This window comes from Aminicella lysinilytica, assembly GCF_004362975.1.
GTDB lineage: Bacteria > Bacillota > Clostridia > Peptostreptococcales > Anaerovoracaceae > Aminicella > Aminicella lysinilytica.
Genome location: NZ_SNXO01000001.1, coordinates 1 through 57671, shown reverse-complemented (window position 1 = coordinate 57671; position 57671 = coordinate 1). Strand labels below are relative to the sequence as shown.

48 protein-coding genes (1 of these 48 running past the window's edge) are annotated in these 57671 nt (G+C 49.3%); 18 read left to right on the top strand and 30 right to left on the bottom strand.

The annotated features are described in order from the left end of the window. From truA to EV211_RS00205, 8 genes are all read right to left on the bottom strand, one after another. Positions 1-370, bottom strand: the 5' portion of a protein-coding gene (gene truA, locus EV211_RS00240) for a tRNA pseudouridine(38-40) synthase TruA (RefSeq protein WP_133527422.1). 398 nt of this gene lie to the left of the window's left edge; the window shows 370 of its 768 coding nt (coding positions 1-370); it begins with the start codon at positions 368-370; the stop codon falls past the left edge of the window. A gap of 1 nt (position 371) precedes the next feature. Beyond that, the gene (gene yhbY, locus EV211_RS00235; protein WP_133527421.1) at positions 372-671 is read right to left on the bottom strand and encodes a ribosome assembly RNA-binding protein YhbY; all 300 of its coding nucleotides are present in this window, start codon (positions 669-671) and stop codon (positions 372-374) included. 161 nt (positions 672-832) lie between these two features. Further along, on the bottom strand, positions 833-2215 hold the full coding sequence (locus EV211_RS00230) for an LVIVD repeat-containing protein (protein ID WP_133527420.1): 1383 nt from the start codon (positions 2213-2215) through the stop codon (positions 833-835). 14 nt (positions 2216-2229) lie between these two features. Next, on the bottom strand, positions 2230-3108 hold the full coding sequence (locus EV211_RS00225; protein ID WP_243108515.1) for an acetyl-CoA hydrolase: 879 nt from the start codon (positions 3106-3108) through the stop codon (positions 2230-2232). Between the two features lie 72 nt (positions 3109-3180). Continuing rightward, a complete protein-coding gene (locus tag EV211_RS00220) occupies positions 3181-4116 on the bottom strand; it encodes a flavodoxin family protein (protein ID WP_133527419.1) in 936 nt (311 codons plus the stop codon). Positions 4117-4210: 94 nt separating this feature from the next. Beyond that, positions 4211-5542: an MFS transporter gene (locus EV211_RS00215; RefSeq protein WP_133527418.1), complete on the bottom strand. Its 1332-nt coding sequence runs from the start codon at positions 5540-5542 to the stop codon at positions 4211-4213. Positions 5543-5690: 148 nt separating this feature from the next. Continuing rightward, positions 5691-6584 carry a LysR family transcriptional regulator gene (locus EV211_RS00210; protein WP_166635311.1) on the bottom strand — a complete coding sequence of 298 codons (894 nt, stop codon included), beginning with the start codon at positions 6582-6584 and terminating at the stop codon, positions 5691-5693. Positions 6585-6603: 19 nt separating this feature from the next. Then, positions 6604-7323 (bottom strand): prepilin peptidase, encoded by a 720-nt coding sequence (locus EV211_RS00205; protein ID WP_133527416.1) that lies wholly within the window; start codon positions 7321-7323, stop codon positions 6604-6606. 225 nt (positions 7324-7548) lie between these two features. Here EV211_RS00205 and EV211_RS00200 point away from each other — a divergent pair, with 225 nt between their 5' ends. Next, complete coding sequence (locus tag EV211_RS00200) at positions 7549-8967, top strand: aspartate-alanine antiporter-like transporter (RefSeq protein ID WP_243108514.1); 1419 nt, start codon at positions 7549-7551, stop codon at positions 8965-8967. 88 nt (positions 8968-9055) lie between these two features. Here the strand turns inward: EV211_RS00200 and EV211_RS00195 are convergent, their stop codons facing one another. The 4 genes from EV211_RS00195 to EV211_RS00180 all read right to left on the bottom strand — a co-directional run bounded on the left by EV211_RS00195 (position 9056) and on the right by EV211_RS00180 (position 14547). After that, the gene (locus EV211_RS00195) at positions 9056-10456 is read right to left on the bottom strand and encodes a sodium-dependent transporter (protein WP_133527415.1); all 1401 of its coding nucleotides are present in this window, start codon (positions 10454-10456) and stop codon (positions 9056-9058) included. Between the two features lie 531 nt (positions 10457-10987). Next, positions 10988-12634: a glutamine--tRNA ligase/YqeY domain fusion protein gene (locus EV211_RS00190; RefSeq protein ID WP_133527414.1), complete on the bottom strand. Its 1647-nt coding sequence runs from the start codon at positions 12632-12634 to the stop codon at positions 10988-10990. A gap of 82 nt (positions 12635-12716) precedes the next feature. Beyond that, the gene (locus EV211_RS00185) at positions 12717-13292 is read right to left on the bottom strand and encodes an ANTAR domain-containing response regulator (RefSeq protein ID WP_133527413.1); all 576 of its coding nucleotides are present in this window, start codon (positions 13290-13292) and stop codon (positions 12717-12719) included. Positions 13293-13347: 55 nt separating this feature from the next. Continuing rightward, complete coding sequence (locus EV211_RS00180) at positions 13348-14547, bottom strand: glutamine synthetase family protein (RefSeq protein WP_330564442.1); 1200 nt, start codon at positions 14545-14547, stop codon at positions 13348-13350. A gap of 236 nt (positions 14548-14783) precedes the next feature. Here EV211_RS00180 and EV211_RS00175 point away from each other — a divergent pair, with 236 nt between their 5' ends. The 4 genes from EV211_RS00175 to EV211_RS00160 all read left to right on the top strand — a co-directional run bounded on the left by EV211_RS00175 (position 14784) and on the right by EV211_RS00160 (position 19692). Continuing rightward, positions 14784-16871 (top strand): glutamine synthetase III family protein, encoded by a 2088-nt coding sequence (locus tag EV211_RS00175; RefSeq protein ID WP_133527411.1) that lies wholly within the window; start codon positions 14784-14786, stop codon positions 16869-16871. 15 nt (positions 16872-16886) lie between these two features. Next, positions 16887-18467: an asparagine synthase B gene (gene asnB / locus EV211_RS00170; RefSeq protein ID WP_133527410.1), complete on the top strand. Its 1581-nt coding sequence runs from the start codon at positions 16887-16889 to the stop codon at positions 18465-18467. Positions 18468-19130: 663 nt separating this feature from the next. Next, a complete protein-coding gene (locus EV211_RS00165; RefSeq protein ID WP_133527409.1) occupies positions 19131-19397 on the top strand; it encodes a type II toxin-antitoxin system Phd/YefM family antitoxin in 267 nt (88 codons plus the stop codon). Beyond that, complete coding sequence (locus EV211_RS00160; RefSeq protein ID WP_133527408.1) at positions 19390-19692, top strand: type II toxin-antitoxin system RelE/ParE family toxin; 303 nt, start codon at positions 19390-19392, stop codon at positions 19690-19692. Before EV211_RS00165 ends, EV211_RS00160 begins: the two co-directional genes overlap by 8 nt. A gap of 334 nt (positions 19693-20026) precedes the next feature. On the opposite strand, the gene nhaC is transcribed toward EV211_RS00160, so the two are convergent. Then, positions 20027-21571, bottom strand: coding sequence for a Na+/H+ antiporter NhaC (gene nhaC / locus EV211_RS00155; RefSeq protein ID WP_133527407.1), 1545 nt, complete (start codon positions 21569-21571; stop codon positions 20027-20029). Between the two features lie 166 nt (positions 21572-21737). Between nhaC and EV211_RS00150 the strand changes: the two genes are divergently transcribed. Together EV211_RS00150 and EV211_RS00145 are read left to right on the top strand one after the other, a co-directional pair. After that, positions 21738-22460, top strand: coding sequence for a LytR/AlgR family response regulator transcription factor (locus tag EV211_RS00150; RefSeq protein ID WP_133527406.1), 723 nt, complete (start codon positions 21738-21740; stop codon positions 22458-22460). Beyond that, on the top strand, positions 22457-23794 hold the full coding sequence (locus EV211_RS00145) for an ATP-binding protein (protein WP_133527405.1): 1338 nt from the start codon (positions 22457-22459) through the stop codon (positions 23792-23794). Before EV211_RS00150 ends, EV211_RS00145 begins: the two co-directional genes overlap by 4 nt. A 16-nt stretch (positions 23795-23810) precedes the next feature. Here EV211_RS00145 and EV211_RS00140 read toward each other — a convergent pair whose 3' ends face one another. Next, positions 23811-25115, bottom strand: coding sequence for an LCP family protein (locus EV211_RS00140; protein WP_133527404.1), 1305 nt, complete (start codon positions 25113-25115; stop codon positions 23811-23813). Further along, complete coding sequence (locus EV211_RS00135) at positions 25115-26254, bottom strand: CCA tRNA nucleotidyltransferase (RefSeq protein WP_166635310.1); 1140 nt, start codon at positions 26252-26254, stop codon at positions 25115-25117. The genes EV211_RS00140 and EV211_RS00135 overlap by 1 nt, the downstream gene beginning before the upstream one ends. A 275-nt stretch (positions 26255-26529) precedes the next feature. Here EV211_RS00135 and EV211_RS00130 point away from each other — a divergent pair, with 275 nt between their 5' ends. Next, on the top strand, positions 26530-28992 hold the full coding sequence (locus tag EV211_RS00130; protein WP_133527402.1) for a hypothetical protein: 2463 nt from the start codon (positions 26530-26532) through the stop codon (positions 28990-28992). Between the two features lie 816 nt (positions 28993-29808). Here the strand turns inward: EV211_RS00130 and EV211_RS00125 are convergent. The 4 genes from EV211_RS00125 to EV211_RS00110 all read right to left on the bottom strand — a co-directional run bounded on the left by EV211_RS00125 (position 29809) and on the right by EV211_RS00110 (position 33531). Continuing rightward, the gene (locus EV211_RS00125; protein WP_133527401.1) at positions 29809-30996 is read right to left on the bottom strand and encodes an acetyl-CoA C-acetyltransferase; all 1188 of its coding nucleotides are present in this window, start codon (positions 30994-30996) and stop codon (positions 29809-29811) included. Positions 30997-31076: 80 nt separating this feature from the next. Continuing rightward, on the bottom strand, positions 31077-32030 hold the full coding sequence (locus tag EV211_RS00120; RefSeq protein WP_133527400.1) for a DUF2156 domain-containing protein: 954 nt from the start codon (positions 32028-32030) through the stop codon (positions 31077-31079). Between the two features lie 16 nt (positions 32031-32046). Then, entirely contained in the window at positions 32047-32808 is a 762-nt protein-coding gene (gene surE / locus EV211_RS00115) for a 5'/3'-nucleotidase SurE (RefSeq protein WP_133527399.1), read from the bottom strand. Next, positions 32809-33531, bottom strand: a complete 723-nt coding sequence (locus tag EV211_RS00110; RefSeq protein ID WP_133527398.1) for an NAD-dependent protein deacylase — start codon at positions 33529-33531, stop codon at positions 32809-32811. Between the two features lie 75 nt (positions 33532-33606). Here EV211_RS00110 and EV211_RS00105 point away from each other — a divergent pair, with 75 nt between their 5' ends. Then, positions 33607-34749 (top strand): patatin-like phospholipase family protein, encoded by a 1143-nt coding sequence (locus EV211_RS00105; RefSeq protein ID WP_166635309.1) that lies wholly within the window; start codon positions 33607-33609, stop codon positions 34747-34749. Between the two features lie 43 nt (positions 34750-34792). Here EV211_RS00105 and EV211_RS00100 read toward each other — a convergent pair whose 3' ends face one another. The 3 genes from EV211_RS00100 to EV211_RS00090 all read right to left on the bottom strand — a co-directional run bounded on the left by EV211_RS00100 (position 34793) and on the right by EV211_RS00090 (position 41427). Next, entirely contained in the window at positions 34793-37099 is a 2307-nt protein-coding gene (locus tag EV211_RS00100) for a vitamin B12-dependent ribonucleotide reductase (RefSeq protein ID WP_133527396.1), read from the bottom strand. 711 nt (positions 37100-37810) lie between these two features. Next, entirely contained in the window at positions 37811-39580 is a 1770-nt protein-coding gene (locus tag EV211_RS00095; RefSeq protein WP_133527395.1) for an NADH-dependent [FeFe] hydrogenase, group A6, read from the bottom strand. Beyond that, positions 39574-41427, bottom strand: a complete 1854-nt coding sequence (locus EV211_RS00090; protein WP_133527394.1) for an NAD(P)-binding protein — start codon at positions 41425-41427, stop codon at positions 39574-39576. The genes EV211_RS00095 and EV211_RS00090 overlap by 7 nt, the downstream gene beginning before the upstream one ends. A 181-nt stretch (positions 41428-41608) precedes the next feature. Here EV211_RS00090 and EV211_RS00085 point away from each other — a divergent pair, with 181 nt between their 5' ends. From EV211_RS00085 to EV211_RS00075, 3 genes are all read left to right on the top strand, one after another. Continuing rightward, positions 41609-42163 (top strand): RNA polymerase sigma factor, encoded by a 555-nt coding sequence (locus EV211_RS00085; protein WP_133527393.1) that lies wholly within the window; start codon positions 41609-41611, stop codon positions 42161-42163. Next, positions 42156-42824 carry a DUF4367 domain-containing protein gene (locus EV211_RS00080; RefSeq protein ID WP_133527392.1) on the top strand — a complete coding sequence of 223 codons (669 nt, stop codon included), beginning with the start codon at positions 42156-42158 and terminating at the stop codon, positions 42822-42824. The genes EV211_RS00085 and EV211_RS00080 overlap by 8 nt, the downstream gene beginning before the upstream one ends. 581 nt (positions 42825-43405) lie before the next feature. Continuing rightward, complete coding sequence (locus EV211_RS00075; RefSeq protein ID WP_133527391.1) at positions 43406-43675, top strand: hypothetical protein; 270 nt, start codon at positions 43406-43408, stop codon at positions 43673-43675. A gap of 8 nt (positions 43676-43683) precedes the next feature. On the opposite strand, the gene hydF is transcribed toward EV211_RS00075, so the two are convergent. From hydF to EV211_RS00050, 5 genes are all read right to left on the bottom strand, one after another. Continuing rightward, entirely contained in the window at positions 43684-44997 is a 1314-nt protein-coding gene (gene hydF / locus EV211_RS00070; protein ID WP_133527390.1) for a [FeFe] hydrogenase H-cluster maturation GTPase HydF, read from the bottom strand. Positions 44998-45331: 334 nt separating this feature from the next. Beyond that, positions 45332-46750 (bottom strand): [FeFe] hydrogenase H-cluster radical SAM maturase HydG, encoded by a 1419-nt coding sequence (hydG, locus tag EV211_RS00065; RefSeq protein ID WP_133527389.1) that lies wholly within the window; start codon positions 46748-46750, stop codon positions 45332-45334. Next, complete coding sequence (gene hydE, locus EV211_RS00060; protein ID WP_133527388.1) at positions 46743-47870, bottom strand: [FeFe] hydrogenase H-cluster radical SAM maturase HydE; 1128 nt, start codon at positions 47868-47870, stop codon at positions 46743-46745. Before hydE ends, hydG begins: the two co-directional genes overlap by 8 nt. Before the next feature lie 2 nt (positions 47871-47872). Continuing rightward, entirely contained in the window at positions 47873-48127 is a 255-nt protein-coding gene (locus tag EV211_RS00055) for a TM1266 family iron-only hydrogenase system putative regulator (RefSeq protein ID WP_133527387.1), read from the bottom strand. A gap of 226 nt (positions 48128-48353) precedes the next feature. After that, complete coding sequence (locus tag EV211_RS00050) at positions 48354-48911, bottom strand: ECF transporter S component (protein ID WP_133527386.1); 558 nt, start codon at positions 48909-48911, stop codon at positions 48354-48356. A gap of 130 nt (positions 48912-49041) precedes the next feature. On the opposite strand from EV211_RS00050, the gene pdxR reads away from it, so the two are divergent. From pdxR to EV211_RS00035, 3 genes are read left to right on the top strand one after another with little or no spacing between them, the layout of a single operon-like run. Next, positions 49042-50424 (top strand): MocR-like pyridoxine biosynthesis transcription factor PdxR, encoded by a 1383-nt coding sequence (pdxR, locus tag EV211_RS00045; protein WP_133527385.1) that lies wholly within the window; start codon positions 49042-49044, stop codon positions 50422-50424. 12 nt (positions 50425-50436) lie between these two features. Further along, a complete protein-coding gene (gene crcB / locus EV211_RS00040; protein ID WP_330564440.1) occupies positions 50437-50805 on the top strand; it encodes a fluoride efflux transporter CrcB in 369 nt (122 codons plus the stop codon). Positions 50806-50817: 12 nt separating this feature from the next. Next, the gene (locus EV211_RS00035; RefSeq protein WP_133527384.1) at positions 50818-51228 is read left to right on the top strand and encodes a universal stress protein; all 411 of its coding nucleotides are present in this window, start codon (positions 50818-50820) and stop codon (positions 51226-51228) included. Positions 51229-51586: 358 nt separating this feature from the next. Here the strand turns inward: EV211_RS00035 and EV211_RS00030 are convergent, their stop codons facing one another. Then, complete coding sequence (locus EV211_RS00030; RefSeq protein WP_133527383.1) at positions 51587-52738, bottom strand: LCP family protein; 1152 nt, start codon at positions 52736-52738, stop codon at positions 51587-51589. Positions 52739-52828: 90 nt separating this feature from the next. Continuing rightward, the gene (locus EV211_RS00025; RefSeq protein WP_133527382.1) at positions 52829-53845 is read right to left on the bottom strand and encodes an FAD:protein FMN transferase; all 1017 of its coding nucleotides are present in this window, start codon (positions 53843-53845) and stop codon (positions 52829-52831) included. 24 nt (positions 53846-53869) lie between these two features. On the opposite strand from EV211_RS00025, the gene EV211_RS00020 reads away from it, so the two are divergent. From EV211_RS00020 to EV211_RS00010, 3 genes are read left to right on the top strand one after another with little or no spacing between them, the layout of a single operon-like run. Continuing rightward, the gene (locus EV211_RS00020) at positions 53870-54241 is read left to right on the top strand and encodes a NusG domain II-containing protein (RefSeq protein ID WP_133527381.1); all 372 of its coding nucleotides are present in this window, start codon (positions 53870-53872) and stop codon (positions 54239-54241) included. After that, positions 54222-54749, top strand: a complete 528-nt coding sequence (locus EV211_RS00015; RefSeq protein ID WP_133527380.1) for a Gx transporter family protein — start codon at positions 54222-54224, stop codon at positions 54747-54749. The genes EV211_RS00020 and EV211_RS00015 overlap by 20 nt, the downstream gene beginning before the upstream one ends. Positions 54750-54798: 49 nt before the next feature. Further along, positions 54799-56544: an aminopeptidase P family protein gene (locus EV211_RS00010; protein ID WP_133527379.1), complete on the top strand. Its 1746-nt coding sequence runs from the start codon at positions 54799-54801 to the stop codon at positions 56542-56544. 407 nt (positions 56545-56951) lie between these two features. On the opposite strand, the gene EV211_RS00005 is transcribed toward EV211_RS00010, so the two are convergent. Next, entirely contained in the window at positions 56952-57503 is a 552-nt protein-coding gene (locus EV211_RS00005; protein WP_133527378.1) for an HdeD family acid-resistance protein, read from the bottom strand. Positions 57504-57671 lie beyond the last annotated feature (168 nt).

Sequence of the window (57671 nt, the reverse complement as noted above, 5' to 3'; positions counted from 1 at the left end):
CTTCATTTCTGATCATATACCTGTATTTCTTTCCCTTGGCATCGAAGCGGGCATGAAAGCCGGAAGGCACCTGCCTGGATTCAATGATCCGCAGATCCCCCTCCCTGTCAGTGCCGGACAGAAGTCCGTTGACAGCTATGGGTATCCTGTCAGCTGGGATCCCGAAGTCACCCGAAAAGGTTGCCCTTTGTCCCAGGGCGTGTACCCCGGCGTCGGTCCTGCTTACGCCGTCTATAGTAATGGGCGTAGCGCAGACCCGGCTCAGAGCTTCTTCAAGAACGCCCTGAACTGTCCTAACCTCCGGTTGTCTCTGCCAGCCGTGAAAGCCGGTCCCGTCGTATTCGATTGTCAGCAGAATATTTCTCTCCATATTACTGAGGTAATTCTATCGTTCTCTTGCTCTTATCCTTGCACTGTCTGTAAAGGACGAATTTCTTGCCTATGGCCTGAACGAATTCGGCCTGAAGTCTATTTGAAAGTTCCTCGCATACGTCCTTCGGTTTCAGGTTAGATCCATCCTGGATCTTGACCTTGATCAATTCGTGCGCTGCCAGGTACTTGTCTATGGAATCAACTACGTTGGAAGTCAATCCCAGTTTGCCTATACTTGCCATAGGCTCAAGTTCCTGAGCGATACCTTTCAGATAGCTCCTTTGCTTGCCTGTTATCATATGTCAGCACTATCTCCTTTCCTGAATATACATATCAGTATTATAACAAAATATCGGTTCCATTACCATAGAAATCGAAAATTACATACGATTTATGATGCAGGCACAGCAAAAGACTGCCATCTGAAGACAGCAGCCTTTCGTCTAATAAGTTATTGAATCTATTTGTCTTCTTTCATTCTCAGAATGTAGAATCCGTCGTCCAGCGCGTCGATGATTATGTTGCCGCGATCGTCGACTATGACGTCCTCTGTGACTGCGTTACGCGGTCCAGGGAAGCCTGGGAAGTAGGATTCTTTCGGATCCTGTGTAGGATTCGGCGGAATGAAGTATGCGATCTCCCTCGGTCTGAACTCGTCGGATACGTCGTATATTCTGAGTCCCGCATGGAAGTAGCAGCAGTAGACCCTATCTCCACGCTGCTCCAGCCATGGTTTCCCGTCCATAGGCTCGTGGAGGTTATGAGGCCCGAAAGGTCCCGGAACGTCCATCTGCATATAGTTGAAGTTCTTATAAGGGAAGTCCTCAGGAACTTCAGGATACGGGAATTCAGCTATGAGCGTAGGCCTGGTCGGGTCGCTGACGTCGACCATGTGAATATTGTTCAAAGCCTGCGGGTGCTGGATTTTTCCAGGTCCGAAGAACTGGAATCTCTCGCCTTCGTTCTGGCAAACCACCAGATCTCTGCCCGGCAAAGGTAATGCTGTGTGGAGTCTCGCGCCTGCCAGCTCGCTGGAGAATGTCGGCATGAACCTTAAGTTGCCGAGGCATTTAGGCCTGGTCATGTCCGACACGTCCAGGACGTATAAACCGTCGCCACAATAGCCAAGGTAGGCTTTGTCGCCGCGAACAAAAGGAGGGCCGTGCATCCATCCTTTGTCCATGAAGTTTGGCACGTGGCCGGCCGCATGGTCAAAGGTTCTGCCAGGATATCCGTCAGCGTACTGCTCAGGAGACCACCATCTGCCGATCTCCTTCGGGTGCATCACGTCCTCTATATCGATGATCCTGTAGATCATGCCCTCGAAAGGCATGCACTCGCAGGATAGATGAACGTATCTGCCGCCGTTGTACATGAATCTGTGGACTCCGATAGAATGTGGGACTCCACAGTCCCAATAGCTGAGGAATTTTGGATGTAATGGATCTTCCTTCAGACTGTATATCCTTATGCCTACTTCGCATTTGACATCTGACAGGTCTTTCTTGCCTGTTAAGGTCTCCGGACCTGAACCGGCTGTCATTGCGCAGATCAGCAGATCGTCTGCTATCTGTACCTTCGGAGTTTCTGTGGTAGGATACTCCTCCGGATCCACAAGCTGCATATATCTTATGAATTCAGGATTTTCCGGATCAGTTACATCGCTGATCATTACTCCTTTCTGGGTGCCGCCGAAGCAGGCTCCGTACAGGAGGTACTTTCCTTCTTTAGTTTTATACAGGGCCATCTGGAACATGCCGCAATTGCCGTCCATTTTGCTATAACCCAGGACTTCAAGGTTTTTGATGTAACCCTTGTTCCCCTCTTTAAACTCTACTGCCATAACTCGTCCTCTCCTTACCTCATGGTGATATAGCCATGATAACTAGTTATATTGTCTGCTCTCGCTATATCCGAAAGGAATACGCTGGAGATACCGAAGCTCTGTGTGAGGTAAGGGAAATCTTCAGTTTCTGCCCATGACGGCTTCTTGACTTTCTTGGATACTTCCTTGATAGTGTTGACCCATGATGTCTGGCACTGGAACCACATCTCGCAGACTCTGTCGAATTCGCAGTTATTGGCTTCCTGTATGACCCTGCTGGATACTATTCTGTTGACCTCTTCAGCATCCTGGAATGCCGGGATGAACTCCTCGTGGAACCACTTCTCGCCTTCCTCTTCATGGCCTTCAGGGTACTTGATGACGAACTGCCATCTGTAGTTAGGTCCGTCCTCGACTGTTCTGCCTTCGCCCTTGAAATCCTCTTCCCACCATACCGGTATGAAAGCGAATATGAAAGGAACTGTTCCCTTGGAAGCATCGCCCTTGGTCGACCTTGCATCGTCTCCCTCGATGTTTTCCACTTCATCTTTCGGCGCCATATTATTAGGGTCGAAATCGTCAGGGATATTGTTCTGCCATTTCAATACGTCTGTAGGGAAGAACTCCGTAAGAGCCTTGTGATGGTTGAACTTAGGGTTGTTAGGATTAACAAGCCAGTAATGCTCAGTCATCTGCATCCTTACAGTTCCGAAGCGCTCGCCGCCCGGAGGTACCGGTAATGCCGGATAAAAGGCATACTTGGTAACATAAGGTCCGAACTGTGAAATGCTGTCTGGAATGTGATACCTGTACAGCCAGTTCTCCAACTTGATTCTGTAATCTTCTTTTGCCAGGTCAACAAAGATCAAACTCCTCATTGGCTCAAAAGGCAACATAGTTCTGTCGCTCATTTGTAATCTCCTCTTTTTCTTCTGCAAGCCTATTCAGCTCCGCGCAGGCCGCACGGCCTTCCACGAGAAAGCCTAGTCAGGTTTTGTTGCTGAAATAAAGTCGATGTAAGCCTGCTTCTTACGCTTGAATTCATCGGTCTTCTTCAGCTCCATCAGCTTGCCTTCGTTCTCTTTGATATCGTCTACATGCATGAACTTGCCGGACAGCAGATCGTGTGCTCTCGCCTCGGTCTCCGGATCGAAGTGGAAGGATACCTTCCCGCCGTCGACTTTGACTTCGCCAACGAGTCCGCAGGCGCAACAAGTCGCCTTGGTAGCATCGTCGCTCAGATAGAAGTTTCTGCAATGGCAGTGAGGGCAGATCCCCGGATCTCCGACCCACTTGGCCGCCTCATAATCCTTGGCAGCATTGGCCAGCTCCACGCCTATCTGGTGGCTTCTGTTAACTTTATCCTCGTCCATTACTATGCACTTGGACCATGAAAATACTTCTGTGTCGATGACCTTCCATGCAGGCGTAAGTGCCTGATTGAAGAAATCGCACTGTATCCTGGTGGACCAATCCGATCCGCCAACTCCGATGTAAGCCACGACCTTGTCCTTCAGCATTCTCTGATCAGGAAGTTTGCCTCCCGTTTCCTCAGCGATCTTGCTGCCGACTATGATCATAGCCTTGTCGTTTCTCGGGCCCATTCTGTCAGTTATAGTCCTGAACAGTCCGGATGCGCCCTTCTCAAAGATCGGAACAGACCAGACGATCGCGTCTGCATCCATCATCTTATCTCTGAGCCATTCAAAGTCATCTTTAATGATGCAAGCTCCGCCCTTGCCGCTCATAAGGCTCATTACACAGGCTGTGCAACCTGTGCAGTGCTCCAGATGAAGATCGTTCAGATTAATGAACTGGATCTCATCAGCTCCGGCTTCCCTGGCTCCCATGAGAGCCTCCTTGCACATAGCGTCGTTGTTTCCGTTTTTTGAACCAGCGGAAATTCCTAATACCTTCATTTTTGATACTCCTCTTTATACTATTGATTATACTATTTCTATTCTCTTAGTGCTAATATCCTTTTAATTATGTATACTATTAACATTTGTTAACTTATTGATTATCAGCTGCTCCTGATAGGCCAGCTTCTTCGGCTTCAAAATCTTCCTCATCGCGGCCAAGCTTGCTGTCAGATGTCATTGCCATTACGGCCATTCCTGCAGCTACCAGAACTCCAAGCACTACATAAGCCACTGCGTATGATGCTGTATTTCCTATGATACCGACGATGGCGACTCCGCAGGCGCCAAGGGCTGCAACCATTGGCTTAAGCACTTTATAGGCCATAGGAAAATCGTAACGACCCCAGACTGTATTCGTGAAGGAAACCAGATAGTTGGAAGCGCCGCCAAGCATCATTGCCAGGAACGGAAGTGATGCGTACTGTGTCGCTCTCATCGGGATCAGGTTAAGGATCAAAGCGATGATTGCCAGAGTCTGGGTTATCAGCACTGCCTTTTTGGTGCCAACGTGAGCGTCAAGCTGTCCGCAAGCATAACTTCCGAGGCATGCGAGAGCTCCCGCTATGCCAAGCATCTTGAGAATTTCCGGTTGTTGATATCCTGCCTGAAGGAATCTTGGAAGGAAATTTGTCATTACTCCAAGAGAATACAGCTCCATTACACCAAGGGAAAATGCTATTGCCCATACTCTTTTATTCTTCAGAAGCTTAGCCGGTTTCCAGATAGAAGTCTTCATGTACTCCAGTCCAAGTCTGAGTTCCTTATCTGCTTCTTCCTTGGAATATGACTTGTCGTTATCAGGGTATGCTCCGGCCTGTTCCGGGTAATCTCTGATAAAGATAAATGCGATAACAGCGAATACTGCTGCAATTATACCATAAACAGTATAAACGTGAGGCAGTCCGCCTGCTGCCATCATTTTACCTACCGCAACTGATGTTACTGCTGCCGACAGAGGGAAACCGATGGTTACCCATCCCATGGCGATTCCCTTTTTCTTAGGGAACCAGTTAGAAATAACATTCAGGTTTGCGATATAGCAGAAGGCCATGCCGCCAACTGTAGATACTGCAAGGCAGATAAAGTAAACTACTATGCTGTCAGTCCTGCCCCAGAAGAAGCAAGCAACAGCCGTAATTGCCAGGGAAAAGCCCCAGACAAATCTGATGTTTGTTTTGTTAGAAAGATAGCCCCAGAGTACAGCTCCTGCAACCGATATGAAGGAGCATATGGATGAGAATGCATACAGTGAATTCTGACTCCATCCGTGGGTTCCTGAAAAAGCGCTGATGACTACATTCAGCGAGTCGTTGATCAGGGAACTGTCAAGGACTATGCAAAGGAATGAGAAGATGATGACGAACCATCCTTTCGCGCCGAAGTTGCTCTTACCGGCTTTAACGTCGTGTTTCTGATTGCTCATAATGATACCTCCAAAATCATAATAAGGTCAATGTAGATAATATTTCAAATAACAAATATTCTGATAAAACAAAAATACCACGCAAGGTGGTATTTGTGAAATATTTATCTATTATGTTATCATAACCTGAGGTTATTAAAACTATGCTCTATCGCTCGTTACGGTAGAGATTTTCGTACATCTGATGATAAAAAGTTATGACAGGGTTGTAATTGTCCTTCAGCCAGGCGGCTACCAGTTTCACCTTCCCAAGCTCTCTGCACTTGAAGAATTTCACGTTGGGGCTCCTGTTGATCATGACGTCATCGGTGCACAGACAAATGCCCTTGCCCATTTCCACCATAAGATTCTTATGATTCAGATCAGGCGCATAGATTTCTAAAGGCGCGAATCCCTCCATCATGCACTGCTCTCTGAATCTATCGTACACTGTGAATATTTCCCTCTCGTCAGGGACTATTATCTTCTGCCCCTCGAGGTCCCTGATATGCAGGGTTTTCTCTGCTGCCAGGGGATTTTCCTTAGGCACGCAGAAACCCATATCCAATACAGCCACCTCTTCCCAGGTGGCGTCACTGATGAGTCCCGCTTCCTCCTCATAGGTTACGATCATATCGGCCGTGCCATCTTCCAGCCAGGTCCGCAGATCTCTGTAGCCGCCGGATATCTTCTCGATTTCTATGCCCGGATACTCATCATCGATTTTATTCAGAACCGCCTTAACGTCATAGTTGAATATCTGCCCGAATCGCAGACCGATGACCATATGCCCCTCTTCACCGGCCTCGGCCATACGGGCTTTCTCAAGTATGCCGTCGGTGATTTTCACAGCCTTCTGCAGTTCGCAGAGCATGACAGCCCCGGCAGGAGTCAGGCGCACAGAGCTTTTTTTGTCCCTGTAAAAGAGCCGCATGCCACAGTCTGCTTCCAGTGACGCGATGTTCTTCGACAGGGCCGGCTGGGAAATAAACATCCGCTCCGCCGCCTTGGTAAAGTTCAGGCACTTGGCCGCCTCCATGAAGCACTGAGTTTTCATATCCATAAACATAAAACGCCTCCCGCTACAGCGTCAGCCATAGCTCCAGCCTTCCCCACAGGAAGACCAGATATATGATCGTGGCCAGGGTCGCATAAGGAACCATAGGCCGCGAATCCGTTCTTTTAGCTTTTTTGCGCAAAAGGAGCCATATGAAATGCCCCGCGCTGAATATCGTCGTCATGACGAAGATAGCCAGTATGCCATAGACTCCCGTCAGGAGCCCGAGGCTGGCGAAGAGCTTGATATCGCCACCGCCTACGGCGTCCTTTTTGTACATGAGTTTGCCAAGGAGGCCCATGAATCCCATGACGCCGAAGCCGATGAGAGCGCCGAAAACGCAGTCCTTCCAACTGCCGTGATAGGCGATGAAGCCCAGGGCCGACACTGCCAGCAGGATCACCAGCTGGTCCGGCACTATGCCGTACTTGATGTCGCCAATGGACATTTCCACCATGAGCCATATGGCCAGCAGGGCCGCAATGGCAAAGCGCCAGTCGTTGACGACCATATACACGCCGATGGCAACAAAAAACATCGTGAAGACGAACTTCCAGGGGTTACTTTTGATTCGCTGGGTGTATGGGTCGCGAAGTTCCGCCGATGGCGTCTCGCCGTAGTCGCAGAACCACTTGGCGGGCATTTTGTTAAAGAAATATACTGCGCCGTTGCCCAGCAATATGCCGGCGAGTATGGCTCCCAGGCATTTCATCAGTGTAATTATGTATGGCGTGTAATCTGTCAAATCGATCTCCTCTCGTGGCTTTTACATATTTTACCATGAATGTCCGCCCAGTACAAGCAGTAATTGTTTTACCCTGCTAAAGTGTTGAAATTCAGCCAATTAAAGCAAGTCAGCAATGTACAAAAATAGAACAATTATACCGAATTTAACTTCCCATGAGCCCGGCTTTTTCGTATATAATTAATTGTAAGAATTATTAAATTATTGATTGAGTTGGAGGACAAAATGAGTTTTATACAATTTGACTTCTGGAGCCTGCTGCTGAATCCTTTCATCCTCATGTTCGTGACTATCGCTCTCGGACTGTTGTTTGGCAAGATCAAGTTCGGCAAGTTCAGTTTCGGCGCGTCGGGTGCGCTGTTCGTCGGTCTCGTTATCGGCTGGGCAGTTTACAAGTACGCGGATCAGGTCTACAAGGCCGGTGATGACGGTTCGGCAGTCTATAAAGTAGCTACCAACATTTTCGTCAATAACAACGGCAATGTAGTCAGCGATTATTTCTTCTCGGCCTCCCTGGTATTCTTTATTTCGGCCTTAGGTTTACTGGCCGCGAAGGATCTGGGAGTTGTTATCAAAAAATACGGTGCCAAGTTCGTCGTACTGGGCATACTTATAACCTTTGTCGGCGCAGGCGTTACATACGGTGCCACATTCATCGTGAAAGGCAGCAACGCCTATGCTGTGGCAGGCATCTACACTGGCGCGCTCACCAGCTCGCCGGGACTGGGCGCAGCCCTGGAATCATCGGAATCCCACGCCAATGAAGTAGCCACAGACTACTCAAATCTGAAAGAATCAGAGAAAGTCGCCGCCATTAAAATGATCAACTTAGGCGACAAATACAAACTAAGTACTAAGAACGTTCCTGCCAAGATCACCAAGGATCAGCAGAACGAATATGTTAAGAACGCCGTGGCGCAAGTCGGAATGGGCCATGCGGTCAGTTATCCATTCGGCGTAATAGTCGTCATACTGGCCATGAACTTCTTCAACATGGTATTTAAGTTCGATGTTGCTGAAGAGAAACGACAATATTATATAGAAATGGAGAAGGCATCCCAGAACCTGAAAGTCCGGCAAGTCAAACAAGTGCCTTTCAATATCATGGGCTACTCCATAGTATGCGTAGCCGGTTATCTCCTTGGAAGTATCAATATTTACATGGGTCCTCTGGGTTATGTAAATCTGGGAGCCACAGGCGGAGTGCTCATAGCGTCACTGCTCCTTGGCTATATAGGAGATATAGGACCTCTTCACTTCCGTATGGATCCTAAGATCCTGTCGGAGATCAGAGAGCTGGGCCTGGTGTTCTTCCTAGCTATCGTAGGTCTGAATTACGGATATGGCGCCATCAACGCATGTATTTCTTCAGTTTCCGGATTGATAGTAGCTGTTCTGGGATTCGTCATCGGAGCTATTGCTATACTGGTTGGCTTCATCGTTGGACGCTATGTCTTCAAGATCAACTGGGTAATGCTGTCCGGTGCTCTCTGCGGAGGCATGACATCCACTCCGGGTCTTGGCGCAGCTACTGAAGCCCTAGGCTGTGACGAGCCTGGCGCAGGATATGGAGCAACTTATCCATTCGCCTTGTTCGGCATGATACTGTTTACCATTCTGACCTTCAAGTTACCGATGGTCTGATAAATCAGGATAATAATTATCAACGTAAAAAGACTGGCGCGAGGTTTCCCAAGGGCCAGTCTTTTATTTATGTTTGTGCAATTACTTGCTAGAACCATCCCAGTCCGAAGAATGAATCGATCTGTCCAGCCAGAACCAGTACCATTATTACTGGCACTATGAATTTGATGCAGAAGTGGAAATACTTCTCTATCTTGAATCCGCCAGCATCCAGTGATATCTCGTCATCTGTGTATCCCGGTCTGATCCAGCCGAATATTATCGACATGATCAATGCGCCAAGTGGCATCAGTATGCCCTCGGAAACCAGATCGAAGGTATCGAGCCAGCAGCCCTGACCGAATATCTGTATGAATCCATTGGAGCCAAGTCCGTCTAATGATACGAACACTGCTTCGGCAGCTACTATAGCTCCCATGATCCATGTGATCGCTGTTCTGTTAATTGTCTTTCCCTTTTCCATGCGTTTGTCCATGACAACTGCGCATACGGTTTCCAACAGAGAAATCGATGATGTGATAGCAGCAATGAATACAAGCGCATACAGCAGGAATCCGAATATAGGACCTGCAGAACCCATAGCCTGGAATACGGTCTGAAGAGTTACGAACAGAAGTCCAGGACCGCCTGCCGGATCTAAGCCTGCTGCGAAAACAGCCGGCATTACAGCCAGACCTGCCATTATAGCAATAGTTGTGTCTGCCATAGGAACGATTATGGCGTTTCTTTCCAGGTTTTCATCTTTTCTCATATATGATCCGTAAGTGATCATAATGCCCATGCCCAGTGACAAGGAGAAGAACATCTGACCGCCAGCTGAAGCCAGGACGCTGATCCAACCCGTTCCCTTGAATACTTCGAAATTAGGCTTGAACATGAAGCTCAGTCCTGCTCCGGCGCCATCCAGAGTCACACTTCTGATGATAACAATCAAAAGCATAAAGAAGAGAGCCGGCATGGCAAATTTGGAGAACTTTTCTATTCCCCCTGAAACGCCACCCTTAACAATAAGTATTGTCAGGAGCACAAATATAAGCGACATCACTGATGTCTGGATCTGGTCTCCATAGAAAGTCGAAAAATATGTGGCGCTCTCTGCCCCGTTAACGCCCCAGCTGGCATTAAACAGGTCGCCCAGATTAGCGATAGCGTACTTGATGCAATATCCGCCCAGCATAGAATAGAATCCCAGTATCAGCATCGGCGATATCCAGCCGAACCAACCTACAAAGGAGTACTTTTTGCTGATCGATTCATAGGCGCCTACTACTCCCATACCAGACTTACGTCCTAAGGACAACTCTGCCAGCGTAACTACTACGCCAACGAACGCTACCAGTACCAGATAAATTATAAGAAATGCAAATCCTCCGTTGTTTCCCATCTTATACGGGAATCCCCACAGGTTGCCCAATCCAACTGCCGAACCTACGGCCGCCATAAGGAATCCGAAATTACTTCCCCACTGGCCCTTACTCTGCTGTTCCATTAACTACCTCCTCAATAATAAGCAATATATTATAAATTGCTATGTATCAATAAGTATACCTACATGTTTTCACGGTGTCAATGGAGCTTTCTCACGATTTGTTAAATTGTTGCGCTACACAACTTTATGGACAATTCAGCCGATATTTAGTGTGCATGCCACTAATAATGCGTCACCACGACAAATCGATAAATTACTTGCTTATAGTCGGATGAGTTTATTAATCATTTTTTTCTTCACACAACCATCACTTTTCATTTTTTCTACTTTTAAGCACTGTTTTCCGCATCCAGTAGAAAAATCTGAGTTTTATATTGTCAACCTGACAAAACTTAATCAGAAAAGTACCCTAATTTCTACTTTTCAACATGTTTCTTTGTTTCTAGTAGAAAAAAGAGAGCACCACATTGCAGCAATGGCTGTATGTAGTGCTTCTGTCTATAACTTTTTCTACTTCTCAAGTATTTTGACCCGCAAAAGTAGAACTTTTAGTTCCTGTATATCTGAAAGCCCAAGTTCTTCGAAACATATCTACTTCTTCGGTTTCCAGGAGCTCTTCAGGTCAACGATCCTGTTGAAGACCTTCTCTGTGTCTGTCGTCAGCTCACTGTCGGCAATGTAATAGCCGTGGCGGAAGAACTGGAAACGTTCTCCCGGCTTCGCTTCTGCCAAAGACGGCTCAGCGTAGCCCCAGGTGTCCACTACAGAATCCGGATTCAGTACCTGATTTCCATTCTCGTCATCGATCATCAGGTAATTGTAGTTCCTGATCCTGATCTTGATTGCCGTGGCGGCGTCTACGAAATGTATGGTTCCCTTGACCTTGCGGCCCTCGAACCCTTCACCGCTCTTGGTGGCAGGGTCGTAAGTGCAGTGCAGTTCCTTAATAGAACCATCATCGTTCTTCACAACTGACTCGCACTTGACGAAGTAAGCCCCCTTGACGCGGACCTCGTTGCCCGGGAACAGGCGGAAATACTTCTTTACAGGCTCTTCCATAAAGTCAGCTCCGTCTACATATATCTCTCTGGAGAAAGGCACCTTGCGGCTGCCCATCTCCGGTACGTTTCTGTTATTCTCGATCTCGACCATTTCCGACTGTCCCTCAGGATAGTTGGTAATGACCACTTTGATCGGATCCTCGACTACGTTTCTGCTCTCAACACGATTCTGCAGATCCGTCCTGACGCAGTGCTCCAGCATGGCCACCTCGATGGTGCTGTTGGATTTAGCCACTCCGATCTCCTCGCAGAACTCGCGGATAGCCTCCGGCGTATAACCGCGTCTGCGAAGGCCGGCGATTGTCGGCATCCTCGGATCGTCCCAGCCGTCAACAACGCCGTCATCGACAAGGCCCTTAAGCAGCCTTTTGCTCATGACCGTGTTAGTCAGGTTCAGCCTGGCGAATTCTATCTGCTTAGGCGGGTGCGGCCAGAAGCCGACCTCGTTCAAAACCCACTCGTACAAAGGTCTGTGGTCTTCGAATTCCAATGTGCAGATGGAATGGGTTATGCCCTCGATAGCGTCCTCAATAGGGTGCGCAAAGTCGTACATAGGGTAAATGCACCATTTGTTACCTGTGTTATGGTGCTCGATGTGGGCTATTCTGTAGATGATAGGGTCGCGCAGATTGATGTTAGGCGATGCCATATCGATTTTAGCCCTGAGCACTCTCTCGCCGTCAGCGAACTTTCCTGCCCGCATGTCCTCGAACAAAGAGAGATTCTCTTCAACGCTCTGGTTCCTGCAGTGGCTTTCTTTGCCCGGCTCTTTCAATGTGCCGCGGTATTCGCGCATCTGCTCCGGCGTCAGATCATCAACATAAGCCTTGCCCTTATTGATGAGCTCAATAGCCGCCTTGTACATGGTGTCGAAGTAATTGGAAGCCCAAAGCCTCTTCTCCCATGTGAATCCCAGCCACTTAACATCTTCCTCGATGGAGTCTACGTATTCTACGTCCTCCTTGACCGGATTAGTGTCATCATATCTGAGATTGCACTTGCCGCCATATTTCTGCGCTGTACTGAAGTTCAAGCAGATGGACTTGGCGTGGCCTATATGCAGATATCCGTTTGGCTCCGGCGGGAATCTGGTGTATACCTTGCCCCCGTAGGTGCCCTCCTCGATATCTTTGTCTATAATGTTGTGGATAAAGTTGTTTGAATTGTTCTCACTCATGGTTTTCCTCCGAAAATTATTAACGCTAACAGTATACCACAAAATCCCCGGCAATGCCATAAATAGTCACAGTTGCGGTAGTTTACGAATCATATGTTTTGATTATGCCCTGGGCAATTACGCTCTTGCTGACGCAGTCGTCCATGGCCGATTTCTCAATATATCTGTGAGCCTCTTCCTCGCTCATTTTCAGCCTGTCTATGAGGAGCCACTTAGCCCGGTTGACCAGGCTGATTTCCTTCATCTTGGTCTCCACGGTAACGGCTCTCGCTTCAAGAGACCTGAGTTTGCTTCGCATGACCTTCAGAATCTTGATTGATTGTATAAGTTCCGGCCGCGACACGGGCTTGGCCAGGACAACGACTCCGGCAGGCTCCACCTTAGAGGCCACCTGATCTGAAATGTCTCTGTTAACAAAAATAAGCACGCTGATATTCCGCTCGGCCAGGTCAAGGGCCAGCTGCGTCCCGAAGTCATCGGGCAGGGGGGAGTTTATAATGGCCAGGTCTACCATACTGTCGGCCACAAGCTTTCTGGCAGTCCCGGCGGTGGATACTGCCACAGTTCTGGTGAAACCATCAGATGACAAAATAGGGGAAATGGATTTCTCCGTCTTTTCCCCGGCAGATACTATCATTGCGTAGTATCTCTCTGCCATGTCAGTTTCTCCTCTCTGTATAGGCCGGGCAGTTGCAACCGTCCGGCGCGTCAACCTATATCTGCTCTACCAGTTCTGCCGGCAGGACTTCCCTTACAATGGCGCTGGACTTGGCCAGCTGCCTTGCTTCCTCCAGAGTCTCCGGCAATTTTCCAAGGCCGCGGGTATCCGCTTCCTCAGCCCTGTAAAGATTAGTATTTGAAGGTTCGCAGGCCGCAAGTTCTCTTTCTATACCGTCTATGCCCGCGTAAATCAGCAGAGCGTAGGCAATATACGGATTAGCCGCAGGATCCGGCGACCTTAGCTCGATGCGGCGGTTTTCTGGAGCTGCAGCCGGTATCCTTATGAGCTGCGATCTGTTCTCAGGCGACCAGGTCACGAACTTAGGTGCCTTAAACTCTCCAAGCCGTGCGTAAGAGCTTTCCAGAGGATCTAGAAAATATGTGATTTCCCTGATATGCTCCATGATCCCGGCCATGAACTGCTCCTGCACATCACGCCCGTCATCAGAACTGACAGACATATTGATATGCATGCCGTTGCCGCTCTTGCCATCCAGAGGCCTCGGCGAAAAATCAGCTGCCGCCCCATTGGCCATGGCGATCATCTTCACTACATTCTTGAAGGCAGTGGCGTTATCTGCAGCCGAAAGGGGATCGGAAAACTTGAAGTCGATTTCCTGCTGGCCCGGTCCCTCTTCATGATGGGATGCCTCGGGTCTGATGCCCATTTCGTCCAGGTTGATGCAGATTTCTCTTCTGATATTCTCGCCTCTGTCCGCCGGAGCTATATCGAAATATCCGGCGCTGTCATAAGGGGAAATAGTAGGATTTCCGTCATCGTCCGTCTTGAAAAGATAGAATTCAAACTCCGCGCCGAAGAAACACTTAATACCTTCTGCGGCGGCGGCCTCCACTGCGTCTGCGAGTATACGCCTGCCATCCAGGGCAAAGGGCGACCCGTCCGGGTGTCTGATGTCGCAGAACATGCGCACCACTCTGCCTTCGGTCGGCCTCCATGGCAAAGTCACCAGGGTCTGGGGATCCGGGAACAAAAATAAGTCTGATTTTGTTTCTGCGCCGAAGCCCTCTATAGCCGAGGCATCGAAGGAAATGCCGCTTTCAAAGGCCCGCTTAAGTTCTCCCGGCATTATGGCGATATTCTTCTGTACCCCTTTGACATCGCAGAATGCAAGCCTTATGAATCTTACATCTTCTTCCTCTACGAATGTCATTATATCTTCGTAAGAATACATGATCTCTCTCCTTTTTCAAAAAAATAATTTAGGGATATTTTATTCCTGATTTATAAATTTGTCAATATAAACAAACTTTTTTATAAAATACTGTTGACAAATACCAAATATCGTTGTAGAATGGGCACATCCTAGAAATAAGAAAAAGTAAAGTAAAAAGCAACGGCAACGGCGTCGTATGGAATCCTCCTTATGCGCCGTTGTTTTTTATATTTTTGGAAAGGAAGTTAAGTAATATGATAGCAGAATTGTTCGGGTCCATGGTATTCAACGACACTGTCATGAGAGACAGGCTGCCTAAGGAGACCTACAGGCAGGTGCAGCGCACCATCAAGAACGGAAAGAAACTTGATCCGGCAGCCGCCAATATTGTGGCCAACGCCATGAAGGACTGGGCTGTAGAAAAGGGTGCTACACATTTCACCCACTGGTTCCAGCCAATGACCGGCATCACAGCCGAAAAGCATGATAGTTTCATCGAACCGGCCGGCGACGGCAAGGTCATCATGGAATTCTCCGGCAAAGAGCTGGTGCAGGGAGAACCCGACGCATCCAGTTTTCCATCAGGAGGCCTGCGCGCCACCTTTGAGGCCAGAGGCTATACGGCCTGGGATCCGTCATCCTACGCATTTATAAAAGAGGACGTCCTTTGCATACCGACTGCTTTTTGTTCCTACAGCGGCGAAGCCCTGGACAAGAAAACACCCCTGCTTCGCTCCATGGAGGCCATCAACAGACAGGCCCTGAGAGTTTTGAAGCTTTTCGGCAACGAGGAGGTCACATCGGTCCGGACCACCGTCGGCCCCGAGCAGGAATATTTCCTCATAGATAAAGACATTTACGATCAGAGAAAAGATCTGATATATACAGGCCGCACTTTGTTCGGCGCCAAACCGCCTAAGGGTCAGGAGCTGGAGGATCATTACTTCGGCGTCATCAAGCCTCAGGTGCAGGCCTTCATGAAGGAGCTCCACGAGGAATGCTGGAAGCTGGGTATACTGGCCAAGACTGAGCATAATGAAGTTGCTCCGTCACAGCACGAGCTGGCTCCAATATTCACTACGACGAATATCGCCGTGGATCACAATCAGCTTACTATGGAACTCATGCAGAAAATCGCCAAGAAGCACGGCATGGTCTGTCTCCTCCATGAGAAACCTTTCGCAGGAGTCAACGGCAGCGGCAAGCATAACAACTGGTCCCTGTCCACAAACACCGGCGTGAATCTGCTGGAGCCCGGCGATACGCCTTACGAAAACGCCCAGTTCCTGCTTTTCCTCAGTGCTATCATTAAGGCTGTAGACGAGTATCAGGATCTGCTGAGGATCTCCGTGGCCTCCGCCGGCAACGACCACAGGCTGGGTGCCAATGAAGCTCCGCCGGCCATCGTGTCAATCTTCATCGGCGAAGAACTGGAGGGCATACTGAGAGCCATTGAAACGGAGACGCCGTACGGCAGCAAGGAAAAGGAGCTTATGAAAATAGGCGTTCATATTCTGCCGAAGTTCCCTAAGGACACTACGGACAGAAACAGGACATCGCCTTTCGCCTTTACGGGAAATCGATTTGAATTCAGGATGCTGGGTTCGTCCCTGTCACTGTCGGGGCCTAACGTGGTGCTGAACACCATAGTCGCCGAGGAACTTGGCCAGTTTGCAGACAGCCTGGAGGGAGTTTCAGACTTCCAGGAAGCATTGGACGAACTTATCAAGAAGACCATCAGAGACCACAAGCGTATCCTCTTCAATGGAAACGGTTACGATGAAAACTGGATCAAGGAGGCTGAAGGCCGTGGGCTGCTTAATCTCAAGTCCACGCCTGAATGTCTGCCGTACTTCCTTCATGAAAAAAATGTAGATGTGTTTACAAAGCAGAAAGTCCTCAGTAGAGCGGAAATGGAATCCCGCTACGAGATCCTCATGGAAGGCTACTGCAAGGTAATAAATATAGAGGCCCTGACTATGATAGAAATGGGCAGAAAGGAAATGCTTCCGGCCGTCAGCCTCTTCTCACGGGAACTGGCAGACACCATAACCTCGAAGCATAAGGTCTCCCCGGATATCTGCTGCATATATGAGGAAGAACTCCTCACCAAAGTATCAGCCCTGCTGAAATCGGCCTACAAGAAGGTAGGCATTCTGGAAGACGCAGTAATGAACGCCAAGGAGATAACTGATGTAACGGAGCTGGGCAAATATTACCATGATAAGGTATTTATATCTATGTCGGAGCTGCGTGTAGTCATCGACGAATTAGAAACCATCACAGCCAAAACTTACTGGCCATACCCTTCGTACGGTCATCTGCTGTTTGGCATCAGATAATTGGAGGTAGCGCAAATGTGTTCAATAATGGGATATGCCGGAGACGCCCTGAGTCCTGAGGATTTCAAAGGCGGCTTCGACGAAACGATTTCACGGGGTCCGGATATGTCTCGGACCGTTGCATTAAACCCGGGTATGCTTGGCTTTCATCGGCTGGCTATTATGGGTCTGACGGAAGCAGGCATGCAACCTTTTTCTCTCCTGAATAATCACATAGTATGCAACGGTGAGATCTACGGATTCCGCGGGTTTCGTTCTCAGCTGGAACAAAAGGGATACACTTTTCGAAGTGATTCTGACTGCGAAGTGCTGTTACCTTTGTACAAAGAGTATGGCACGGACATGTTTCAGATGCTCGACGCGGAGTTCGCGTTGATCATTTACGACGGGGACCGCGGTTCGCTTGTTGCGGCCAGAGACCCTATCGGCATACGCCCGTTGTACTATGGATACGACAGCGCCGGCTCGATAATTTTCGCCTCGGAGGCCAAGAATCTGGTCGGCCTGGCGAAGAAGATCATGCCATTTCCTCCGTGTCATTACTATGCAGACGGTCAGTTCCACTGCTATCGTGACATGACAGAGGTCACATCATTCCGTAACGATAAACTTGATGTGATCTGCGAAAACATACACGATAAGCTGGTGGCCGGAATCGAAAAGCGGCTGGACGCCGATGCTCCTCTCGGCTTCCTTTTGTCCGGCGGACTCGATTCCTCTCTGGTCTGCGCAGTATCGGCCAAGCTGCTCCGCAAGCCTATAGAAACTTTTGCTATAGGCATGTCGGAGGATGCTATAGACCTTAAATACGCTAAAGAAGTTGCAAATTACATTGGCAGCAATCATCACGAGGTAATAATCACTCGTCAGGATGTGCTGGCTGCTCTGCCTGAAGTAGTTCATCTGCTGGGCACCTATGATATCACTACCATCAGAGCCTCTATTGGTATGTATCTGGTGTGCAGATGGATACATGAGCATACAGACATCCGGGTACTCCTCACCGGCGAGATCTCTGATGAATTGTTTGGCTATAAATATACAGATTTCGCACCTGATCCTGAGAGTTTTCAGGAGGAATCGGCCAAGAGGATCCGTGAGCTTCACATGTACGATGTTCTCCGGGCCGACAGGTGCATCTCAGTCAATTCTCTGGAGGCCCGTGTGCCTTTCGGGGATCTGGACTTCGTGGACTATGTCATGAGCATAGACCCAAAACTTAAGATGAATACCTATGGCAAAGGTAAGTATCTGCTAAGGCGCGCTTTCAAGGGTGATTACCTTCCTACCTCTATCCTTATGCGCGAGAAGGCAGCTTTCAGCGATGCTGTAGGTCATTCTATGGTGGATCATCTGAAGGAATACGCGGAAGAGTATTTCTCTGACACCGAGTACGCCTTTTACAGAGAGCAGTATTCCTCTCCAAAACCTTTTACAAAAGAATCTTTACTTTACCGTATGCTCTTTGAAAGGTATTACCCGGGTCAGGCTCAGATGGTTACCGGCTACTGGATGCCGAACAAAAGGTGGCGCGGCTGTAATGTTTCTGACCCGTCAGCGCGGGTACTGGCTAACTACGGCGCCAGCGGAATATGAGACAGAAGGGGCGAAGGCTTTCACTAGTCCTCGCCCCTTCCGCCCTGGTTGCTTGGTTTATTACTGATAACTTATTGCTATTATGGTAGGTCCCCATAATGGTATGTACCCATAATCCTAGACACGTTGTCCGCACCTTTTATCTGCTATTTGGTTCTATACGTGCGACTCGCACGTATAGCCTCTTATTAAGGGATCAAGGTGCGTTAAGGTGGGTTCCAAATATGGTTTCCGCACTTATCAGTGATTCTCAGAGCATGGAGGTGCGGATATTGGTGTTCCAACGATTTACTGCGCACTTATTAGCCATTTCAGAAGACAAAGAGTGCATTTCCTCTCCCCAGTTCCTTCCATTTATTTCTATTTATACCAATCAATCCTAGCGCTGCGCACCTTGGCCTCTTAGATTCAGTCAATAAGTGCGGATTTGGTTTACAATAAATAAAAATACGCACCATCATCTTGGATATTTGACCAATACGTGCGCGGAGCCCAAATGCAACTGCTTCAATGGGACTGGAGACCTGGCTTTCGCCCCTTCCGCCTTGGTTGCTTAGTTTCTTACTAATAACTTATTGCTGATTTACAATTCTGGAGTATTTACATAATAGTAATATTATGATATAATTATATCATCGAAAGCATATAAGGGAGGGTGACACCATGATTATCAAAGCATCTGCAGCTTTACGGAATGACTATACGTCTATATCCAGTCTGGCTAAGGAAAGCCACGAGCCTATTTACATCACTAAAAACGGAGAAGGCGACATGGTCTTAATGAGTATTGATACCTTTGAAAGAAGAGAGCAAATTCTTAAGTTACGCAACAGAATACTGCAGGCAGAGCAGGAACGCATAGATGGTGAGAAAACAATGAGCATCTCGGAAGCTAAAGAAGCACTGAAGAAACGACTTGAAGATGAATAACGTAAAAATTCTCCCATCTGCCTGGGAAGATTTAAAAAGGATCGAAGATTATTATGCAGTGCTGTTCGATATGAAAACTGCTATAAAAGTCAGTGGTCATATTTTGGATGCAATCGAACGGCTTGAGCAATTTCCTATGTCCGGTTCACTGACACCTGATGAATGGCTAAATAGAACTGGCTACCGCATGGTCATATGTAAAAAACACGTAATCATCTATCGAGTAATCGATGATACTGTCTTTATCTACCATATTGCCGACACACAAACAGAATACACCAAACTGTTTAATTAGTCATAGATGGTGAAATACAGTTTATTGTTTCTGTTTCTAAGGAAACGACTAGTGCAGACACAAAGGCCCGAGTGATTCCGCAGGAGCAGATACAGCCATAGTCGCAAACGGGCAAGAAGAATAGAAAAACACGTTACGCTGTTTGACGGCGAAATAAATGGTGGCAAAGGCGGAATAATGCACTTGTACAATTATTCCGACAATGTCACCATTTAAATTTTCAAAGAAAATTTTAAGATTTCGCCTAGTTCGTAACGTGTTCTATTCTTCGTGAGTGAGACTATATGGCTGTTCGCGCACGAGGACAAACGAGGACCTTCGTAGTCTGCACATTTTATGCTTCCAGATCTTCTGCTTCTTCTCTCTGAGCCATGTCAGCTGCTTTCTTAGCCTGGGCTCTCTTAGTCATTCTGTATCCGTCCTTGTCAGCAAGAGTCAGACCCATGAATGCCATTACTGCAACTGTGATAGGCATTGCAATATTGAAGATCGCATATGGGAAGTACTGGAATGTTGAAACTCCCAATGTTGCCAGGATATAAACTCCGCATGTGTTCCAAGGAACCAGAGCTGAAGTAACTGTTCCTGATCCTTCCAAAGCGTTGGAAAGAGTCTTAGGATGAAGTCCCATATTCTTATATGATTTCGCATACATTCTGCCAGGTACTACGATAGAAATGTACTGCTCCGGCATAGTGATGTTGCTCAGCAGGCAGGTAGCCTCTGTAGTCAGCACTAGAGTAGCAGGTCTCTTGGCAATGCGCAGGATCTTTTCTACTATAACGTCCAGCTGTTTGGTTTTCTCCATAATACCGCCGAACATCATGGCGATCATTGTCAGGGAAACAGAATACATCATGTTGCTGATACCGCCTGTGCTCAGGAGGCTGTCGATAGATTTGATTCCGCTGTTACTTGTATATCCATTCATTCCTGCATCCAGTATTACTCCGAAAGATGAAGCATCTCCCTGGAAAATCATACCTATGATCGCTCCGGAAATGATTCCCAGAGTGATTCCCGGAATCGCAGGTATCTTCATTGCTACAGCTCCTATTACGATAATAGGCGGCAGAAGCAGAAGCGGGTTGATGTTGAACATGCCGGAAAGGCCATCGCTCATCTCCTTAATAGAAGACAGGTCTGCTCCACCGGTATTGGATGTGTGCATGAATCCCATAATGCCGAAGGCTACGATGGAAATTGCGTAAGCAACTCCCGTAGGGAGCATCATGAACTTAACGTGAGTGATAACGTCAGTGCCTGCCATAGCAGGAGCCAGATTCGTCGTATCTGACAAAGGTGACATTTTGTCGCCGAAGTATGCTCCGGATATGATAGCTCCGGCCGCCATTGGCGCAGGTATTCCCAGGCCCGTAGCGATTCCCATGAGGGCAAGACCCATAGTTCCCATAGTTCCCCATGACGAACCTGTTGCCAGGGATGTAATGGAGCAGATCAGAAGAGCTGCTACCAGGAATATTGACGGCGACAGAAGTTTGAGGCCGTAATAGATCATTGCCGGTACGATTCCTCCGACGATCCACACTCCGATGAGGATTCCTACGATAATAAGTATGATAATAGCCTGAAGGGCGTTATATATTCCATCCATCATTGCCTTTTCGATGAAACCCCAGTCATATCCCAGGTATAACGACATGCAGGCTGCTACGATAACTCCGATGAACATTGGAACATGTACCGGAGAGCCGTATACGATAATTGCGACCGCCATTACGACAATTAAAATGCCGAATGTGATAAGTGCCTGATAAACCTTTGGCGTACGCGGCACCCGTACTTTCTTTTCTTTGTCTGCCATTCTTTTCTCCTTGTTATAATATTGATAATATTGAAAAAATTGATATATATACATTACCATATCTAAAGATTCAGAAAACGCACTCATCAAAATCGGAAGGTTTTTCATCAAAATCGTTGTCTGATAATTTCTATATTTCTGATTAGCGTTGAAAAAATCTCGTGAAAATGATATATTTATAGAACTGCCAACTATAGTATCAGAGATAATTGAGGTTAAAATGTTCAACATAGTTATCTGCGACAACCAGAAATATGAGAGAGACGCCCTGAGCGACATTTTGTGCGAGTACTTCAGCGGGTCCGACATCGAATACAAAGCCTACGAGTACGACTCCGGCAAGAAACTCCTGGACGATTACATCGACGGCCTCGCCAGGTTCGACCTTTTGCTCATGGATATATTCATGGACGATATGAACGGCTTCGACGCGGCCAAAGCCATCCGCCAGATCGACAGACGCGTGCCCATTGCCTTCCTCACCAACAGCAAGGATTTTGCTATAGAAAGTTACGAGGTGGAAGCGGTCGGCTATCTCGTAAAGCCTGTGAACACGGAACGCCTGCACCTGATCCTGGACAAACTGACCAGGGCGGAGGTGTCGAAAAGTCTGGCCCTCAAACAAAAAGGCCGCTTAAGGTATTACGAGTACCGGGACATAGTTTCTGCCGAGAGTCACGGCCATGTCGTGACGATCCATCTGGCCGACGGTCACGAGGAGACCAGCTACTGCAAACTGGACGACTTGGAATTGGATGATCCAAGGTTCATCCGCTGCCACAAAAGTTATCTGGTGAATATGGACTATGTGAAATATGCGGAGGATGATTTTCTCATGAATGACGGCAGCAGGGTGCCTATCAGGGCTCACGGGAAAAAGGAGATAATAGATATGTATACTAATTATTTCGTCAAAAAGCATCTTGGGGAGACGCCGCTATGATCTGGCAGCTCCACGGATTTTCAATGTATATACCTCAGGTCATGTATCTGGCCATGGGGATTCTTATGGTGCACACTCTGTATCCGACTGAACGCAGGTGGTACCAGTGTGTCGGCGTCTGGTCAGCTGTTGCGGCGGCCATGGGCGCCTGCGAATATTACCTGGCCCCGGGCCTTAACGTGGTGATCCACGGACTGCTGATCCTGGTTTACGGTCTCTTCAGCATTGCAGCGTATTTCTACCTGTTCGAGCAGGTTCCCAGGCGTCAGGCTGTTTTCACAGCTATCTTCATTAATAACACCCTGTACATAATTCTGGTTCTGTCCAGGACAGTCACCGCCATCTTCGGCGGTCGCATAAACGACTATCAGGCATCTCAGCTGTTTCTCACCTGCTATCTGATCACGGTTTCCTTCTTCATGGTGGCCTTCGCTCTGGAGCTTCGACCGGTCATATTGAAATGCCTGTCGGTTTACATGGAAAACATCAGCAACCTGGTGGTCTTTTCCCTGTGCAATTTCGTCGCCATCGTCTTCTTCACGGACGCCTGGCAGCCCTGGTCGCTTCCTGATGTATGGATACTCTTCCGGAATTTCACCATGATGGCGTTGGAGGTCAGCGGCTATATTCTGGCTTTCAGTTCCCTTACGATCCTTGGTGATAAGCTGGTGTCCGAGTCGGAGGCTCTTGTCACAAAGGAACAGCTGGTTCTGTCCGGCAAGTATTACGATATGCTGGTGGATAATGTCCGCAGCATCAGAGAGCACAATCACAACAGGCGTCACATTGTCAACGCCCTGAAAGGCCTGTCGGAAAGCCGCGACTACGATGGTCTGTCGGCCTTCATCGATAACATGGCCTCCGAGTTGCCTGAGTCCCTGCCCGTATGGAGCAAGGTCCACGAGATCGACGCTGTAATTGCCGATTGCGCCAATCGCTGCAGCCAGGAAAACATAGACTTCAAATGCGAATTTCTCTTCCCGAAAAACCTTGGCATCAATACTCTCCACATCTGTATAATGCTGGGCAACTGCCTGCAGAATGCCGTTGAAGCTGTCGTGAAAACTCCCGCCGGCGAGAAGCGGTTCATCCATCTCTTCTGCTTTCCTATCGACGACAAACTGATACTCCGTGTGGAAAACAGTTATGACGGTGAACTGAATCGTTCTGCTGATGGCACTCTCATGAGCACAAAGGAAAACGAGAAGGATCTCCACGGTTTCGGCATATCCAGCATCCAGTCCGTAGCCGAGCGTTATCATGGCAACTGCACCTGGCAGACCGCCGACCACGTATTCATCGTCAGCGTCCTGCTTAATACCAAAGTAGAGTGATGCAGGGACGGCGCGGTCACTGTATTCCGGTGCTACTGATTATCTCGTTACTGATATTCAGGCAGGTGGTCGTTGGCGTGTAATTCGTCTGCGCGAAGGCCTTGGCGTGGAGCCACTGAACGTTACTGCTCAGAGTCGTCGGTACCGCGTACCAGACGCCGCCCACCAGTCCGCCGTAATAACTCTTCGGCCAGCTGATATTCTTCTTGATATCATAGCCCGGCGCCCTGAGGACAGCCGTAAGCAACTGAGCCTGCGACATATTCGTGCGGATCTCAGGCAGGACTTCCTTAGCCAGAGTATTCAACTTCAGCGGTGAAGTGATAGCCTTCTTCATAACTGCAGACATAACCTTCTTATACCTGTTGGCACGACCCGAGTCGCCGCCGGAGGTTTTTCTGATTCTGCAGTAAGTAGCAGCCTGAACACCGTCTATAGTCTGCTTGCCAGTAGTAGTGATCTTAGTATAGGTGCCACCGACATTCCTTGCAGTTTCTTTTCCATATTGATTCAGGTCGCTGATTTCATCCTGCTTCACATCTACAGTTATGCCGCCCAAGGCATCAACCGTATCGGCCACTGCCTTCCAGTTGAAAATCACGAATTCGCTGATATTCAGATCCAGACTGCGGTTAAGAGCTGCGCAGGTATCAGTGCCGCCACCGTAAGCGTGAGCGTGAGTTATCTTATCCAGAGTCAGAGTGCCGTTCTCATTCATCTTCAAGTAAGAATCCCTCATGACTGAAATCAGCTTAATATCTCCGTTAGATTTCTTAATGCTCATTATTATTATTGCATCGGTTCTGGAACCATCGTAGCCCTCATTGGCCCTGGCGTCGACTCCCAGAATTGCGATATTCCTGTAGCCCTTCAGATCACTGGCCACCTGGCTGTTGATAGCGAAATTCGAATCGCTGGTATCCGCCTTATCCAAATGCGATGTCATATACAGGAAGTATCCGCAGAAGGCAATAAAAAGTATTGCCAGGATTATGATAAGATTCCTGATAAATTTGCCCGGATTCCATCTGGTGCGGGTACCTGAACCGCTGCCGTGGCCGCTATTGCCATGATGTCCGCTATTGCTCGAGCCTCCGCCGTATCCGCCGTTGTTGCGGGTGCTGCGGCTGGCCCTGCGACTGTCGTCAGACCTGAAACTCTTCTCAGGCTTGCGACTGTGCTTGCCGCCGTGGTTTTTGCGCCTTCTGGCCTCCCGCTCGTATTTCTCCGACGCCTTGGCAAACTCAGGATCCTCGTATTTGCGTATTACCTCTGGGCTGTAATGGACGTCCTCGCCCAAGTCTACAGTTCTTCTGCTCATCAGCGCACCTCTTTCAGCAATTTCTCTTTATCATTCTCGACGCGACCCTCGATGACCGCATCCAGCAAACCGTTCAGCACCTGGCCCACCTCCGGCCCTGGTGCCATATTCAGATCGGCCCCGGTCACAGCCAGCTGATCCAGGCTGTAACACTGGCCCGAATCCAGTATATCCGCCAGCATCGCCTTGGCATCGCTGGTGTCAACGTCAAAAGTCCGGCAAATCTCCAGACTGCCGCGAACCGCCTCAGGCCCATCTTTGCGCAAAAGTTTCTTCATGGACACTTCGTCGAAGGGCAACGGCTCCCCCGCAAGGGCGTCGATGGCCGCAGCCTTTTTGATGGTGGCATTGTCATACTTCAGGCCTTTCAGGCAATCCTTCAGGTTGGCAGGGTACAACAAAACGAGACGCACAGGCAGCTCCGCCGGAAGCAGGTCTATCTTGCCGAGCATTGTCGGCAGGGGCAACTCCGGTCCCGTAGCCTCCATGATCTCTTCGCGATATCTGGTTAGGATCTTACCGGCGTTTTTGCCAAGTATGAGCTTGGAAAATTCCGTATTTATGCGCTCCGTGGAAACGTATCTTACTATGCCGGCGAACCTGCTTATGGCGGCTTCTGTTGATTTTTCTATCTCAAAGCCCAAGACTGACGCGAATCTTACGGCCCGCAAAATGCGCAGGGCGTCTTCCTGGAAGCGCTTGACCGGATCGCCAACGCAGCGAATGACGCCGTTGGTCAGATCGGCCAGACCCCCGAAGGGGTCTATAACGCCTTCAGGCCCGTAGGCCATGGCATTCATAGTGAAATCCCGGCGGGCAAGATCCCCCGTAAGATCCTTTGTGAACTGGACCTTGTCAGGATGCCTGCCGTCAGAGTATTTACCGTCTGTACGGAAAGTCGTGACCTCCACAGGCTCGTGATCTATGACCACCGTAACAGTGCCGTGGCGGATACCCGTATCCACGGTCTTCACATCGCTGAAGGACTCTTTGATCTCTTCGGGAGTAGCCGATGTACATACATCCCAGTCCTCCGGCTGGCGGCCCAGCATGCCATCGCGGACGCATCCGCCGACAATATAAGCCTCATATCCCCTGTCTTCCAGGGTCCTTATTATTCTCTTTACATATTCAGGCATTCGTATTTTCATAATAATTCAGTATACCACTAACGGCGGTCTGGTACAAGTTTCGGAGGAAATTTACAGTCCGGTGAAAGGCGGCGCCCCGCAAACGGCTTGATTGCCCGTTTATGCTTTTCTCGTTATAAATGCTATCTCAAATAAGTAATTGTACTCTGGGAATCATAAGTACTATATTTAAATAGTAATGTATCATGCGAATATTCTGAAAGCGGAGGTGAATAAGTAATTAAGAAGAACGGGACAGTTATTATGAGAGGAGAATCAAGATAATGAGTAAGAATTTTAAGCTTATGAGTAAGAAAGTTCTGATCGTTCTTCTAACGCTGGCAGTGATCATCGGCTTCGGTATGCCGGGGATCAGCTATACACTGGCAGCGACGGGCAATACATCAGTAGCATCTTATGCATCTTCTTCGGTGGCACAGCCAAAGATCCCCGCTAAATTAAAGGGCAAGACCGTACGCATCGTCAGCTACAAAACAGGGAGTAATTATGTAGCAACTAAGGCCACTTCGGATGACACCATCAACTCCCCATCGGCATCATCTAACATCGTAAGCGTTACTTTGTGCGATGTGAAGAACACAAAGAAGACTTATACGGTCAAGGCCAGCAAGGGCGTTATGACTTTGGTAGTCAAGGGCGCGCAGTACGACATCATCAGAGCCAAGAACAACAAGACCAAGTTCAAGTCAGGCACATATAGCTTTGCGGCCACATCGGGCGCAGACACATATACAGAGCCGGCTAAATTCGGCAACATGGGCGGCAATACTTCACAGTACACATACCGTTCAGCTCTGAAGATCAAGGACGGAGCTATCGATGCAGCCGAGACCATCAAGAGTCTTCTGAAGAAAGCAACCTACAGCAAGAGTACTATCAAAAACGGTTCTCTTACTTCCAAGGGCGGATTCTTCAACGGCATCATCGTTGATGCAGCAAGCAAGAACACCACCTTCAACATCGACAAGATGAAGATGTACTTCAACGGCGACGGCGCTAATGATTTCCAGGGCGAGGGCGTAGCTATACTGGCTCAGACTTCCGGGAAAGACACCAAAGCCACAAGTACTGTCAACATCAACCAGACTTATGTGCACACCAAGGGCGTCATCAGGACTGCAGCGGCCGCTAAGGGTAACGGCATCCTGAACATCAAGAACTCTGTCATCTATGCAGAGGAAACAGGCGATACCAATGCTCAGTACAACGCACTGGTAGTTCCAATGATGAAGCGCACACCGTTCGCACTGGGCCTCGAGGGGACAGTAAGAGCTACTAACATCCTTGGAAGTGCTCAGGGAATATACAAGGATTCCATGATCGTATCCTCAGGCTGGGGCGCACTTTCAACGGATTCCGGCACAAGTTATGCTAACAATAACAATCAGTATGCTTTGAACGTGTCCGGCGTAACGGCAGGCATCGGTTCTGTTGAAAAGGCTAAGAAGGGCAAAACATACACTGCAACTAAGACTGTCAATGGCACAAAGTACGGCTTCACTATGAAGGGTTCGGGCTATGTTGCTTACGCTGATTCAGGCGTACATGACAAGTTCACAAATGTTAAATTCTACAGCCCGGACTATGCACAGATCATGGCATCAAGCACATCATCTGCTTACTATACTAATTCGACTATCAAGTCGGGGCGTATAGCAGTCATGACACAGCAGAATGCAGGCGGAACAATTTCCATCAAGGATTCTACGGTAAGCGCAGCTGACACAGCAGTTCAGATCAAATCCGGAGCTGCTAACGCAGGTTATACTAATGTAGTACTTGATAACGCAAAGGTCAAGCTGGGAACTTCCCACAAGTGGGGCGGCACTCTGGTAGAACTGGTTGAGTCTGACGATGCAGGCAACCCGGGCGTTACTTCTTACAAGACAAGTGACACAGGCGACAGCGCTACATACGGCAAAGCCGCTATCAAAGCCAGCAATGCTTCTATCAAGAACGGAACTTACACAGGAAACATCTGGAACAATATCTACAACAAGACAGAAAGTCTAAACGTAAATATCAACAATGCTAAACTGACAGGTACTATCTCATCATCTTATGGATACCATCTGACAGCAGCCGGCAAGCGTATGGCAAACGGAACTACTCTGAATGCATGCACTACAGGCGACTATCGCAAGGGTACCCTTACAGATTATAAGAAAATCGGAGCTCAGTACAACGTAGCTAACGAACAGGTAAACAACCCTGTAAACGTAAAGCTTTCCAATAATTCCACATGGAAGATCGATCTTGCTGACGGAACTAACGGACAGGCCAAGGCCTGCTATATCAACAACTTAAGTGTTGAAGCAGGAAGCACCCTCACTTCCGATTATCCTGTAACTGTATATGTTTACGGAACACAGGACATCAAGGGAACGGTAGGTTCCAACGTTACTATCAAGTCAGCAGCAGTTGACAAGACTGGTTCAACAGATGACGGAGTTGTTACAACTACACAGTTCTACGACCAGACTCCGGTAACTTTCAAGGCAGTAGATGAGAACGGCGACAACTGCGCAGTCAGCGCAATTGTAGAATATAAAGCCTTCACAACTCTTCAGTTCAATGTTGAGCCTACCGACGGTTACACTATCACTGACGTAAAGGCAGACAAGGGTTCTCTGAATAAGACCACAGGCGATTACGCCTATGAATTGACCAATGCCAGTGGAAACAAGGACACAGTCACAGTAACAATCACAGTTAAAAAATCCTGATAACCAGCTTCGGGAATCGTAATCAATTCCACGATTTCCGATGCCTGGATCCATGTCAATAGCTTGGATTCATGTCAATAGCCTAGATCCATGTCAATGCTTGGATCCAGACAATCCTATACACTTCCGGATACATTCACAGGTCGGCCGCCTTCCGCGGCCGGCTTATTTCTTTGCTTTCTATGGGCCGGCGGCCGCAAGAGCCTGGCCTGGCAGCATCGACGTCGGTGCACTTTTGCTCAACCTGCCGCCCACTATACCGGTGCTCTTCTTCCTAATGAGTAGTCCTAAAATGCATATTGAAATTGGAATGGCCAAAAACCGTACACTGGTCTCCTGATTATTCATGATATAGATACTTATACAAGAGAAGATGAAAATCGCCGATTGCCGCCAATTCTTTAAAGATGTGTTTTATGATAAATCGCGATAAACGGATTCAAAAATACGAATGCGTACTAGATTCTACAGATGTTTGAAGAAATATCTGAACTGAAGTACAGGAATCGGCACGCTTAGATTAACCCAAATCTAATAGCAGTGATAATCTGGTGAGCCAAACCGGCGCTGGTGATTCCACTGGCCGCATAAAGTAGTATAAATATGCATACTGGCCAGGATTCCGGCCGAATTTGCTAGACTTCTGTTTTTTGAACAGAAAAAGGTCGATTTATCATAAAACACTTCGGCCGCAGCCCGGCAAAGCGCAAACCCGCAGCCCGGCAAAGCGCAAACCCGCCGCAGCCGGCCGGCCCAATAAAAAAAAGGAAGCTGTCACTTGCGTGACAGCCCCCTCCAGATAATCAAATTTTCAATTTAGCACTTCTCAACTACTACAGCTGTTCCCATGCCGCCGCCGATGCAGAGAGTTGCAAGACCCTTCTTAGCATCAGGTCTCTTCATCATTTCATACATCAGTGAAATCAGGATTCTGCAACCGGATGCTCCGATAGGATGTCCGAGTGCGATAGCTCCGCCGTTGACATTGAGTTTCTCAGAATCAAATCCAAGCTCTTTGCCTACTGCAAGTGACTGAGCTGCGAAAGCTTCATTTGCTTCATAAAGATCCATATCCTTAACTTCCAGTCCTGCCTTAGCAAGAGCCTTCTGTGAAGCCGGAACAGGTCCAACGCCCATGATCTTAGGATCAACACCAGCTGATGCGTATGATACGATCTTAACCAGTGGCTTAAGTCCCAGTTCTTTAGCTTTGTCTGCTGACATTACTACAACTGCTGCGCCTGAATCGTTGATTCCGGAAGCATTAGCTGCTGTAACAACTCCGCCGTCCTTCTTGAAAGCAGGTTTCAGTTTAGCAACCTTCTCAATAGTTGTTCCGAACTTAGGATGCTCGTCTGTATCGAAGATGATAGGATCACCCTTCCTCTGAGGGATCTCTACAGGAACGATCTCGTCCTTGAACTGTCCGGATTTGATTGCTGCTTCAGCCTTCTTCTGTGAGTTTACTGAGAACTCGTCCAGTTCTTCTCTGGTCAGTCCCCATTTCTCAGCAACGTTCTCAGCTGTGATACCCATGTGATAATCATTGAATGCGTCCCAAAGGCCATCCTTAACCATCATGTCTACCATCTTGCCGTCGAACATTCTCTGTCCCCATCTAGCTGAAGGAACTGAATATGCTGTAGCTGACATGTTCTCTGCTCCACCTGCAACGATGATATCCTCGTCGCCGGCTTTGATGATCTGTGCTGCCAGTTCAACTGCTCTCAGTCCGGAGCCGCAAACCTTATTTATTGTCATCGCTGGTACTTCAACAGGAAGACCTGCGTCTAATGACATCTGTCTTGCGACATTCTGACCAAGACCACCCTGCAGTACGTCGCCCATGATGACCTCTTCAACCTGCTCTGGTTTCAGACCAGCTCTTTTAATAGCTTCCTTGATGCAGATAGCTCCAAGAGTTCTGGCAGGAACGTTCTTAAGAGAACCACCAAAGGTTCCGATTGCTGTTCTAGCAGCACCTACGATTACTACTTCTTTCATTTCTATTGTACCTCCTTATAATTAACAAGCCATGATGGCTAATTAGCAAACGCTTTAGATTGTTAATTTCTTGTCACAATTCATTCTACACTACTTGTATACAAAAAGCAACCACTAAATTTTTCTTCCATGTGATGAGGTTTCAGCGCTTCCTTCGCCTGCCGCAGATTTTCAAGGCCCATGTCCTCTTCACGGTTGACGAAAACCATTTCCTCAGGCAACGCTTTGCAGAATTCACTGCATATGGCCTGGTACAAGCCGCGGATGTTGTCGTTGGCCTTCTCAAAATGTTCTACGGCCGTGTCTTCGCTGAGTTTCTCGCCTATAGCAAAGGCTTCGACTTTTCCATTGATGAGTATGGCCACGGTGTACACCCTCGGATCGTCAAGGAATCTCAGCATTTCCGTTATAGCTGCCAACTCGGCGTTAAGGCTCTCAAGCTCCTCCTCACCGTAGCTGCGCTCCGAACGGATCTGATCCACAAGCTCCATAAGCTGAGGAATCATGTCCGCCGTTATGGGCCGCGCCTCATACTTATAGGTCTTCAAGAAGTAGTTTAAATGATTCTTCTTCTTGTGTAAAGCCCGGCCGGGCAAATTTATCAATTTTTCTTTTTCGTACACATACTCATCGGCGTCCCTGTCATGGGTAAACTCCATCTCACCCGGAAAAGCCTCCTCCAGGAAATGGACCATGTGGCCCGGGATCAGATGTATTGAAAAATCCACGCCCCGCTCGTCGAAACGCTTCTTCGACTCGAGGATCACCTTCCTGAGCTTCGATTTGTCATAATTGCCATCCCTGGTCAGAGGCATGGAAACGATAGCCTTGGGCTCCCTGGTCATACAGTCAGCGCCCGCTATGGACAGGTAATCGCTTATCCTCTCCCAGCAAAGGCAATAGCTGGTACGCCATATATAATTGGCCAGAAAAGTGTATCCGGCGCCACGGTAGTCATAGCCGTCGAAATACGCCTTCATAGTCTTGATGTCTTCGTCAGTTAATTTCTCAAAACAATGTTTGAAAATATCCATATATTAAATTTTCTCCTTATTTCTCGTCGATGGTCAGTCCGCAACCCGCCACCTTCTCCACCATATCGTACTGAGTATAGTCGAAGTGCAGCGGCGTAATCGAGGCGTAGCCCTCTGTCACAGCCTTCACATCGTACTCTTCCGAGAGCTCCGAAAGATCCCCCGGCTCGCCGTCCAGCACATATCCTCCGCTTTCCCGCGGCGCGAAGCTGTCTATGTAGTATCTGCCGCCCATCACCGTGTATCTGAGGCCACGGATTTCCTCCCGCGGCAGGTCGGGCACGTTTATATTCAGTACCGTGTCCGCGCTGGTTTCTTTTAGTACAAAATCAATCACGTCCAGGGCCAACTGGCAGGCTACGTCGAAATGGCTGGCCTGATGGCTGTCTACGGATACTGCCACCGAATGGTGTCCGCTGACGGCGCCCTCCATGGCCGCGCCTACAGTTCCCGAGTACAAAGTGTCCCGCCCCAGGTTGCTGCCGTGGTTTATGCCTGAGTAGACCATGTCTATAGGATGGCCTTGGTCGGCGAAAAACTGCAGGCCTATTTTGGTGCAGTCTGCAGGGGTTCCCGTAGTCGAAAGTGCCCCCTTGGCAAAGGGGAAGTCGACTTTCTCAACAAAAACTTCTGTCTTGATGGAAATCGACTGGCTCTTGCCGCTCTGCTGGCTTGCCGGCGCGCAGACATAAACATCCGCCACCGTTGAAAGTGCCTTGGCCAGAGCTCGGATGCCGGCCGTTTCTATTCCGTCGTCGTTAACAACTAGTATATTCATCTACAGTTTCATTACCTTTCCTATGGAATCGTTTATGACCAGATCCGCTCTGCTGTCGGCGGAGGTCTTATCCTTATTTATCAGTACCAGATGCTTCCCGTGGAAGTAGTTGATCAGGCCTGCGGCCGGGTAAACTACCAGAGATGTGCCTCCGATTATCAGAGTGTCAGCCTGCGAAATAGCGTTGACCGCTCCGCTGACTGTGTCATCATTTAACATTTCCTCATAGAGAACAACATCAGGCTTGACTATGCCGCCGCAGTTGCAATATGGCACGCCATTATCACAGTTGGCCGGATCCATGACATAATCAAGATCGTAAGCCTTGCCGCATTTCTCGCAGAAGTTACGCATGACACTGCCGTGAAGTTCGTAGACCTGCTTGCTGCCCGCCTTCTGATGCAGACCGTCTATATTTTGTGTCACTATGCCTATAAGCTTGCCGTCAGCCTCCAGCCCGGCCAGAGTTTTATGAGCCTCGTTAGGCTCGGCATCTAAATGGATAAGGTTTTCTTTGTAATACTTAAAGAACATTTCAGTGTGACTTTTGTAAAATGAGTGGGACAGCATGGTCTCAGGCGCATAACCGTAAACCTGCTGGGCGTGATACAGGCCGCTTTCCGAGCGAAAGTCCGGAATGCCGCTTTCTGTGGACACGCCTGCGCCGCCGAAAAAGACGATGGCTTTACTGTCATCGATTATCTGCTTTAATCTATCATCCATCTTGTAAATTACCTCCTTCTTAAGGTATAATGCATGTATAGTCAGTATATCATAAATGACAGGAGAAAAACACCGATGAAGGAAAGAAAAACGGCATTAGTTTTAGCCGGAGGAGGCGCCCGTGGCGCTTATGAAGCCGGTGTATGGCAGGCGCTTACAGAACTGGGCGTGGAGTTTGATATGGTCTGTGGAACTTCTGTAGGAGCTATCAACGCCGCCATGGTGGTCCAGGGCGATGTGGACAAGCTGAACACCCTTTGGAAAGAGATCCGCACGGATCAGGTATTTGATGTGGCAGAGGACGCCAATATGCTGAGTTTTGCGACAGAATTCATCAAGAAGGGCGGAGCGTCGACCGACAAGCTGAAGGCTCTTATCGACAAATACCTGGATGAGGAAGCCGTCCGCAATTCACCAATTGAAATGGGTCTCATGACAACGGAATTCCCGACCCTGAAGCCACGGCCTCTCTGGGTCAGAGACATTCCTAAAGGCCAGCTTGGCGACTATATAGCAGCCTCTTCAGCGGCTTTCCCTGCCATTCATTATTACGAAATCGGCGAAGAGAAATTCATAGACGGGGGTTACAGCAACAACCTGCCTATTCCTATGGCTTGGGACAACGGTGCCACTGATTGTATAGCTGTATTCATGGAGGCCCCTGGGAAATACTTCTCGGAGCAGGCTGAGGGTCAGGATAATGTGACTCTCATCAAGTGTCTCTGGGATCTGGGCGACTTTCTGGTCTTCGATCCGGCCAATTCCAAGCGCACAGAACGTCTGGGCTACCAGACTGCCATGAAGGAATACGGCGCTTACGACGGCACCATGTACACATTTTATAAAGGGGCCTTCCCTAAGAGCGAGTGGACCGATCTGGACGCGGTGGCTCTGTCATTTGATATGGATCCGCTGATCCTCTACAGCCGCAAGAAGTTCATGGAGCGGCTGACCGATGCAGTGCTGGCTGCCAAAGCGGACATGGTCATAGACGCAGACCTTTCTCTTAGCAATCTGTCTGCCATGCAGGCGCTGGCTTCCCTTGACAAACTCCGCGAGTTAGTCAAATCCGTAAACAAAAAGACGCTGACCTTGTTCATCGCGGACAGTCTCATGACCCGCGGCGAAGGCAGCATCTTCTACAAAGGCTACGGCAAAAAACTCCTGAAGGATCAGGTGCGGGCTGCCCGCTGGCTGATCAAACACGGGCTGGCTTAGAAAGAAAGAGGGGCTGTCGCCAGCCCCTCCATAATATCATTTATCAGCCGCACTTGGAGAATCCGCAGTTCCTGCAGATGACGCATCCTCCCTCATGCTCCACAGGCCCGCCGCACTCCGGGCACACATGAATCTCGCCGGATGTGGCCGGCACTTGGACATCGCCCATAACCGGCGCCTGCTGCATATTCTTCAATGTCTCACGCTCTTTAACGATAGAAGTAGCTATGCCGCTGTTGGCCTCCTCATCGATAAGCTTTGAAACCTTCATGATTACCTTGGCTATAGCATCCGGGCAGGACGTGCAGTTCATGCCCTGCTGCCTGATAGTCGAAGGACACCTGATGCCCTTCAGCTGATCATAGACCTCCTCGATAGAAATGCCGCTGCGCAGAGCCACCGACACCAGCCGTGCCGTAGCCTCGCTCTGACTTGGGCATCCGCCGGCCTTGCCTGTGCTGGTGAAGACCTCGCAGATTCCATTCTCATCGTAATTAGTCGTTATGTAAAGATTGCCGCAGCCTATGCGGACCTTCTCCGTAAAACCTTTGGTAACAGCGGGACGCGGCCGCGGCTCCACATGGCCCGGAACCCCGTCAGCCACGGCAGCAACACCTGCATCGTCTTTTTTGTTGACCTTTCCTATGTTCAGGACCTGCTCCTCGCGGCTTCCGTCGCGATAGATCGTCACGCCCTTGCAATCCTCTTCATAGGCCAGAAGGTACGCCTCGCGCACGTCGTTTCTGGTGGCCTCCTTAGGGAAGTTGACCGTCTTGGACACGGCGTTGTCAGTGTAGCGCTGGAAAGCCGACTGCATCTTGATGTGGTCAACAGGCTTGATATCCTGAGCGCTGACAAAAACTCTGCGCACTTCTTCCGGTATCTCCAGGCAGTTTTCCACGCTGCCTGCATTTGCAATCTTCTTCAGCAGGCCGTCCTCGTACAGGCCCAGCTCCTTCAGCTTGGCAACCAGCACCGGGTTGACCTCCACCATTTCCGTCCCGTCCATGATGTTCCGGATGTAGGCGTAGGCAAAGACCGGCTCGACTCCAGAAGAGCAGCCCGCGATCATTGAAATCGTCCCCGTCGGAGCGATAGTCGTGACCGTAGCATTACGCATAGCAGGCCCGTCTTTGTACGTGCTCACGCTGAACAAAGGGAAGGCTCCGCGTTTTTCTGCCAGTCTCGCGCTGGCGGCATGGCCGGTGTTATTGATATAGCCCATGACTTTGCCGGCCAGGTCTACTGCTTCGTCTGAATTATAAGGAATGCCAAGGAGGAGCAAAGCGTCTGCCCAGCCCATTACTCCCAAGCCGATTTTTCTGGTGGCTCTGGTGGTGTCGCCGATTATATCAAGTGGATAATTATTTACTTCTATTACATTATCCAGGAAGTGAACAGCCTCTTCTACTGTAGCGCCAAGAAGTCTGAAATCGAACTCGTATCCGGTCAGTGTCTTTCTGAGCATCTTGACCAGGTTGATAGAGCCCAGGTTGCAGCTTTCATAAGGAAGCAGCGGCTGCTCGCCGCATGGATTAGTGCTCTCTATGTCTCCCTGAGTCGGAACTACGTTATCGCGGTTGAGTCTGTCCAGGAAAATGATTCCCGGCTCGCCGTTTCTCCAGGCGTGGTCAACGATCATATCGAAGACCTTCACTGCGCTGAGATGGCCGACTGCCGTCTTGGTCTTAGGGTCTATAAGGTCATAGTCGGACTGTTTCTCAACAGCCTCCATGAACTTCTCTGTTATGCCAACGCTGATGTTGAAATTGGTGATATCTGCGTTGTCCGCCTTACAGTTTATGAAATCCAGGATGTCAGGATGGTCGATCCTGAGGACGCCCATATTGGCTCCGCGCCTGGTGCCGCCCTGTTTGACGGCTTCAGTGGCAGAATTGAAAACCCTCATGAAGCTGACCGGACCGCTGGCTACTCCGCCTGTGGATCTTACGGACGCTCCGCTCTGACGCAGTCTGGAAAATGAAAATCCCGTACCGCCGCCTGACTTGTGGATGAGGGCTGCGTTTTTGACAGAGTCAAAGATTCCCTCCATGCTGTCTTCAACAGGAAGTACAAAACATGCTGAGAGCTGTCCCAGCTGTCTGCCTGCGTTCATTAATGTCGGTGAGTTTGGCATGAACCTGAGACTGGTCATGAGCTCAAAAAACTCATCGGATAATTTCTTCGTGTCCACCGAGTTGTCAAACTTAGTATCTGCCTTGGCAATGGTATCTGAAACTCTGCGGAACATTCCTTCTACAGATTCTACTACGTTGCCCTTTTCATCTTTCCCCTGATAGCGCTTTTCCAGAACTTTCAGAGCGTTTTCACTTATGTCGCTGATTGCCATAATTATTATCCTTTCACACATTTTTCAAGTTTATTGGCGGTCGGCAGCCGTCCCGGCTTGGTCGCCGGCGTTCTGCGTTTGTTCAGCAGGCGCGCCGCGTCTTGCCGTCGCGAGCCGCCCGTTCCACATTATGTGTACCGCTTAAATAATTATAGCACTACATATAGTGGTTTTCAACGACAATTATTGTTTTCTTATGTATACATCAGGTTACCGAAAATTGGGATTTTTCGGTCATTTGGCGGGATTTCTGCGCCTAGGTTGTGCAAATGCGTCTGGTGCGATATGTTGGTGGTTACCCCGATGCGATTCTTCGGATCCTGGATTCGTGGGCGGAAGTCCTATGTCGACAAAACTTGTTTTATAGCAAAACCTCGTTTGAGACGTTCCAAATTACAAAATTCAGTTATTCCATAATGAACACCTTCAAATCGCCTGCTTAGGTTTACCATAACAACGACAAATCCCAACATTTGCTTCATTAACAAGCCAAATGTTGGGATTATTGTATTTGGATTAGTGCAATTTTCAGTACTGCCCACATTGTCAGGACTAAACCGTAAATCAGACGCAGCATGAGGTAGCCTTTTGTAATTTCAACTGCTGAAATAGCCGTTTTGCTATAAAACTAGTTTGCGGCAGCTGACGGTCAACAAGCCAAGCAAGTCAAGCAAGCCAAGTCGGCCATGCTGAGCAGCGCCAGTGCCCATGCTAGTCTTCTACATTATCCTGCTTGTAGGATGTATGGAACTTCGGCAGGAGGTTCCATGCTTCTACATTTGTATGGAGCAGCTCGTGAGCGCGGTGAGACATCGGCGCCCCTAGGTACTCCTCATAGGTCATGCGCACTGAAGGATTCTCGTGAGAGAATCGGATAGGCTGAGTGCTGTCAATGTTGTAAAGCTCCTCGCCTCTGACGCAGGCCATTTCAGTTCCGTCGGTGATTGGCTGTCCGCCGCCGCCTGAGCAGCCGCCAGGGCAGGCCATTATCTCCACGAAATCATACTCCACTTCTCCCGCATCGATTGCCGTCAGCAAGCGACGAGCATTTCCCAGACCGCTGGCAACAGCCACGCGAACTTTTGCGCCTGCCACTGTGAAAGTAGCCTCCTTCCAGCCATCCATGCCGCGGACATTTTTGAACGCGTCAGCCGTTGGATTTTCGCCGGTCAGAAGGAAGTATGCAGACCGGAGAGCAGCTTCCATAACGCCGCCTGTAGCGCCGAAAATAACGCCGGCTCCAGTACCCTCGCCGAAGAAATCATCGAAAGAAGCCTCCGGCAGATTTTCCGCATTAATACCGTCTGCCATGATCATATTATCCAGTTCCCTGGTAGTAATGACCACATCCACGTCTTTAAATCCCGAATCGTTGACCTCCTCCACGTCGCACTCATATTTTTTGGCAGTGCAAGGCATGATGGAAACCGCAAATATCTTACTCGGATCGATGCCGAGTTTTTCCGCCATATAAGTCTTGCCCAGAGCGCCGAACATCTGCTGTGGCGATTTGGCCGTCGACAGATTCTGCACATAATCCGGGAACTCGCTCTTCACGAATCGGAGCCAGCCCGGGCAGCAGGACGTGAACATAGGCCAGCTGTAGTCGTCACGGTGTTTAAGCCTTTCGATGAACTCGCTGCCTTCTTCCATTATAGTCATATCGGCAGAATATACCGTGTCGAAAACGTAATCGAAGCCAATCTGCTTCAGAGCAGCCACCAGCTTGCCGGTCGTCTGCTCCACCCGGTGCATGCCGACCTTTTCGCCCCAGGCCACGCGGACCGCCGGTGCGAACTGAACCATAACGACCTTCTCCGGATCGGACAAAGCATCCAGCACTATGTCTGTGTCATTGCGCTCGCGCAGGGCGCCTACCGGGCAGTGGGTTATGCACTGACCACAAAGGGAACACTTGGCGTTGGCGCTGTCTATAGGCAGGCCGTCTCTGACACCGATGCTGGTTCTCTGGGCAGTGCCGGTCATTTCCCAGACATGGACACTCTGTATGTCATCGCAGACCTGAACGCAACGCATGCATTTGATGCATTTGGAGGCGTTTCTGATCAGAGGAAATTCTCTGTTCCACTTGAATCTTTCTGTAATATCCTTATATATAGGATCGGCTATTCCCAAATCTCTGGCAATAGTCTGCAGGGCGCAGTTTCCGCTTCTGGTGCATATAGCGCAGGTGCAGTCGTGCTCTGAAAGTATCAGCCGCAGATTGACCTTCCTGGTCTGACGCACCTTAGGACTGTTGGTATATATCTCCATGCCCTCAGCCACCTCTGTATTGCAGGCGGAAACCAGCTTCTCCATGCCGGCCAGCTCCACAACGCAGATACGGCAGGCGCCTATATCATTCAACCCCTCCCAGTAGCAGAGATGAGGTATCTCTATACCTACGCTGCGGGCTGCCCGCAGAATAGTCGTGCCCTCCTGTACGGACAATTTCATATTGTTTATCGTCAAATTTACCATTTTATCTGTCTACCTCCTCTGAATGCACCGAGGCTGTTGCGGTCGCAGCGCAGGCAACGTCCCGCCTCCTGAATAGCCTCCTCAAGAAGCAGTCCATTCTCGAAACCGTTGAAATCTCTGTTTCTTTCATCAGGATATCTGGATGTAAGTTCCGATCTTCCGCATGGAGTCTTATCCTCCAGAACGGCATCCGGTATCTCCACATCGCACTCGATCTCATGATTATATCCCAGGTAGTTGTCTATATTGGCAGCGGCCACCTTGCCCTGGGCAATGGCGTTGACCGCCGATGACGGACCGGTCACACTGTCGCCGCCGGCAAAGACCCCCTCCATGCCGATGACCTTCATTGAAGTGTCCGTGTTCAGCTTCTTCCACAAAACAGATACTCCGGCTTTCTCGAACACTTCAGAGTCTATTTCCTGTCCAATGGCGCCTATGATGATTTCGCAAGGAATCACCTGCTCGTCCTTCTGCGCCGGGAACGACTTAGGTCTGCCGGAGGCATCCAGCGGGCCTACTTTTTGCGGTTTGATTATGAGGGCCGTAACCTTACCGGTCTCGTCCGCCTCTATGCGTACAGGCGTGCGCAGTTCCAGCAGTCTGCAACCTTCGGCGATGGCTCCTTCTATCTCCTCAGGCAGGGCAGTCATGTCCGCCTTGCGACGTCTGTAGACGATGTCCACGTGGGACGCGCCAAGCCTCATGGCCGTCCTGGCCACATCCATGGCCACATTTCCGCCGCCGACTACAGCCACTCTTTTGCCGGCGTAATCCGGCAGGTGTTCGTCTCCGATCTCGCGCAAAAGGTCCACTGCAGAGTATACGCCCTCGCTTTCTTCGCCGTCGATGCCTATCATCTTGTAGTTGTGAGCGCCGATGGCAACATAGGCTGCATCGTAATCCTCTATGAGCTCCTTGATGCTGTTCTCGTCGTCGACATTGACGTTGAGTTTGACCTCTATGCCTGCGTCCAGAATGGACTGGATATCCCAGTCAAGTCTCTGCCTCGGCAGTCTGTAGCTCGGTATGCCGTAGCGGAGCATTCCGCCCAGCTGTTTTCTCTTCTCGAATATGGTCGGTTTATGTCCCATGAGAGCTAAGTAATATGCCGCCGTCAGTCCGCTCGGACCTCCGCCGACTATGGCCACTCTCTTGCCTGTGTTATCCATAGGCGCAGGCACCGGCACTGTTTCCGAACAGTTGTCCACTGCGAACATTTTCATACCCCTGATGTTTATCGGGGCGTCAATCATGTTCCTTCTGCAGTGGCCTTCGCACGGATGCTCACATATCAAAGCGCAGACTGTAGGGAACGGATTGTCCTTCCTTATGAGTCTGACAGCGTCATCGTATCTTCCTTCCTTGATTAGAGCCATATAGCCCGGAATGTCCACCTCGGCCGGACATTTGGCAACGCAAGGCACCGAGTGCCTCCTGTCTCTCAGATTGTCGGAGCAGCGGTTCCTCTCCACGTGGGAAACATAATCTTCCCTGAAGCTCTTCAGGCCTTTCAGCACCAGCTCGGCAGATTCACTGCCTATGGCGCAGTCTGATGAATACTTGATAGCTTCCGCAGTCCTCTGCAAAAGCGCCAGATCTTCCATACTGCTTTCTACATTCAGATTCAGGATCCCGTCTATGATGTTGATCAGCTGACCGACTCCGACCCTGCACGGCACGCACTTACCGCAGGACTGAGCCTGACACAGCTTGAGAAATGACCCTGTCATATCCACCGGACACTGCCCTGGCGGACTTGCCACCACACGTCTTTCCAGATCTCTGTAAAGGCCCTCGACTTCCTTCTGGGCCTGACTTTTCTTCTTAAATTCCAGTCTGCTCACGCCTATCCTCGTCTCCTTTCGATATATTTAGAATATTATAACATAATGGCCTCTATTTTAATATACTAAAGTGTGAATTATTTCTCATGATGCTGTGTATTTTTTAACAAACATAATATGACTATACCGCTGTCCGTAATGGGTGCATAATATGGACATATGATTCAAAAGGGAGAACGTTATGCTTCAAACATTTCTACAGATCGTAGACACGCCGGAAGAGCAGAGTAAATTTGAAAAGCTGTACTACCAGTATATGCAGCTCATGCATTTTATTGCGAAGAATATCCTGAATGACGAGGGCCTGACTGAGGATGCTGTAAACGAGGCTTTTCTTCGTATTGCCAAGAACTTTCATAAGGTCGGAGACATCGACAGCGGGCAGACGAAGAGCTTCATCCTCATCATAGTCAGAAACGTGTCTCTGGATATGCTGAAAAACAATGGCAATGACCTTGGCTATGAAAGCGATGCCGGCGAGGCTACCGAAGAGAATGCCGGTCACACAGGCCCTGTCAGCGACAGCGTCTTCGAAAGCATCCGCTATAACGCGCTTGTCGCGGAGATCAAAAGCCTGCCTGCCATATACCGCGACGTGATGTATCTTTTGTGCGTGTGCGAGTATAGATACGTCGAGATCGCCACTATGCTGGATCTGTCCGTAGTTGCCGTGCAGAAGCGCGCCCAGCGGGGCCGCGAAGTTTTGATAGAAAGGCTGGGTGGACGCTATGAGTAAACTGCAGAATGCCCTGACCGATGTATACGCTGACGAGATTGCCATGCTTGAGGCTCAGGCTGCGGCCGCTCCTAAGCATGAATTTTCCGCGGAATTCCAGCGCAAAATGAAGCCTGCCTTCAAGGCGGCTGAGCGCCGCTACGTTCACGTGTCTCACTTCCAGCTGCGCCGGGCAGTGTTGGTGGCTGTGCTGATTGCCACGCTGATCATCTCCTCTCTGACTGCCATAGCTGTGATGAAACCCAGTCTGCTATATCATATCAGAAAAAGTGCTATTGACTGGAGTATCACCTTCGACCAGAAAGGGACCGTAGATGAAGATGCGAAAATCGAGTATATTGACCCTGAGTGCCCTGCGGGATTTAAGGTCATTAGTAGAGATAGAGGCCCTATAAGCAATGACATAAGTTATGAAAACAGCAAAAAACAATTCATTAATTATGATCAGTCATTTGCAGATGGTCAAAGCGTCGGTTTAGATGCGGAAGATAGCGATATTCATGAAACCACTATCTTTGGCCATAAGGCAATAATATCGCATAAAGACGACATGCATCAGATTTTCTTTGATGACGGTACATATACTTATGACTTAAGTGGAAACTGTGATTATAAAACTCTTAAAAATATGGCTATATCTGTTATGAAACAATTCAAATAGCCGTCATTTAGGTTATTTTCAAATTATTTTTACCTTTTTTCGAAAATCTTGTCCACAAATCGCCACTCAGACAGTTTATATATATGAGAGGTCAATCAAGACACTCAAATATATAAAAGAAAGGAGGCCAGTTTCATAAAATACATAAAAGAAATACTTCTGTTGACAATAGTCTTTTCTTTCCCGTGTTTATACAGTGTAAACGCAGACTACCACACTGATGGCACTATTGATAATGCCATCGGTCACTTGATAATACTGCTCAGCGGTTTTGTTGTTGCTGTTGTAATTGTAGCTATACGTTACAGATATAGCACAGTTTCCTCATATGCAGAACACTCCGTTGCCCATAAATGCGTTTACACTATCGGTATAACAATTACTTGCCTGATTTGGTTATTTATATATATGAGAAATGTCAGCACCATCGGGTCTGAAACCGTTGGAATCAATTTTAGCAATATGGTTTTCTTCACGATATCAGTTGTCGTGATCATCACTACAATTATTGTCTCTGTATTGTTTTTCAGCATACAGAATTACCGAAAACATAACACAGCAAAGAAAGGGGGAAATCAATAATGGAAATTACAATGATAGCTGTATTCGTAGTACTTGGATTCGCCTTAGTAATGTGGGCGATCACTACGATCTACAAAAAGGCACGGGGCAACAAGCCTGCAGTTGAAAAGCCTGCAAAGGCAACGGTGTCTAACAAGGACAAAAAAGAGTCGCCCTTTGAAAAATACTGTGACGACAAGAAAAACGACAACTACCAGATCCGCGCCAAATGGATCCTTTTGCACGACAAAAACGAGAGAGACGATAGAGGCCAGGATGATTCTATGTAAGACTGGCCCTACAATCCCAACGGCGCAATGCTCCTCTGAAGGATTCCGTTCATGTACGCAATCAGCACGCCATAATTGATAAAAGGTATATTTTGCGCCAGAGTTACATCCCTGCGTCTCACGACTTCACGTTCGTTGAGCATGCAGCCGCCGCAGTGGATGACGACCTTGTAATCCGAAAGGTCACTTGGGAAATCTCTGCCGCTTACAGTTTCAATAATTATTTTTCGCCCCGTGTGGGCCTTCAGCCAGCGGGGTATTTTTACGGTGCCGATGTCGTTACACTGCCGGTGATGCGTGCAGCCCTCGGCGACAAGGACCCGGTCCCCGTCCCGGATACCTTCAATAGAGTCCACCCCCGCAAGAGCTGTATCCAGAAAGCCTTTATACCTGGCCATTAAAATCGAGAACGACGTCAGCAGCATGTCGGCCGGCAGTATCTCTGCTACCTCATGAAAAGCCTGACTGTCAGTGATTACCAGGCTTGGTTTGGTGCGAAGGGCGTTCAAAGCCCCAACTAGTTCTGTCTCCCTTGCAACCGTTACGGTCGCGCCGGCCTCCAGAATATCGCGGATGACCTGCTGCTGGGGCAGGATCAACCTGCCCTTCGGAGCCGACTCATCAATAGGAATCACCAGCACGATCTGGTCGCCCTGGTTTATCAGGTCACCGACCAGGCGGCGCCCGGCGTCTCTGGTCGGCACCATTTGCGCCAGGCGCTCCTTCAGCTCGGTTATGCCTTCATCGGTCCTGGCACTGACATATAGAGCTGTCGCCGGGAGGCTGGCCTCGATGCTGCCCGTCGGGATTCCCATACGGCCGGTCACTTGCAATTCTACCGGGCGACCGGCCTCGGCCGCCAGATCCATTTTGTTAAAAACGATAATGTAGGGAACCTGCCGTTCCCTGAACATTTCTATCAATTGCCTGTCCGGTGGAGCGAGAGCAGGCGCTACGCTGGCGTCGGCCTCAGCCGCCCTTGGCGCATTGTCGCAGACCTCAGCAACGCCTGGCACTGCGCTGCCGTCCACCACCAGTACGGCGATGTCAGTTTTGCCAAGGACTTCCTTTGCTTTCTCCACGCGAAGGCCGCCCAGGGCTCCCTCATCATCGAAGCCAGGAGTGTCGATGATCATGACCGAGCCCAGTGGCAAGAGCTCCATGGCCTTGTAGACCGGATCTGTCGTGGTGCCCTTCTGGGGCGAAACCACAGAAAGCCTCTGGCCGGTCACTCGGTTGACTATGCTGGATTTTCCGGCGTTGCGTCTGCCGAAAAAACCTATATGTATTCTTTCGCCCGATGGCGTATCGTTCAGTGACATTGATGCTCCTTTCAATTGTCTTGGTTGCGGGTTTACTGATTTCGGCTCCGGGCTCACTTGCCTTGATGTGTTTTATGACAAATCGAATTTTTCGTGTCCAAAATACGAAAACCACCACGATTACGTATAGCACAGAGTGGTCTTGCACAATTATACCTCTCTCCGAGTCACAATTTTGGCTCCACTTCACACGCTCATCACCTTTGTTGGCTTCTGGTTATTTCATATACGTTCATATCTGTACTCGAGTTCAGAATTCCCTTCAGCAATAATTAAAATTCAGATTTTTGGCTCCAAATATCGTGATTTATCATAAAACACATACTAGGATTTTTTAGAATCTGAAATCTCGCTGCCCGTTCTGGATGTCGCCCAGATAAGCTTCGCACTTTTCGCGGACCTTCGGATTGGTTATTACATCAAGTTCGCGGGTGATCAGCGCATCGCCCAGGGCCTTGGTCTCCGAAGATGCGTAGTCCTCCAGATATTCCTTCAGCGTCATCAGTGCATTAGGATGGCAACAGTTAACTATCTGTCCGCCCTTCAGCAGAGACATGAATCGGTCGCCCGTGCGGCCTTCTCGGTAGCAGGCCGTGCAGAAACTTGGCACATAGCCCATAGTCATAAGCCAGTTGACCACCTGATCCAGGGTGCGTCTGTCATTTACATCGAACTGGGCCGAGCTGTCCTCTTCCGACTCCTCCTCAGCATAGCCTCCGACACTGGTGCGGGAGCCTCCGCTGATCTGAGAAATCCCCAGATGCAGGACGCGTTTCCTGGAAGCTTCGCTCTCGCGAGTAGAAACGATCATGCCCGTGTATGGAACTGCGATACGGATGCATGCAACGATCTTGGCGAAAGTATCATCGGTGATGCCGTTGTTGAAAACATCCGGATCGATATCATCAGCCTGGCGCACCCTCGGCACACTGATAGTATGCGGGCCACAGCCTTTATAGGCCTCCAGATGCTCCGCATGCATAAGTATACCGGTGAAATCATACCTGTAATTATTAAGCCCGAAAAGCACGCCGAGCCCCACGTCGTCGATGCCGCCATCCATGGCCCTGTCCATGGCTTCCGTATGGTAAGCATAGTCATGCTTAGGGCCCGTAGGATGCAGGCGTTCATAATTTACCTTATTATATGTCTCCTGGAACAAAATATATGTCCCGATGCCTGCGTCCTTCAGCCGCGTGTAGTTTTCCACAGTGGTGGCAGCGATGTTCACATTGACACGGCGGATAGCACCGTTCTTATGCTTGATGTTATATATGGTGTTGATAGACTCCAGTATGTACTCGATAGGATTCATTACAGGATCCTCGCCGGCCTCCAGGGCCAGACGCTTATGACCCATATCCTGAAGAGCTATGACCTCCTGGCGGATCTCGTCCTGAGTCAGCTTCTTCCTGGCTATATGCTTATTGCGAAAATGATACGGGCAGTACTCGCAGCCGTTTACACAGTAATTAGAAAGATACAGTGGCGCGAACATTACTATGCGGTTGCCGTAGAAATCCTTCTTGATCTGCTGAGCCAGGGCATATATCTCCTCATTCTTATCCTCAAGTTCACAATCCAGCAGGACCATAGCCTCCTTGTGAGTGACACCCTTCCGCAGGCGGGCCTTAGCCAGTATCTCATCAATCAGCGCCCGGTCAGTCTTGTGAGCCTCACCATAATCCAGACACTGCCTGATCTCTTCATCATTAATAAAATCCTCCGTCTTCGGCGACATCATATCATACATTTCTTTCTTCCTTTCCAGCCTGCGGGTGATCCCCGCGGGACACAACAAGCCTGTAACCTATAGACTCCATCCGCAGCTCCAGACAATCCCGGCACTCCGCCGCCTCATCCCCAGTGCAGATTTTGTTATCGTATAATTCGTATTTTTCCCTGACCCCCAAAGGCGACAGGTTCGGCATGACCACATTGGCTCCTGCCAGTATGCCCCGCTCCCGGCCGTCTTCCGCCATGGTGCCAAGGGCCGTCGTTGCCGGTATCAAAGCCTGTGGCAGCATGAGCCTCAGGGCCCCGATGCAGTAAAGGGTTTCCTCTACAGTCCCGGCGCGCTCCCCGGCAAAGGGCGTGTCGTGGTGTGGCACAAAGGGTCCTATGCCGATCATCTGCGGCGCCAGCTGTTCTATGAAAAGCATGTCTTCTGCCAGCTGCTCCGGCCCCTGGCCCGGGGACCCGATCATGAAGCCCGTCCCAGCCTGATAGCCGATCTCCGCAAGCTCCCGGAGGCACTGTTTTCTGTGCTCCGGGGATAATCCCTTCGGGTGCAGGCGTCGGTAATGTTCCGGGTCTGCCGTCTCGTGGCGCAAAAGGTATCTGTCGGCGCCGGCCCGGAAGAATCTTTCGTAGCTGCTGCGTTCCCATTCTCCTATGGAAAGGGTCACAGCGCAGTCGGGGTATTTATCCTTAATGGCGGTCACCAGGCAGGCGATGCGATCCTCCGTCAACTGCGGGTCCTCGCCGCCCTGGAGAACGAAGGTCCGAAAGCCCAGTCCGTATCCCTGTTTGCAGCAATCCATTATCTGCTGATCTGTGAGCCGGTACCGGTCAGCCTTGGCGTTGCTGCACCTGATGCCGCAGTAATAGCAATCGTTTCGGCAGTAGTTGGTGAACTCGATGAGGCCCCTGGTGTAAATATCCCGGCCGAACTGCTTCCTGCTCACTTCCCTCGCCCGAGTGCTGAGGTACTCCAAGGCCTCAGGCGTCCTGCCCCGGAAGAAAGCGATCCACTGATTTCTGTCCAGGTGACGGTCGGCCTCCAAGGTGTCAATAAGTGCCCTGGTGCTAGCCCCGCCGCCTTCCCACCCAGAGCTCGGCGGACCCTGGCTGCGATCTCTGACATCTGCCATCTCTATTTTTCCTCTAACCTGGCATAGACGGTCTTGGCTGAAACTCCAGGCAAAGCGCCGATCTTCCCGGCCAAAGCGCTGATGGCGTCGGCCGGTCCGTCTATGGCTATACTGATGAGGAAAATCTGTCTGTTTCTGTAAGGCAGCCCCATGCGTCCTATTATATATTCGCTGTACTCGTGGAGTATCCCGTTGAGATCTCCTGCCTCATGGCCGTTTTCCACGACGATGGATATCATAGCTACTCTGTTTTCCATTTTTACCTCCAAAATTTGCGTGGCCTGCGCATCCCTGCCGGATGCACCGCCTGCGCTCAAAAAACCCTGTGCCGAAAGGCACAGGGTTCCAATTTCAATAGTATTGGCGGCCCGCATTTGATTTCCGAGGCGTAGCCCCGGCCGAGCTGCTTTTTGTTCATGTCCCATGGCCTTCCCGCCTCAGGCTACGTGAGCCTTCCCGGTCAGTACGACCATTGTAACATGATTAGTTCTTGATAGCAAAGAATTTTTTCGCTGGGGTCTTATAAAGTGCCGCCGCCAGTACTGTGGCTACTATCATGCCAACTGTAAACTGTCCGATGTTCCATGGGATCGCCAGTGCGGCGACTGTCCAGTTTCCGTAGATGAAACGCTCTGCGATGAAGTAACCGCCGGCCATTTCAGCTCCGCCCAGGATCATTCCCAGGACTTCTATAAGGCAAACGCCTTTATTTCCGGTCTTATGTCCACGCTTTTCCATGGCTTCAACGAAGATGCCCATGACAAAGGCCATAGCGAATTTGATCACGAAGGTCCAAGGGGCCCACATAGCGTAGCCGCCGAGGATGTCGCCGAGAGCCGAGCCGAAGCCCGCTGCGATGGCGCCGTTCTTCTTGCCCAGTACCAGCACTGAAAGGAATATCATAGCGTCGCCCAGATGCACATAGCCCTGTGTAAACGGCACAGGAACCTTGAATAAACTGGTCGCTACCAGTATCAGGCACATCATGAGTCCCGTCATTACTATCATGTTTATTTTCTTGTCCGATTCATATCTGTTCATTTCTGTCTCCTAAATTATCATCAAGTATTGACCTTTTCTGGATCCACCATTATAATAGCATTAAAGTGTATCTTTTCAAATATGCAATATTAATTACTTTTTAATATACAGTTAGGAGGCATCGGGTAAAATGAAGCCAATTTCCATAGAATTGCATAACAGTTCTAGTAAATCAATGTATATACAGTTGTACGATTATCTGAAAGGGGAAATCACCTGCGGCAATATGGCGGCCGGAGAGAAGCTGCCTTCCCTGAGGAGTATCTCCAAAACCTTAGGCGTGAGCATCACTACAGTGGAGATGGCCTACAACCAGCTTCTGGTGGAGGGCTATGTCGTAAGCAAGCCCCAGTCGGGGTACTATGTGGCCAAGCTTTCCGCAGGCGTCGGCGCCGGCAACCGGGCCGATGATGCTGCGGTGGATTTCGAGAACTATCCCTTCGAGGACGCCCGCTACAAATACGACCTGTCCAGCTTCGACTTCGGCAAATGGAAGAAATGCATGTCCGAGGTGCTGAACTACTATTCCCATCTGCTGCTTTTCGAGAGCGACCCCCAGGGAGAGCAGGTCCTGCGCTTCGAAATCTCCAAGTACGTCTACTCATCCCGAGGCGTCATCTGTACGCCGGACCAGATAGTCATCAGTGCCGGCACCCAGCAGCTGACCAACCACCTTTCCAGAATCATGAACCGTCTGAATATCGGCCATGTAGCCACAGAGGATCCTGGCTATCTGCCTGTCCAGAAAATCTTCCGGGACCACGGTTTTACAATAACCAAAATTCCTGTAGCCGCTGACGGCATCGCCATAGAAAAACTGCCGGTGAACATTCCATCGGCAGTCTACGTGAGTCCGTCCAACCAGTTCCCGACAGGCTCGGTCATGCCCATAGGCAGGCGTTATGAGCTGCTGGACTGGGCAGCAGCCAATAACAGCATTATTCTGGAGGATGACTACGACAGCGAACTGCGCTACTTCGGCCGGCCTGTGCCTGCACTTCAGGGTCTGGACAAAAAGTCCAATGTGGTGTATTTCGGTTCCTTCTCATCTACTTTGTTCCCGGCCATCAAGATCAGTTACATGATCCTGCCTCAGAAAATGGCCGGCATTTTCAGCGAGACCAAGGGCGACTACGACCAGACCTGCTCCAAGGAGGAACAGCTGACCCTGGCCCTCTTCATGGAAAAGGGCTACTATTACACAGGCATACGCAAGCTCAGAAATCTCTACGCCCAGAAACTACAGACCGTCCTGACGGCCTTCAACAAATACGCGAAAGATTTTGTTACTCCTCTGAACACCAGCTCCGGCATCAACATCACCCTGCGGGTCACCACGAAAATCCCGCCGGAAGTTCTCAGTTCCCGGGCTGGCTCCATAGGCCTTCACGTGGCGCCGGTAGCCATGCTCACAGACCAGGACACGGCGGCGCTGATTTTCTATTATAATCAGATTCCTCTGGAGGCTATTGAAACTTCCATAGAAAGTATGATAGAATTGTGGCAACACTAGGAGGTAAGTTTATTGATAATTGATTGTTTATTCGTCGGACTCGGCGGAGCGGGCGGCGCTATCGGCCGCTATCTGCTGGGCATGGTCCCTCTGCGGCCGCAGAATGGCTTGCCGGTCATGACGCTGCTCATCAACATATTCGGTGCTTTCTGCATCGGCTACATTACGGCCCTTGCCATTAAAAGCGGACATTTCAATCCACGGCTGGTTTTGTTCCTGAAGGTCGGCCTCTGCGGCGGCTTCACAACATTCTCAAGTTTTTCTCTGGAAACCGTGGGACTGCTCCAGGCCGGCGATACGTTTATAGCTGTGATCTACGCAGTGCTCAGCGTGGTGCTGTGCCTTGGCGGCGTGGTACTTGGGCAACTGGCAGTGAGATAAAGAGGTGTAAAAATGAAAAAATTATTGATACCTATAGACGGAAGTGACAGAAGCATCGAGGCGGTAGATGCCATAAAAACCATCTATCATCCTGATCGTGTGGAAATCACACTGCTGACCGTCCGCGAAGATGTGGACACTACAAGTCAGGTCTTCTTCGACCGGATGGAGAAAGAATCAATGGCCGTACTGGATCAGGTAGCTGAGAAACTGTCGGATTACCAGGTGACTAAGGCAGTCAAATTCGGAGTTGCCGGCAATACGATCCTGAAATACGCCAAGCAGAACGCCATAGACGTGATCGTCATCGTCAAGCGCACCCATAAAGGAATCTCAATGTTCCTGGGCTCAGTATCCGTTCATCTTATAAAATACGCCCACATCCCGGTAGTAGTACTACCCGAAGAGAAAGCGGAATTATAGCAAGAATTCTAGCATTAATACTACGCAATAAAGCCTCGGCTATTAAAGCTAAAACTCAAGTATCTTTCAACCAAGGCGAGCTATGATTCCGCTATGCGATTCCGCAGGAGCAAGTGCAGTCATAGCCGCAGACGAGCAGGAAGAACAGACAAATGTGCTGCGCTGTCTGAAGCGAAATAATAAAAAAGGAGAAGGCCGAATGTGTAATCATACTTGTATGATTACACCGAGGAATTCTCCTTTTACAGTTTCCACAGGAAACTGTGTTATTTCGCTGAGTTCGCAGCACATTCTGTTCTTCGCGAGTGAGGCTATATGACTGCCTGCGCACGAGGACCAGCATAGCGGAATTATAGCCTTATTTTCCGGACTCCACCTGCTTGATCTTCGTAACTGCCTTCTCCATACTCGTGGCGTCAGGCACGACCACAGAAACCTCCTGATCAGCACCCGTCGAGTAGCAGAACTCAGTAGAATCAGTACCCACCATATTCTGCTTGGTGATTTTCCAATTCGGCATATCGCGAACCTGCATCTTGATCAGATCCCTGATTTCCGTGCCGGTGAAATTAGTCTTCATATAATCCTGGATACCCCCGAGGATATCAGAATACTTCATGATCAGCGTCTTGCTGGAGCTGACCTTCTTCAGAACAGCCTGCATTACCTTCTGCTGATTTTTATTGCGCTGGATATCGCCGTCAGGGAAAGAATGACGCTCCCGGGCGAAAGCCAGAGCCTGCTTGCCGTTCAGGTGGTTCATGCCTTTGTTGAATGTGTAGATAGACTTCATGCCGCTGGTCGTAAATGTATAATCAGAATTCACATCAATGCCGCCGATGGAATCCACCAGCTTCAACACTGTCGAATAATTTACCTTCACATAATAATTCATATCGATGCCCAGGAGATCTTCCACTGCGCCGAGAGTGTCGTCTATGCCGTAGGCGCCTGTATGAGTCAGCTTGTCGGAAGCATAGTTGGCGCTTGGCAGCTTGATCAGATAGTCCCGCGGGATCGAAGTCAGCAGGATCTTATGAGTCTTAGGGTTGACCGTGACTATCATATTCACGTCAGACCGCGAGACTGTGTCAATATTTCCAGTGATATCGATGCCGCTGATGTAAATGTTATATGAATCGTCCGTAACGCTGACGCGCTTGGCCAGGCTGCTGTCAGCAGTATTTATCTTGGTTATCTTAGAGAAAAACTTCACCGTCTTGTAAAGATAATTGCCACCGTAAGCATAACAGCCCACCAGGGCAATTGACAAAACCAGACAAATTACCTTGCGGGACATTTTGAACCTTTTGAAAAACAAAGCCGGAAACAATATCAAAAAGCATACCCCAATGGCGGCGTACCCGCCGTACTGGTATTTGGCCGGCAGAATGTCCGCATAATACATAAGGTACGCGATGCCGCCCGATGCTGCCAGAAACAGCAGGGACCATATGCGGGTTATAACCGCAAACACAGGATGCTTGGTTTTATTCTTGGTTTTGCTCATACATACTCCTCTTTTCCATTGACCAGTATACACGTATCTGCCGATTAGTCCACTGGATTCATTGAATTTTTAGGTAAAATTAAGATTTCCTTAATCTGCATCGAAATCGAAGCCGCTGGTCTTGACGATCTGATCGTTCTTCAGAATGAACAAGGCCTCATAACCGTCCAGACTTTCGATCAGCTTCTTGGCCTTCTTCTCGCCCAGTATCAGGCAGGTCGTCGACAGACCGTCGCAGTCTACGGAATGGCCCCACTTGGATTTGATAGTGACGCCGATAACGTCGGTGCTTACAGGATAACCCGTATTCACGTTGAGTATATGATGATATTTCTTTCCCTTATATTTGAAATAGCGCTCGTAAACGCCCGATGTAACTACTGTGCCGTTGTTAAGGCCGGTGGATCCGACGATCTCGCTCTGGTCGGAGTACGGCTTCTCTATGCCTATATTGAAATCCTGCCCGGACTTGTCGCCTATGCACTCGATGTTCCCGCCGAGACTGATGATAGCGCTGGTGACGCCGATAGACTTAAGATAGGCGCTGACCTTATCCGCGATGAAGCCCTTGGCAATGCCGCCCAGGTCGATTTCGCCCTTGGTCGTACCCATAGTCACAGTGTTGCCGCTGATATGTATCTGCTTGTAATTCACATATGGCAGGGCAGCCTTGACTGCAGCCGCGTCAGGCAACTTAGGATCGTCCGTCTCGAAATCCCACAGGTCGTTGACCTTGCCGATGGTAATATCGAACTTGCCGCCGGAGAGCTTGCAATACTTCAGCCCGTCCCTGATGCACTCTATGGTCTCATTGTCGCACTTGACAGGGGCTCCGCCTGCGTGGTTTATTTTATAAATGTCTGAGCCTTTCTTGGTCTTGCTCAAAAGGTTCTCGTAGCGGGAGCATTGTTTGAAGGCCTTGTCTATGGCCTTTCCGGCGTTGTCCTCGCTCATATCTTTCATATCATAGATAGTAATGGAACAGGTGGTGTCGAAATAAAAACTCTCCTGGGTGACCTTGTCAGTCTTTCCCACACACCCGGTCTGTGGTATAATTAGCACGGCGGTCAAAGCACAGATGCATACCGCGGAAATGATTTTTTTCATAGTACTTCCTCATAAGGAGCTTTCATGTTTAAGATAGTCAAAAAAGCTGATATAGTTTTATTCATAATATTGATAGTCCTCGGTCTGGGACTGTCCTGGCTTTCTATTGCCGGCAGCGTCACAGGCCAGAAGGCTGTAGTAACTGTAAGCGGTAAAGTCTACGGTTCCTACGATCTGTCACGTAATCAATCTGTCACGATCAAACACAAGGGACACACGAACAAGTTTAGCATAAAAGACGGCTATGTGCAAATGACTTATTCTGATTGTAAGAATCAGGTGTGCGTCAAGAAAGGCAAGATCAATGAAACCAATCAAAGCATAGTCTGTCTGCCAAATAAAATAGTAATTACCATAGAGGGAGGTGACGACAAGTATGACGCGATCTCAAATTAGCGAAAGCGCCCAGCGGACCCGCCGCCTGACTATGAGTGCCATGTATGCTACTCTGGCACTGATTTTCACCTATGTGGAATTTCTGATCCCATACAGCGTCGGCATTCCCGGCGTCAAACTGGGCCTAGCCAATCTGGTCATCATCATAGCCCTCTACGAAATGGATTTCCGCTACGCCATGGCCATCAACCTCATGCGTATCGCCCTGTCAGGACTTTTGTTCAGCGGCATCTTCGCCATGTTCTATTCCCTGGCCGGCGGCGTCATCAGCCTAATCATAATGTGGCTCCTCATGAAGACAGGGAAATTCTCCATGATCGGCGTAAGCATGGCCGGCGGCGTAGCTCACAACATGGGCCAGCTCCTGGTGGCGGCCTTCGTGGTATCCAATATTAAAATGTTCGTTTATTTTCCGGTCCTGGTATTCTCCGGTATCGGCGCAGGCATATGTATCGGCATTGTGGCCTACGTTATTGACAAAAGAGTGCCTAAGCAGTTATTTAAATAATGTTTACGGGCGGGGCCGGCGTTGTTCCGGCCGTGCAAGGGAGGTCAAAATGAAGAAAGAACTAATATCGCTGCGCCAGATAATGGCTGAGCAGAACATCGACTATTATATCATTCCCACTACGGATTTCCATGGTTCAGAGTACGTCAACGACTACTTCAAGTGCCGTAAATTCGTATCGGGCTTCTCCGGTTCTGCCGGGACTCTGGTCATCAGCCAGAACGAAGCTTTCCTGTGGGCAGACGGCAGATATTTCCTGCAGGCGGCCGCTCAGATTTCCGGCTCCGGCATCGAACTCATGAAGATGGGCGAACCCGGCGTTCCGACTATCCAAGAATATCTAGAGAGCAAAAAAGCCCCTTATGTTCTTGGCTTCGACGGCCGTCTGGCCAGTGCCACCGAGGGCCGGGCTTATGAAAGCATCCCCGGCGTCGACGTAGTATGGAACAAAGATCTGGTCGGCATGTTCTGGTCGGAACGTCCGGCTATTATCCCGTCTAAGGTCCGTGCTCTGCCCCTTGACATCACGGGCAAGTCCGCCGAAGACAAGCTCCGCGACGTGCGCAAGGCCATGGCTGACAAAGGCGCCAGCTGCGTTTTGTTCAACTTGCTGGAAGAGGTTGCCTGGCTTTTCAACCTGCGCGGCAATGATGTAGAAGACACGCCGGTGTTCTTTTCCTTCGCCTTGGTCACAGCCGAAAAAGCCCAGCTGTTTGTCATGGATGGCGCTGTATGCGAGGATATACGCCGCGGCCTGCCTTTTGTTGAATTTAAGGAATATGATGAGATATATAATGAACTGGCAAAATTGTCTGCAGATGAGGTTCTCTGGATGGATGAGGATTTCGCCAACTTCGCTCTGCGGAGCTGCGTGGCTGATGGTGTCAGGATCATTTCCGAGCCGACGCCTGTAGATCTGATGAAGGCTGTGAAAAACCCAACAGAAATCAAGGGTTTCGAAAATTCTCATGTGAAGGACGGCGTGGCTATGGCCAGGTTTATGTACTGGCTCGACAAGAATGTCGGATCCGGTAAGGAGTCTGAAATGTCTGCAGCGGCCTATCTGGACCAGTGCCGCTATGACGAGGGGGCCTTCGAGCTGAGTTTCCCGACGATTTCCGGTTACAATTCTAACGGTGCCATCGTTCATTACGATCCGCAGCCTGATACCAACGCTATGCTGAAGCCGGAAGGACTGCTGCTGGTGGACAGCGGCGGCCAATACGAAGGAGGTACCACTGATATTACCCGCACCATAGCTCTGGGACCTCTTACACAGAAGATGAAGGATTATTATACTTATGTTCTGAAATCCCACATCGCTCTGTCTACGGCAACTTTCGAAGCAGGCACTACAGGCTATGATCTGGATATACTGACACGTAAGCCTCTGCGCGATGAAGACCTGGATTTCAATCACGGTACCGGTCATGGAGTTGGCCACATGCTCAGCTGCCATGAAGGTCCGCAGTATATTGCCACTCATCATGCTGATGCTCCAATGCTTCCGGGAATGATCACATCTGATGAGCCGGGAGTTTATATTGAGAACGAGTTTGGGGTGCGCCTAGAGAATCTGCTCCTCAGTGAAGAACTGGATGATGGCCGCTATGGATTCACGTCTCTGACTCTCTGTCCTTTCGACCGCAAGGCTATCGCCGTAGAGAAGCTCACTGACGATGAACTTGCCTGGGTCAACGATTACCACAGCTGGGTCCGCCAGATCCTGACACCGCTCCTGGAGCCGGAAGTAGCAGAATGGCTGGCAGGCGCCACCGCCGAAATCACACGCTAAAGCGTTGTTTAATAACTTTTAAGTACTAAAGGTTTTAGCCCTTTAGGTAAAACCCTTGCTGTAGTTCCACTAAGCAAAACCGGAAAACGATAAGTCCAAAACCAAGGACCCTTTCAACCATGCTGAGGGGCATGACCTGGCCGTGATTCCGCAGGAGGAAGAGCAGCGATAGTCGCAAGCGAGCAGGAAGAACAGACTAATGTTGTCGCGCTGTCTGAGGTGAAATAAAAATATAGGAGAACTCTTCAGTGTAATCGTACTTATATGATTACACTGAAGAGTTCTCCTTTCACAGTCTCCACCGGAGACTGTGGTTATTTCACCGAGTTCGCGGCACATTCTGTTCTTCGCGAGCGAGACTATTATAGCTGCCACCGCACGAGGACAAACGGCCAGGTCATTGCCTCTCAGTCCTCTTTCTTCATCTTTCCTATTTGCCTTGAAATCATAAGATTCGCCAGAATGTCGATGACGCCGCTGAGGATCAGGCCGACGCCCATGAACATGAAGAATACATTGGCAGTCTGGAATGGGAACAGCATTACAACCAGACCGAAAATCAGAACGATTATCGCTGCCCAGATACTGCCCTTGAAACTGCCATATCCGAAACGTTTCAGATTCATGGCGTTCTGTATGCCTAATATTCCCTTTACCGTAATCATAAATCCAAAGATGAACGGCACCAGAGAGATTATCAGGGATTTCTTTGCTATAATGAACACTGCCAGAACGATGAGAACTACGCCGAAGGCGAAGCCGTTACCGTTCTCAACTACACGCGTCTCCACAGTGGTCATCATATAACTCATAATGTAGATGATTCCCATAACTCCCACTGCAGCAGCCAGCAGATAGCAAAGTGTATTCCCGACTTGGGTCGGATGGATCAGCAGAATGGTACCCAGTAAAATGTAGATAATTGAAACTACCAGGTTCGACCAGTATTCTTTCTTCATATTTATTCCTTCTTTCCAGTTCGTATTTAAATTTACTTCCTATATTTTAGCACAACCATAAACAATCGTCCATAATCGAGTAGGGGCTAGCAAGTAGCCCCTCTCACACCACCGTACATGCCGTTCGGCATACGGCGGTTCAATTCATATAATAATCTAAACAACTTA

Excerpts from the sequence above, each read along its gene's own strand:
- EV211_RS00150 (WP_133527406.1), top strand. The coding sequence starts at position 21,738 with ATGTTCAACATAGTTATCTGCGACAACCAGAAATATGAGAGAGACGCC.
- EV211_RS00010 (WP_133527379.1), top strand. The coding sequence starts at position 54,799 with ATGAAGAAAGAACTAATATCGCTGCGCCAGATAATGGCTGAGCAGAAC.
- EV211_RS00200 (WP_243108514.1), top strand. The coding sequence starts at position 7,549 with ATGAGTTTTATACAATTTGACTTCTGGAGCCTGCTGCTGAATCCTTTC.
- hydE (WP_133527388.1), bottom strand. The coding sequence starts at position 47,870 with ATGGCAGATGTCAGAGATCGCAGCCAGGGTCCGCCGAGCTCTGGGTGG.
- EV211_RS00105 (WP_166635309.1), top strand. The coding sequence starts at position 33,607 with ATGAAGGAAAGAAAAACGGCATTAGTTTTAGCCGGAGGAGGCGCCCGT.
- EV211_RS00020 (WP_133527381.1), top strand. The coding sequence starts at position 53,870 with ATGTTTAAGATAGTCAAAAAAGCTGATATAGTTTTATTCATAATATTG.
- EV211_RS00030 (WP_133527383.1), bottom strand. The coding sequence starts at position 52,738 with ATGAGCAAAACCAAGAATAAAACCAAGCATCCTGTGTTTGCGGTTATA.
- EV211_RS00125 (WP_133527401.1), bottom strand. The coding sequence starts at position 30,996 with ATGAAAGAAGTAGTAATCGTAGGTGCTGCTAGAACAGCAATCGGAACC.
- EV211_RS00195 (WP_133527415.1), bottom strand. The coding sequence starts at position 10,456 with ATGGAACAGCAGAGTAAGGGCCAGTGGGGAAGTAATTTCGGATTCCTT.
- surE (WP_133527399.1), bottom strand. The coding sequence starts at position 32,808 with ATGAATATACTAGTTGTTAACGACGACGGAATAGAAACGGCCGGCATC.
- EV211_RS00215 (WP_133527418.1), bottom strand. The coding sequence starts at position 5,542 with ATGAGCAATCAGAAACACGACGTTAAAGCCGGTAAGAGCAACTTCGGC.
- EV211_RS00005 (WP_133527378.1), bottom strand. The coding sequence starts at position 57,503 with ATGAAGAAAGAATACTGGTCGAACCTGGTAGTTTCAATTATCTACATT.
- hydG (WP_133527389.1), bottom strand. The coding sequence starts at position 46,750 with ATGTATGATATGATGTCGCCGAAGACGGAGGATTTTATTAATGATGAA.
- pdxR (WP_133527385.1), top strand. The coding sequence starts at position 49,042 with ATGAAGCCAATTTCCATAGAATTGCATAACAGTTCTAGTAAATCAATG.
- EV211_RS00085 (WP_133527393.1), top strand. The coding sequence starts at position 41,609 with ATGCTTCAAACATTTCTACAGATCGTAGACACGCCGGAAGAGCAGAGT.
- EV211_RS00100 (WP_133527396.1), bottom strand. The coding sequence starts at position 37,099 with ATGGCAATCAGCGACATAAGTGAAAACGCTCTGAAAGTTCTGGAAAAG.
- EV211_RS00160 (WP_133527408.1), top strand. The coding sequence starts at position 19,390 with ATGAATAACGTAAAAATTCTCCCATCTGCCTGGGAAGATTTAAAAAGG.
- EV211_RS00180 (WP_330564442.1), bottom strand. The coding sequence starts at position 14,547 with ATGTATTCTTACGAAGATATAATGACATTCGTAGAGGAAGAAGATGTA.
- EV211_RS00220 (WP_133527419.1), bottom strand. The coding sequence starts at position 4,116 with ATGAAGGTATTAGGAATTTCCGCTGGTTCAAAAAACGGAAACAACGAC.
- EV211_RS00050 (WP_133527386.1), bottom strand. The coding sequence starts at position 48,911 with ATGAACAGATATGAATCGGACAAGAAAATAAACATGATAGTAATGACG.
- EV211_RS00175 (WP_133527411.1), top strand. The coding sequence starts at position 14,784 with ATGATAGCAGAATTGTTCGGGTCCATGGTATTCAACGACACTGTCATG.
- EV211_RS00190 (WP_133527414.1), bottom strand. The coding sequence starts at position 12,634 with ATGAGTGAGAACAATTCAAACAACTTTATCCACAACATTATAGACAAA.
- EV211_RS00015 (WP_133527380.1), top strand. The coding sequence starts at position 54,222 with ATGACGCGATCTCAAATTAGCGAAAGCGCCCAGCGGACCCGCCGCCTG.
- EV211_RS00120 (WP_133527400.1), bottom strand. The coding sequence starts at position 32,030 with ATGGATATTTTCAAACATTGTTTTGAGAAATTAACTGACGAAGACATC.
- EV211_RS00185 (WP_133527413.1), bottom strand. The coding sequence starts at position 13,292 with ATGGCAGAGAGATACTACGCAATGATAGTATCTGCCGGGGAAAAGACG.
- EV211_RS00055 (WP_133527387.1), bottom strand. The coding sequence starts at position 48,127 with ATGGAAAACAGAGTAGCTATGATATCCATCGTCGTGGAAAACGGCCAT.
- EV211_RS00225 (WP_243108515.1), bottom strand. The coding sequence starts at position 3,108 with ATGAGCGACAGAACTATGTTGCCTTTTGAGCCAATGAGGAGTTTGATC.
- nhaC (WP_133527407.1), bottom strand. The coding sequence starts at position 21,571 with ATGTATATATATCAATTTTTTCAATATTATCAATATTATAACAAGGAG.
- EV211_RS00110 (WP_133527398.1), bottom strand. The coding sequence starts at position 33,531 with ATGGATGATAGATTAAAGCAGATAATCGATGACAGTAAAGCCATCGTC.
- EV211_RS00095 (WP_133527395.1), bottom strand. The coding sequence starts at position 39,580 with ATGGTAAATTTGACGATAAACAATATGAAATTGTCCGTACAGGAGGGC.
- EV211_RS00025 (WP_133527382.1), bottom strand. The coding sequence starts at position 53,845 with ATGAAAAAAATCATTTCCGCGGTATGCATCTGTGCTTTGACCGCCGTG.
- EV211_RS00080 (WP_133527392.1), top strand. The coding sequence starts at position 42,156 with ATGAGTAAACTGCAGAATGCCCTGACCGATGTATACGCTGACGAGATT.
- EV211_RS00210 (WP_166635311.1), bottom strand. The coding sequence starts at position 6,584 with ATGGATATGAAAACTCAGTGCTTCATGGAGGCGGCCAAGTGCCTGAAC.
- EV211_RS00230 (WP_133527420.1), bottom strand. The coding sequence starts at position 2,215 with ATGGCAGTAGAGTTTAAAGAGGGGAACAAGGGTTACATCAAAAACCTT.
- EV211_RS00130 (WP_133527402.1), top strand. The coding sequence starts at position 26,530 with ATGAGTAAGAATTTTAAGCTTATGAGTAAGAAAGTTCTGATCGTTCTT.
- asnB (WP_133527410.1), top strand. The coding sequence starts at position 16,887 with ATGTGTTCAATAATGGGATATGCCGGAGACGCCCTGAGTCCTGAGGAT.
- EV211_RS00140 (WP_133527404.1), bottom strand. The coding sequence starts at position 25,115 with ATGAGCAGAAGAACTGTAGACTTGGGCGAGGACGTCCATTACAGCCCA.
- EV211_RS00145 (WP_133527405.1), top strand. The coding sequence starts at position 22,457 with ATGATCTGGCAGCTCCACGGATTTTCAATGTATATACCTCAGGTCATG.
- EV211_RS00135 (WP_166635310.1), bottom strand. The coding sequence starts at position 26,254 with ATGCCTGAATATGTAAAGAGAATAATAAGGACCCTGGAAGACAGGGGA.
- yhbY (WP_133527421.1), bottom strand. The coding sequence starts at position 671 with ATGATAACAGGCAAGCAAAGGAGCTATCTGAAAGGTATCGCTCAGGAA.
- hydF (WP_133527390.1), bottom strand. The coding sequence starts at position 44,997 with ATGTCACTGAACGATACGCCATCGGGCGAAAGAATACATATAGGTTTT.
- EV211_RS00035 (WP_133527384.1), top strand. The coding sequence starts at position 50,818 with ATGAAAAAATTATTGATACCTATAGACGGAAGTGACAGAAGCATCGAG.
- EV211_RS00075 (WP_133527391.1), top strand. The coding sequence starts at position 43,406 with ATGGAAATTACAATGATAGCTGTATTCGTAGTACTTGGATTCGCCTTA.
- EV211_RS00165 (WP_133527409.1), top strand. The coding sequence starts at position 19,131 with ATGATTATCAAAGCATCTGCAGCTTTACGGAATGACTATACGTCTATA.